This is a genomic window from Magnetococcales bacterium, from assembly GCA_015228815.1.
Lineage (GTDB): Bacteria > Pseudomonadota > Magnetococcia > Magnetococcales > UBA8363 > UBA8363.
Window position 1 is genome coordinate 1 of record JADGCV010000024.1, and the last position, 57,671, is coordinate 57,671.

Consider the following 57,671-nt stretch of genomic DNA (forward strand, 5'->3'; position numbering starts at 1 on the left):
CGATTGGGCGATCGAGAAGATAAAAACCGCGAAGCTGGAATTGATCGAAACATGGAGCGACAACTTCGTGTTCGCAAGTTCCGTGGACGAGGTATTCGCGTCGTGACACGGGGAATACCAGGGCGCGTTGATAGAGGAAGCGAAGATGATGTCCCTATTTGCACAAGAGATGGTTGCGAAAGGACGACAGGAAGGACGACAGGAAGAAGCCGCTTCCATGCTTCTGAAACTGATGCATCGCAAGTTTGGTCAAACGCCCGATTGGGCGATCGAGAAGATAAAAACCGCGAAGCTGGAATTGATCGAAACATGGAGCGACAACTTCGTGTTCGCAAATTCCGTGGACGACGTATTCGCATCGTGATACGGACCATTGGATAATTAAACCGCAACCAGCTTGGGATACATAATTTTCAAACGTCATTCCCTGCCACGGCGGGAATCCAAAATGTTGATCGGTCGCGTTGAATTGAAGGATTCCCGCAATAGCAGGAAATGACGGAAACGACGCATCTCATGCTGGTTGCGGTTTAAATTTTAAAAAAATCGGAATATTTTCCTCCCCAGAAGTCAAATCTTGTGGAAAATTTTTCGTATGACAATTCCCACGCAAAGCGACTCGGTATGAAAAACAAGACTGAAACCTCATGGAGATGATCTTTTGAGCATGAATCATTGCCCAATGATCATAATAAATACTGTCATCAACACGCCCTAGGGCATCATGTCCGAATTGTTTTCAAGCATCCTCAAACGGTTGGGCAATCCTCAGATCAGCGGTCTGATTCTGGCGATGGTCCTTGCGGTGGGCGGCATTCTTTTTTTCGGCAAGGCCCTGGCCCCCTATCTGACCGCCCTGATTCTCGCCTATCTCCTGGAAGGGATGATTCGGGCGCTGATCCGAATCCGTGTGCCCCGTCTGATCGCGGTCCTTCTTGTCTTCAGTCTGTTTTTTTTCGTCCTCATTCTTCTGCTCTTCGGATTGCTGCCGACCCTGGTCCGTGAACTGCTCCGCATCTCCCAGGAAATTCCCCACATCACGCAAACCCTCAAACAATTGACTCTGCGCGTCAGCGAATCGGTCTCGGGATGGGGCGATTCGGCGTTTGCGGAAAACATTCTTCTCGGACTCGTCGAACGCGCCCAGGAATTGGCCGGGGATTCGATCACCTTCCTGTTGCAGGGATTGCCGGGAGTCATTTCCGTCGTCGTCTATCTGGTACTTGTCCCTTTTCTGGTGTTTTTCTTCATGAAGGACAAGGATCTTTTATTATTTTCATTCTCGCGGTACATGCCAAAAAATCGCGATCTGATCAAAAGGGTCCTTGTCGATGTCGATACGGCGGTAGGCGGATATGTCCGGGGAAAATTCTGGGAATTATTGCTCCTTGGGACATCAAGCTATGCGGCATTCCTCATGATCGACTTCAAATATGCACTGCTGGTCGGGTTGCTGACCGGTTTTTCGGTATTGATTCCGATTCTGGGGCTGGCGGTGGTTGCGGTACCGGTGGCAGTGCTGGGCATCTTTCAATGGGGGTTGTCGCTGGAAGCGCTCAACCCCCTGATCATCTATGGCATCCTGCAACTGGTCGATGGCAACATACTGGCGCCGATGATCCTTGGCGAAACGGTCAAGATTCATCCCACGACCATCATGCTTGCCGTTTTATTTTTTGGTTCGCTCTGGGGATTGGCAGGAGTTTTTTTCGCGGTTCCCTTGTGGGTGTTGCTCAAAAGTGTCGTGGATGCGATTCTCTTTTCCGAGGAGGGCAGCAGCCTTGTCCGATGACCCGATCCTGATGGACGGCGTTGGCACCTGGGAGACCTCCCAGGCGGGACATATTCTGGATCAAATTTTTTCATCCGGACATCCCGCAGACCGGGTGTTGGATCGTTTCTTTCGCGAACATCGCCTGGGCCCTGGAGAACGGGGCCGAATCGGGACGATGGTCTATCAGGTGTTGCGCCATCGTGATTTTCTTTCGGCGCAATTAAACCACCATTTTCCCCGATCGACTCATGGTTGTGCAGCACTGGCGGCGATGGCCGTCGTTTCCATACGCCGCGATGGGAACAAGGATCCCGGTCCCTGGCCAGGGATTCTGGCGACGGAACCTGAATCCAACACCCCATTCCAGGATGATTTTCCTGCCGACACCCTGCCATCGTGGCAACGCCATTCCCTGCCACGATGGATCTGGGACATCTGGATGGCCCGCCATGGCCATGAGGAAACCCAGGCACTGGTTCAGGCGCTCAATAGCCCAGCCCCGGTCGATCTACGGCTGGACCTTCGCCGGATGACCCGAGAAGAACTCCTGTCGCGTCTGGCTGTTCAGGGAATCAAGGGAGAACCGTTGCCGTTTTCCCCCGACGGTTTGCGCCTTCATGGACGTCCCTCCGTGACCTCTCTGCCGGAGTTCGGCCAGGGACTCCTTGAAATCCAGGACGAGGGGAGCCAGTTGATCGGACATGTGGTCGGAGTTCGACCCGGAATGACGGTCGTCGATTTTTGTGCCGGGGCAGGGGGCAAATCGTTGCATTTGGCTGTATTGATGAACGACCGGGGTCGAATCTGGGCTACCGATTCCGATCCATCCCGACTCAACCGCATGAAACCGCGTCTGAAGCGCTGGAGATTAAAATCAATCCGGCCCCTGGCATTGCGTCATGAAGGGGACCCGGCCTTGAAAAAACTCCAGGGAAGCGCCGATCGCGTCCTGGTAGACGCCCCATGCAGCGCCTCGGGCACCCTGCGCCGCAACCCGGAAATCAAGTGGCGTCTCACTCCGGAACTTTTGGAAAATTTCCACCTGCGCCAATGTGCCATCCTTCAGGCAGCGGCCCGATTGACCGCCCCGCAGGGACGACTGGTCTATGCCACCTGTTCCCTGATGCCCCGGGAAAACGAGGATGTCGTCGAGGAATTTTTGTTCGAAAACAAGAATTTTCGGCTGCTGCCCCACAGCACAATTTCCATGCCCGAGTCATTGCGGGGGTTGCTACCGCCCTCACCTTTTCTTATTCTTTTACCGCATCGAACGCGAACCGACGGCTTTTTCGCCGCCATACTCGAACGCACATATTGATCAGGAATCACCACTCATGCCCACCATTCGAACAGCACTCATCAGCGTCACCGACAAAAACGGCCTGGACCGTTTTGCCCGGGAATTGACCTCCATGGGGGTCCGTATCCTGTCCACGGGAGGAACCGCCCGTTTCCTCAAGGAACATGGAATCGCCGTCACCGACGTTTCCGAGCATACCGGATTTCCCGAAATGCTGGATGGCCGCGTCAAGACGTTGCATCCAAAGATCCACGGTGGTTTGCTGGGGATTCGCGGCAATGGCGATCATGAGGCGCAGATGTCGGCCCACAGCATCGACGCCATCGACATGCTGGTGGTCAACCTGTATCCCTTCGAGCAGACGGTGACGGCGGCGGATTGCACCCTGGAACGGGCAATCGAAAACATCGACATCGGCGGCCCGGCCATGTTGCGCTCGGCGGCCAAGAATCATGCCGGGGTCACCGTCATTACCGACCCGGTGGATTATGACGTCATTCTGGCGGAAATGCATTCCCACGATCGTTCGGTCACCGCGGCCACCCGATTCAGACTTGCCAAAAAGGTATTTGCCCGAACCGCCGCCTACGACGCCGCCATTGCCAACTGGCTGTCGGCACTGGACGAAAAAAACGTACCGCAACCTTTTCCGGATGTCGTGACCGTTCAATTTCATAAGCGCCAGGAGATGCGCTATGGTGAAAATCCACACCAGCGAGCCGCCTTCTACGAGGAACGGCCCGTGGTGGACGATATCGGCATTTCCCAGGCCCGGTCATTGCAGGGCAAGGAACTTTCCTTCAACAACATCAACGATGCCAATGGCGCCTTCGAATTGGTTCGGGAATTCGAAGAAGCGGCGGTCGTGGTGGTCAAGCACACCAATCCCTGCGGCGTCGCCCTGGATGACGATCTGTTGTCCGCCTATCGTCGGGCCCGCGATACCGACCCTGTTTCAGCCTTCGGTGGCATCATCGCCTGCAACCGCGGCGTGACCGGCGCACTGGCGCGGGAAATCGCCAAAACCTTTGTCGAGGCGGTGATTGCCCCGGGATTCGATCCCGAAGCCCGCGCGGTATTGGCGGAAAAGACCAACCTGAGGTTGCTGGAACTCCCCCCCCTCGATGGAAACACGGCGCGAATTTCTCGATTTCATCCTGGATTGTTGGATATGAAACGGGTCCGTGGTGGCATGTTGCTTCAGGAGGGAGATCGTCATGTCCTGAGAAGAGAGGATTTGAAGACAGTCACCCGAAGAGCACCCAGTGAACGCGAATTGACAGACCTTCTTTTCGCCTGGAAGGTGGCCAAACATGTCAAATCCAACGCCATCGTCTATGCACGGGAACGAACCACCGTCGGAGTTGGCGCGGGGCAGATGAGTCGGGTCGATTCCTCGCGGATTGCCGTATGGAAGGCACGGGAGACACGGCAAACGTTGAAACGGCAGGAAGATTTTCTGATCGGATCGGTCATGGCCTCCGATGCCTTTTTTCCCTTCCGCGACGGCATCGATGCGGCAGCGGAGGCAGGGGCGACGGCGATCATTCAACCTGGGGGATCGATTCGCGACCAGGAGGTGATCGATGCCGCCAACGAGGCGGACATGGCGATGGTTTTCACGGGAGTTCGTCATTTCAAACACTGATCATCAGTCATTCCCATGCGCAGAAAACAGCGCACGGAACAATCAAAAACAAAATCAAAATCTTGGGGCTCTGCCCCAAACCTCGCCGGGAAGGGGAGACCCCTTCCCGGACCCATCCTTGATCATGTTTCTCAACTCCCGCACCAAACGCTCGCGAACCTCCCCCCAATCGCCCAACCGGGTCTGCCGAAAAAGACGCATCGATTGATACCAAAACGTCGTTCTCCCTTCCGGTCCCCACCGCCAATCGGGAACCAATGGCAACAACACCCAAACCGGACAACCCATGGCGCCCGCCAGATGCGCCACCGCCGTATCGACCGTCACCACCAGGTCCAACGTCTGAATGATCCGCGCCGTCGCCGCGAAATCGCTCAGTTCCGGGGTTTCCATATTCCAACCCATACGCTCGATTTCACGCCGCCCCTCCCCTTCCTGAAGGGAAACCCAATCGAAAAATTCAAGATTCAGCACAGGTTCAAACCAGGCAAGGTCAAGGCTGCGATTGTGATCGTTGCGATGGGTCGGACGCCCGCGCCATACCAATCCCACCCGCAAACGCCCTCCCCGCCGCCGACCCGGATCGATCCAGGAAAATTCCGGCAAATACCCACGGCCATCCGAAAAAGAATCCATTGAAAGACGCAATACCGCCGGCAAAGACATCAGGGACACATGGACATGAAATTCAGGTCTCGGTTCCTCCCCCTGCCACAACAAACCCACCCCCGGAGCGGTACGCAGCAAGGGAACCAAAGGACCCGTACAAAGGAAAACGATACCACCCACCCGCCGGGCCGCCAGGGGAAGAAAGCGGATGAAGTGGATGGTGTCGCCGTAGCCTTGTTCCGGATAGACCAGAAGGACCGACTCCTGCATGTCCTCTCCCGTCCACAAGGAAGAGGACAACGAAGGAAGCGCCGCACCATGATCCGGATCGCGCAACCGCCATTCGTAGGCGGGAAAACCGATCGTGAAATACCCGAGAAACAGCAACAACAAAGCCCGGTGATGCTGCGCCCGGGCATTGTTGGGATCCAAGGCCACTGCCCGTTCGACCGCCTCCAGTCCTGCGGGATAGCGGCCCAGACGCCACAAGGCGACGGCGCGGTTGTTGTGACATCGGGAATCATTGGGCAACCAGGTACACGCGGCTTCGAAATCACTCAGAGCCGCCCCATCATTACCCAACTCCAGAAAAAAAATTCCCCGCTCCAGGCACACCGCTCCATCATCGGGAAAACGATCCAAATGCCGGTCCGCCAAGACCATCGCCTCATCGCGCCGCCCCAGACGCCACAGAAGGACCAACCGCAACCGCAACAAACCCCTGTGATCCACATCCCATCGCAACCCGCGCTCCACTGTCATCAGCGCCTGATCCAGCCGATTGAGCGGCAAAAGCGCCGTCGCCAGATGCTCATAGGCCGCCCCATCCCCAGGAGTCCGTTGCACCACCAAGGCAAACATGCCAGCCGCCTCGGCCCATCGTTGCAGGCCATGCAACGACTGTCCACGAAGTTTAACCGCCATCAACCCGGGATCCCCCCGGGAAAACATTGGCTCCAGAAACGCGAGCGCCTCGGCATAACGACCGGCACCATTCAAGGCCAAAATACGATGCCAAATGGAATCGGCATGGCCCGAAGCGATCTCCTGCCCGACATCCCACGTCATGACATTTTCTCCCCTGCATTCACATCCTTTATTTTTCCGAGCATCTCCCGTCCCAGATCGGTCAAGGATCCAAGCCGGCATTGATGATCACAGCTCGAACGAACCTGCCAATCGACCCACCCCCTTGTTTCACTCCATGCCATCCAGGCTCGCCGGGGATCGCCATCATCCAGATCTTCGAGAACAAAGTTTTTTTTCCCCCCGGAAAAGGCCGCGACAAGGGAAGCCAACAGACGAATTTCATCATCATTGACCTGATCCATTGGAAAATTCCTCGTGATGGGTTCTCAACGAGCCTGGGATCGGATTATGATACTCCAGATACACGCACTTCCATCCACCAATCCCCGAGCATGCCCCATGAATCCCGATCCCCCAGGCAAGGATATTCATTCGCTTCAGGAAGCACTGAACGATTTTGCCCACCGCCGAGGTTGGCGACAGTTTCATACCCCCAAAAACCTGGCCATGGCCTTGAGTGTGGAGGTTGCTGAAATTCTGGAACTTTTTCAATGGATCAACGCTGAAGAACCCCAGCCTCTCACTGCGGAAAAGGAACAGTCGCTCAGGGAAGAAATCGGCGATGTGATGATCTATCTCACCATGTTGGCCTCCCGCTTCGACATCGATCCCGTTGCCGCCGCCTGGGACAAGATGGCCCTCAACGAAAAAAAGTATCCCGCCAACCAGGTTTACGGAAAATCCTTGAAATACGATGAATATTAAATCATTCAACACCTTCAGACATAACATCCGTCTGTTTACCGGTCAACCTGAATTGCACAGTGGTCCCCTGGAAATGATTCAGGCCAATGTCGGTCTGCAATGCAATCTGGAATGCCGCCATTGTCATGTTGCCGCCTCGCCACGACGAACCGAACGGATGGAATGGCCGGTGATGGCGGAAATCATTGATCTGGCCAGGCGTTCCGGCTGCACCTTCATCGACATCACCGGCGGCGCCCCCGAACTCAATCCCCATCTTCCCCGTCTGATCGATGCCCTCGTCGCCGAAGGAATCCATGTTTCGGTGCGCACCAATCTGTCGGTCCATCTTGAACCGGGAATGGAACCAATCGCCCCCTTTTTCCGGGATCGAAAAGTAACCCTGACCGGGTCGATGCCCTGCTATCTGGAACACAACGTCGATCGACAACGCGGTACGGGGACCTTCCAAAAAGCGATCCAGGTGCTGCGACGACTCAACGATCTGGGTTTTGGTCATGATGGGGAACTGGCGCTCAATCTGGTCTACAATCCCCTGGGGGCGCATCTGCCACCCGATCCCGGCACACTGGAAATGGACTACCACCGTGAGCTTCTGCAACGCCATGGCATCGTTTTCACACGCCTGCTGACGATCACCAACATGCCGATCGGTCGCTTTCGTTCCGACCTGGCCCGTCAGGGAAATGAAGCATCCTACTGGAAACTCTTGTCTGAATCCTTCAATCCTGCCACATTGAACGGGTTGATGTGTCGCAACCAAATCAGTGTCGCCTGGGATGGAACCCTTTTCGATTGCGATTTCAATCTGGCGCTGAAAAAGCCGGCCCGTCTTCCCGTAACGCCGCATATCCAGGGACTCGACCCCACACTGCTGAATCAGCGCCCGATCGTCATTGATGATCATTGTCTGGCCTGCACAGCGGGACGTGGTTCTTCCTGTGCCGGCACCCTGGTCGCATGAAAGAGACTTCCTGAAAGACACCCTCCCATGACCTCGCAACGCCTTCATCAGATGCAAATCATCTTTTCCCAGATCGCGGATCGCCTGATGCTGCGCATCAACACCCAGGATCGGCAAGAGTTTCGTTTCTGGCTGACCCGGCGTTTTGTCAAAAGGTTGTGGCCGGGACTGGCCCAGGCCCTGGCACGCCAGGTTCGTCCCGAGGCCTCTCACAGTCCCCAGGCGCGAGCCGCCCTGATGGACCTCATGCATCAAAACGCCATTTCCCAGACTGATTTCAATACGCGCTTCGACAACCAGACCCAGACGATACCGACAGGTCCCGAACCCATCCTTGTCGCCAAGGCACGCCTGACCCCCCTGAAATCAGGGGCCGTCGTTCTTCTCCTGCAACCGGAAACGGGACAAGGGGTCGAATTGGTGCTTGATGCCGGTCTGTTGCACGCCCTGACCAAGCTGTTTCAGGACACCCTGCCACAAACCGATTGGGATTTAAGTCTGCAACTCGGAAAACAAACCGGAGACATGTCGGCGGAAATTTCCTCGTCCGAAGAGAGTCCATGGAAATTTCATTGAGGGGTGAACCCGGCTACAAAACCTTCATGCGCAAGTCAGGGGAAACGGCTGACCCCCCCCCGGTACGGTCTGACGCCTGTCAGGGTCCAATGAAATGAACGATGTGTCAATTGCCTTGCGAATAAAACCGGAAATTATAAAGTTCAATATCGAAGAGTATCATTGAAAGGAAAAACAGGTCGAATGGAGGATTCGGGACTCCAGAAGGGAGAAATCTTTGACAATGGCGATTGATTTGGCTTTGACGCATCGCATTGTGAAGATGTGTCACATATCTGTCATCATCACCTGTTTGAATCCCATGTTCTGGCGAAACAATTTTCTCACTTGGGAAAACCCACCCTTTTTCATCAAGACTTCCGAGCCACTGGAACCCGGGCCTTTGCAAATCATCCCCACATAATTTGAACATGAATGAGTGAAGGACCTGCAAAGCACAATCCAGAGCCAGAAATTCATTGGCATATATGACGCGACGGGGAAACATACCCTCGCCACCATGCTCCAGGCCCTGCGACGAGGTGCGCAACATGATCCCTTCGTGAAGGAAAGCCCCGGCGACGGCTGCTGCAATCTTGTGCCGGTCCAAACGTTTTCTGTCCCCGTTCGCAGGCTGCATGCGATCTTTCATATGTTGATGCATGCTGAGAAATGTCTCGGCAACCTTCCGTCCAATGACTGTTTTGTCATCTTCAAGCTGTAACGCCTTACCGCATGCATGCAGAATCGAATCAACCGCATGAACAAAATTTAAATTCCAATATTTGATAAACCAATCTTTTGGATTCTTCGATGACTCTGTTTCCAGCATGATGAACACATCCTGGTTATTTTCAGATGGAACAGAAACACGACAAGGGCCGCAAAAACAAGCAGACGAAGGTCATTCCACCAATGTTTTCTTGGATAAGAGGGCCATGTACGAAACTGCGCGTCCGGGGCTTGAATCGGAACGACCCGCGATCTGTTCGCGGAATGCCTCAGGAGTCAAAAAGGATTTTGACACGTCGTGGAGGAACATCATGCATATCGATTTCGGAGTTGCCGAAGAAAAGTTCCTGCCTGTAGAACTGCTCCAGAGTGATTTTCTCATCCCAGTAACTTCCGGAACAGTCGGAAATCGTTTCTGTCTCTGGACCTGATCTTTTCAGTTCTTCGCTCATGGTTGCATGTTCTTTTCACATGGCTTCGAGGAAGCATGTCGAAGCAGAGATGAATGGTTAATCTTGACAGGAGACGCAGGTCACCCTTCATATGATCATATATGGCGATCCAAACCGATTTCCAAGGGGAAAAAAATTATTTGCAAAAATTAAATAAGTTTGTTGATTTCTTTAAAATAATATTTTATTATTTACGGTCAAAAAAATCAACAATTGGTATCTGAAAAGCAGAACTATACTAATATAAATCGTCCATACAAACTCAGATTATTTCTTGCTGCCGATCTTCAAAACTCTACAGCATTGAAATATCGCCACGGGCATGGCTTGCCGATTTTCCGATCAACAACATGAAAATTTCCACCCCCGTGGGACCATTGAATCTCACACCCGGTTCCAGTCTCTCCTGGGACAAAAACAATGAAATCATTGATTTTATCGGCCCATCCATGGATGTCGGATTTCGTCTGGGCCCTCTGGCTTCCAGCCGCAAGTTTGTTTTATCCGTCGAGGTCCTTTGGGCCTTGTTGGAGGAAGATCAAACTTCGGACGACTTCAGATTCTACATGGACGGGCATGTGCCACTCAAAGGAGTTCGAGGTGGCGAACCCTATCCGGTATTTTGGCTTGACCTTGCAACCGAACCTCCTGCGGAGGATTCCTGGACCGGTCTAAAACCAATACCCCATGCTGATTGCAATAAAATAAATGATTTATGCCAGAGATTCATCGGCATGGACGATAATCTTTATCTACGTCCCTTTTTCAAGGATGAAAACATCCCGGAAAAATTCCTTGATCTTATTTATCGCCAGTCGGAATTATAAACAATACGCCTCCCTCCGATAAAGCATGACTCGCAAGAAATATGCCATTTTTTGCAGATCAGGCTTCAGAAACCCCCTTCCCGAACCCACCCGCAATGGCCCTGCACTACCTCCCGGGAAACCGGCCACGACTTGAAAAACCCGTCAATCCATGCCGTGATGCAACCCGCAATCCCCGAATTTCGATAATCTCTTCAGGGAGTTCCCGCAAAAAACGGGAGGGGAGTGCCGGTTCGTTGCGGTTGTAGGTATAACGTTGCCGCGCATGGCTTAGATAAAGGCGCTCCTTGGCCCGGGTCATGCCGACATAGGCCAGACGGCGTTCCTCCTCCACTCCGGCGGGATTTTCATCGAGGGCCAGTTTGTGCGGCAACAGACCCTCTTCCATGCCGACAAGGAACACAACCGGAAATTCCAGACCCTTGGCCGCATGCAGCGTCGAAATCACGACACCATCGACCACAGTCCTTGATTCATCGGCAGGGTCGGCATCCAACACCACCCGTTCCAAAAACCCCGTCAGATCGGTCTCATGACTTAATAATTTCATCAATTCTTCAATATTTTCCAGTTTTTCCGCACCGCGTTCTCCCGTCCGCGCAAACTCCTGATAGCCACTCTCGGTCAAGAGAAATTGAAGGACTTCTCCGGGCATCCATCCCGCATCCAGATGCCTGGTCGCCTGCTCGATCAAGGCGACGAAGGCGGCCAGAGGGGCCATCGCCCCCTTGGCCATCCGGTTTTCGGCAACCACCAGACGCGCCCCGGCAAAAAAACTCCCATCGATCTCCTGGGCGCTATCGAAGATGATCGCCAACGCCTTTTCCCCCAGTTTCCTTTTGGGCGTATTGATGATCCGTTCAAACGCCAGATCGTCCAAATGGGAATAGGCCAAACGCAGATACGCCACGGCATCCTTGATTTCGGCCCGCTCCATGAACTTTAATCCACCCACGACCCGATAGGGAAGACGATGGTGGTTCAGGGCCTCCTCGATGAGTCGCGTCTGATGGGCCGCCCGCACCAATACCGCCACCCGACCAAGAGAACCCACCCCCCCGAGTATCCGCCCGATTTCCGAGGCGACAAAACGGGCCTCGTCCATACCATCCTCGGCAACATAGCGGACAATCCTGGATCCAACTGGACCATCGGTCCAAAGGGTTTTGCCCATCCGGCCATTGTTGTGATCGATCAGTTGACTCGCCGCCTTGAGAATGTTGCCGGTGGAACGATAATTCTGTTCCAGCCGAATCATCTGCGTGTTTGGAAAATCATTCTCAAAATCAAGAATGTTTCCGATGCGCGCCCCACGCCAACTGTAGATCGATTGGTCATCGTCGCCCACGACGCACAGATTGCCATGATGGCTGGCCAGGGCGCGCATCCAATCGTATTGAACCTTGTTGGTATCCTGATATTCATCCACCAGGACATGCCGAAACGAATAACGATAACGATCGAGGCACTCGGGATACTGTTGCCACAGTTTGAGACATTGAACCAGAAGATCACCAAAATCCATGCAGTTGGACTTTCGCAATTCATCCTGATAACGGATGAAGATCCCGGTGACCCGAACCAGATCCTGGGAATATCTGATATGTTCCTCGGTAATGTCCGTGGGACTCAATCCCGCATCCTTCCAGCGGGAAAAGGTGTTGCCCAGGCGTTTCGGTGTCCAGTAGGTGTGCTCAAATTCCAACTCCTCGGTCAGTCGGCGGATCAACCGCTCCTGATCGGCGGCATCAAGAATCAGAAAATTGCTGGTATACCCGATCCGTTCGGCATTCTGCCTGAGAATGCGGGCGCCCATGCCGTGAAAGGTACCAATCCACAAGCGTTTGCTCCATTCATCATCCCTCTGGATCAATTGCACCACCCGATCACGCATTTCCCGGGCGGCTTTGTTGGTAAAAGTGACCGCCAGGATTTCATGGGGTTCGATCCCCTGCTCCGACAACAGCCAGGCGAGACGCCGGGTCAAGACCCTGGTTTTTCCGGACCCGGCACCCGCCAGGATCATGACCGGGCCATCGGCGGCGGTAACTGCCTGGATCTGGGGAGGATTGAGATTGTCAAGCAGATGCGTGGCCATGAGGTATTCAATCGCGAGGGTTGGTTTGATTGAGAAGGGCCATGTTGTAGGCGCGGATCATGTCCTGATTGGAGAGCAATCCGATCACCTGGCCGGGATCATCGGAAGCAACGACAGTGAGTTGTTCGATATTGTTGGCCTCGAACCGGAGCAAGGCATCGTACAAATTTTCGTTGGGTTTGATGGTGACGGGATCGGACAGGGGAATATCCCTGAGCAGGGCCAGATCGTCGAACCATCCCTCTTCGAAGGCGACCTTGCGAATGTCCTGGAAGGAGACGATCCCCTTGAAACGGCCCGCGGCATCGACAACGACAAAGCAATCATTATGAGACCGACGCAACTTGTCCTTGAACTGGCGCATGTTTCTCGTTTCGAGGACTGTTTCGAAATCCTTGCGCATGATGGAGCCGACGGAAATGTTGCGCAACAGATTGGCCTCGCGTCCCTGACGCAGATCGATCTTTTTTCGTTTCAAGGTTTTGGTATAGACCGATTCGCGATAAATCTGATTGATCAGAAGGGTGGCGACGATGGAAGCGACCATGAGGGCCAGCATGATACGATAATCGCCGGTCAATTCGAACAGGATCAGGATGCAGGCGATCGGCGCTCCCAGCACCGAGGCGGCCATGGCCCCCATACCCACCAGGGTATAGGCCCCGGGACCCGCGGAAATCGCCGGAAAAAGCGAATGGGCGATGGTGCCGAAACTCCCCCCGACCATGGCGCCGAGAAACAGGCTGGGGGTGAAGACGCCACCAGTGAAACCACTCCCGAGGGCGACGGAGGTGGCGATGATCTTGGCAACGATGAGGGCGACCATGGTGATTCCCGCGATCTCTTCGAGAAGGGCGTGGTTCATGACATCATAACCGACCCCCATGATCTCGGGAAAAACCAGGGCGATCAATCCAATGCCGAAACCACCGACGATCGGTTTGAGATAGATCGGGATTCGCAGACGGGCAAACTGGTCCTCCATCTTGAAAAGGGTCGTCATGAACAGGATCCCCGTAAGCCCGCAGACCAGCCCCAACCCGACATAGGCGGGAATTTCCCAGGCGGAGACGAGGGTATAGTTGGGAACGATGAAGGCGGGAAAATCGCCCAGATGCATGCGGGCGATGACGGTGGCAATGACCGAAGAAAGGACGATCGGTGAAAAAGTCGCCAATCCATAATCGGCGAGAATCACTTCAAGGGCGAACATGACTCCGGCGATGGGGGCATTGAAGGATGCGGCAATCCCGGCAGCGGCGCCACAGCCGACGATGGTGCGCATGTGGTTGTTGGACATCGGCAACAGCGAGCCAAACCAGGAAGCCAGGGTGGCGCCCAGATGCACCACAGGACCTTCGCGACCGACCGAACCGCCACAGCCGATGGAAAGAGAACAGGAAAGCATTTTTCCCAGTCCTTCGCGCATGCCCAGCTTCCCGCCACGCATCGCCACCGCCGACATCACTTCCGGAACGCCGTCACCGCGCGAAGCGGGAAAGAAAAAATGGATCATCGGACCAATGATCGCCCCGCCCACCACCGGCATCGCCAAAACCTGCCACCAGGGCAAACCACGCACGATCTCGACAACATTTTCATGCCCGCTCTGCATGAAGACAAACTGAAATGTTTCGATCAACAATCGAAAAAGAATGGCGCCATACCCCACCATAAGCCCAATGGCCACCGCCACCATGGAAAGGACGATGTGTTCGTTGATTCCCAGCCTTTGGATGAATTGGGGCATGAATGCGTTCAAGTTTTTGCAAGTGGCTGTCGATAAGAACCCTGTCGGAAAACGATACTAGACCGGTCTCTCCCTCCCGACAAGCGGGAGTACACGTGACTGGCCAGAAAATTATAAAAGAAAATCCTTCAGGAGGGGTGATCATGGTTATCGATGGCGCGGGACAATTGGCGTTACTGTCCTATCTTGATGCAAAAAGAAACCAGGATTCCGCCCGGAAGTCGGATATGGGTCTCGTCCGGGCCGATTCCGTCGATTTTTCCGCCGCTGCCCTGGCTCAGGCGGTGGGAACCCAACAGACGGTCGCGATGCCGCAACTGCTGGTCAACGAAGAGGTCGTCCGCTGGAACATGGCACGCATCTTCATGGACACCCTCTTCGGCGATTCGGCGGACGGGGAAGAAAACAAACAAGACGAATCGGTCGAAACGATGGTTACGGAGGCATCTTTCGACGCTCTGCTGGAAGAGGCAAGCAGGGATGTGGAAAACGGTCGGGTTTGATCTCCCTGCCGGGGTGATCGTCTGGGAAATTATTGAAAGAAAAAAGGGGTCTGGGGGATTGCCCCCAGACCCCTTTTTTCTTTTAATAATTTTTTATTTTCCGGGACATGCATATGGCAGAGCAGCAAAAGAACATTCTGATCACGGGATGTTCTTCAGGGATCGGCCACGCGAGCGCGATCGCATTGAAACAACGCGGCTGGCGCGTTTTCGCCACCGCCCGCAAACCTCACGATGTGGAACGGTTGCGCGGCGAAGGATTCGAATCATGGCCGCTTGACCTCGATGATTCAAATTCGATCGAATACGCCCTGGCACGAATCCTCGACACCAGTCAAGGACGTCTCGATGCCCTGTTCAATAATGGCGCCTACGGTCAACCAGGCGCCATGGAAGACCTGTCACGCGACGCCCTGCGCCGCCAATTCGAAACCAACCTGTTCGGAACCCACGAACTGACCCGCCAGGTTCTGCCAGTGATGCGCCGCCAGGGAAACGGACGAATCCTGCAAAACAGTTCCATCCTTGGCTTCGTCGCCCTCCCCCACCGCGGCGCCTACGTCGCTACCAAGTTCGCCCTGGAAGGGATGACCCAGGCAATGCGTCTGGAAATGCGCGGCACAGGCATCCACTTCATCCTGATTCAACCCGGTCCCATCAATACCCCGTTTCGCGACAACGCCCGGCAGGCCTTCCTCGAACACGTCCGCACCGAATCAAGTCACCACTTGAAAAAATACGAACGCTGGCTCACGGAGCACCAAAGAAACCAATCCTCCGGTGGCATTTTCTCCCGCCCTCCTGAAGCGGTGGTCGCCAAAGTCATCCACGCCCTCGAAAGTCGCCACCCCCGTCTCCGTTACGGAGTCACCGTCCCCACCCACATCGCAGCCCTGCTGCGCCGGGCTCTGCCCTTCACCCTGCTGGAACGATTGCTGGCCCGGGGATGACCGTTCTCAAGCCCTTCCAGCCTGCTCTTTCTTGATCAACCGCTCGCCAAGCCTTTGCATGTTGCCCATGGAAAGAAGATGGGCATAGACCCAGCTCAATTCGCCGGAACGAAACAATTCCAGAGCCTTGTTTTTCTCCAGTTGCAGCAGCTTGTTTTCATCGACGCCCAGCAACCCCCCCATGTGCAGCTTCTGACCGCCCGGCAGTTGCGCCTGGGCGTTCAAGTCGGTAAAAAGATCAAGGTCCCGCAAACGGTTGACGAAAACCTCGGTGCGGCGGTATTGCCCCTGGTAATCCTGAAGAAATTTGATGGCACTGTTGAGAAAATCGGTAGGTTCTCCCGCATCGTCGAAAAGCCTGCGCCCCTCCTTTTGGTCAAAGCCGGCAAACGTTTCATCGATGCACACCGTCTTCTGGCCATCATCCGTTCCCGATCCGGCCAGAATGAACGGATAACGGCGGATGAACGCAGGGACATAATGGGCATCCCAACGATTTTCGCCATCGACATAAAGGTTTTCATCATTGCGCAACCCCAGAAGCGCCACCGGAATCACCAAGTCCCCCGCCCGCGTGAAAACGATGCAATATTCCTTGGCGGCGTGAACAAACTCCACCCCGGCCAACATCACCGAATTGGTCACGCGGCTGAAGCCATAAAGATTGTCCGCCGGACGAATGGCAAGGGTCCGGTGCCGGTCCTTGTTGAGGGGAACCGGACGTTCATAAAAAAGAAGTTGTGCCATGCCGCATCACCTTCCAGGTTTCATTTGAGTTTTGACAGATTCGCACTGTCGATGATGGCTGGTGTCTTGTCCAGCAAATCCTTGAGAAACTGGGCACGCAACGTTTCCATCCGTTGTTTTTTCAATCCCGCCACCAAAACCGGCTTGGCCTCCTCCAACGACCGGACCGAGGCCGGCTTGCTTTCGATGAGTTTGATGATGTGCAACCCCTGCGGGCTTTGAACCGGTCCCTTGATTTCTCCCGCCTTCATGGTTTCAACCACCTTTCCCACCTCCGGGACCATCTGGTTCATGGGAATCCATCCCATGTCCCCACCATCCTGGGCACTCTCGGAATGTTGCGAATGTTCCCGGGCCAAGGCGGCAAAATCGGCATTGGCCTTTTTCGCCTTGTTGAACAGATCGTTCATCTTTTCGGTAGTGGCCTTGTTGGCCTTCTCGTCTGTGGTCAGAGGAAGAAAAATCTGCGCCAGGTGCGCCTGGGACGGAACCTGGAAATGGGCCTGATTTTTCTCATAGGCATCCTTGATCATCGCCTCGTCGGGAAATTGTTCTTCCGGACGCGACCGGGAATTGAGATAGAGTTCCAGCAAGGTGTTCTCGCCGGCCCGCTCCATGGCCCATTGCACCTGAGGTTGCTTGTCGAATCCGGTGGTGTTGGCCTGTTGCAGAATGAACTTCTTGAACAATTCCTCGCGAATGGTCTGTTCCAGAAGCTGCGGATTGGTCAGGACCCGGGTTCTGGCCCGGGCATCGCTGTTGGCAAACAACCGGTTCAATTCCGAAGTGTACAGTTTGACCCCCCCCATCGAGGCAATGACGGTTTCCCCGGAAACGGCGTTCCCCTTCCGGCCCGGGTCCTCCTTGGCCAGCACCCCCTGGGACAACAACAGCATTCCCGTGAAAACAACCCATCCCCATCCCACCGCATATTTTTTCATCCCGGCAAACGGCATGGCCGCAACTCCTTTTTCATTTTCATCGACAGACATCGACAGACATGAAGCAAAACGAACCCCAGGCGTCCAAGGCATGAAACGACAACGTACAATAATTCATGGGTTGCGTGCAATTTTCTGTTGCACCAACAGATTCGATTCCCCCCCGTTCTGGTTCGAAAACTCCCGATTGAGAAGTTCCATGCCATCGGGGTTGAAAACGATGGGGTTTTCCTCCGACCAGCGGGCAAGATTTCGTTTCAGATTTTCCGCAGTCTGCCTCTGCCTCAGGGTTCGACGCAACGATTCGGCCATTTCGGCAAAACTTTTCTGTCCTTCGACTGCCTCGGCCACCTTCTGGACGATATGATACCCCCGTTCCGTCTCCAGGGGACCGATGACCGCATCATTTTCCACGTCTTTCAAACCATTTTTGAACGCCTGGGGCAACGTGGCGAAATTTTTCCATCCCATATCCCCTCCCTGGGCCGCGGTTTCGGGATCCATCGACAGTTTTCGTGCCAGGGAAGGAAAATCGGCGCGATTTTTCCGCGCCATGGCGAACAACGCCGCGCTCTTAACCCGCGCCGCCTCGGAATTGCCGCCAAATGGAACAAAAATCTGCCGCAGATGGACCCGCCGCACCGTTTTGCTACGTTCCAACCCCTCCCGATAGGTCCGCTGCAAGGTTGCCTCGTCGGGAAAGTGGACCTGGGGCGTGGTGATGGCGGACAGATACTGACCGCGCAGCGATTCCTCCTCCGCCTGTTGCATCCGACGCAACGCCCCCGACCGGATCATCGTTTCATCCTCGATGGCCAGGGTTTCAAGATATTTCCGCGTGACCTCCCAACGAATCCGCCAGCCCAGGGCCTCCTCGTCGGCCAGAAGGCGACTCCGGGTCCCTTTCGGCAATCGATCGAGCCAGGCCTTCAACTCCCCCGCTTCAAGTACGACGCCACCCATCGACGCCACCTTCTCACCCGATTCCACCCCCGTCAACCGCACGGGTGGCAATTCCTTGACATCTTCCGCCGGTTCCGCCCCCGTCATCGAAAGCTGACTCGGAGTGGTCGTCAAACATCCGGTCAACAAGACCGGAATCATCATGGCCAATACCTTGAAACCACAACGGTGACGGTAATTCATGGTCTGATCCCTCGCAAAGCGGGCTGGCTTTCATCCGTTCCCCTCGATTCCTCCCGCACCGTGATGCAGCCCTCTATTCACCACCTCATTGAAGAGACGCACCAACGGCACTTCCCAAGACCAAGCAATAAAATTGCCGAATCGATCGGAACCCTCCCATTTTCCATCGCGACGTGGAATTCTCGTCATTCCTCATTTTTTCCTTGCACACACAGGGTACGGAGGGATATAAAAGAAATTTTTTAACGCTAATAGAATCGGGTTCGGTCGCCACGGTCCAAAACCACTCGGAGAACGAAGGATTTCGCTTCCCAGAGGCTCATGAACGTATATTGTGGGAAAATAGCGATTTTTCCCCGGACGGGATGCTCAGGATTTCAGACAGGTTCCCATGATCAAGATGCCACATGTCATTCCCAGTTACTCCCGCTTCCCCGTCACCTTCGTCCGCGGCGAAGGGGTCGTCCTCTGGGATGACGAAGGAAAAACCTATCTTGATTTTCTCTCCGGCATTGGCGTCAACAACCTCGGACATTGCCATCCAAAGGTTGTGGCGGCGATCCGTGAACAGGCGGGGCGATTGATTCACACCTGCAACCTGTACCGCATCCCCCTTCAGGAAGAGTTGGCCAAGGCGCTCACCGACTCCTGTTTCGCCGAGCAGGTCTTCTTCTGCAACAGCGGCGCCGAGGCCAACGAAGCAGCCATCAAACTGGCGCGCAAAACCATGTACGAGCGCAAGCAGAGCCATCGTCATGAAATCATCACCGCCAACAACGGCTTTCACGGTCGCACCCTGGCGACTCTGACCGCCACTGCCCAGGACAAGGTACAAAAAGGGTTCGCCCCTCTCCCCGCCGGATTCAAATATGTTCCGTACAACAATCCCCAGGCGGTGGAACAAGCGGTGGGAGAAAATACCGCCGCCATCATGGTCGAGCCCATCCAGGGGGAATCGGGGATCGTCATCCCGGACGTGGATTATCTCCCGGCCCTGCGCGACATCGCCGATCGCCACGATCTTCTTTTGATCTACGACGAAGTTCAGACCGGCATGGGACGGACCGGTCGGTTCTGGTGTCATCAGCACGAGCAGGCGGCGCCCGACATCATGACCTCGGCCAAGGCCCTGGCCTCAGGCATTCCGATGGGCGCCTGTCTGACCACGGCCAAGGTGGCCAGCGCCTTCAGTCCCGGATCCCATGGCTCGACCTTCGGTGGCAATCCCCTGGCCTGTGCCTCCGCCCTGGCGACGGTTTCGGTGATCAATGGGGATGGCTTTCTCGACGCGGTTGCCGAAAAGGGGGCCTACCTTCTGGACGGTCTGAAAAAAATTGCCGCCAACCATAAAATGGTCATCGATGTTCGCGGTCGTGGTCTGATGGCTGGAATCCAACTCAACTCGCCCGCCGAGGAAACGGTCAGCATCTGCCTGTCGCGAGGGCTTCTGGTCAGTTGTCAGATGGGCACCATCATCCGCATGTTGCCGCCCCTCATCGTCGAAAAAGAAGAAATCGACAAGGCCCTGGCCATCTTCGGTGGCGTATTGAATGACCTGTTCTGATCATGAACTCCATAACCTTGAAAAAACGTGATCTTCTTTCCCTGATGGACCTGGACCTGTCGGAAATCCAGCGTCTGTTCACGCGGGCGTCCGAACTCAAGGAATCCCTCGCCAGGGGTGACACAACCCGGACGCTGGAAGGGCGAACCCTGGGAATGTTGTTCGAAAAGCCCTCGACCCGGACGCGGGTCTCCTTCGAGGTGGGGATGTATCAACTGGGGGGGCATGCCTTGTTTCTCTCCTCCAAGGAAATCCAGTTGGGCCGCGGCGAAACCATCTCCGACAGCGCCCGAGTCCTGTCACGTTATCTCGATGCCCTGATGATTCGCACGTTCGCCCATGAAAATGCGGTCACGCTGGCCCGATTCGCCACGGTTCCAGTCATCAATGGATTGTCCGATCATTTTCATCCCTGTCAGATTCTGACTGACATTTTCACCTATCAGGAAAAACGGGGCTCCCTGGAAGGACGCAAGGTGGCGTTTGTCGGCGACGGCAACAACATGGCCCATTCCTGGATCCTTGCCAGCGTCAAGATGGGGTGTCATCTGACCCTGGCCTGCCCGATCAACTACGATCCCGATCCTGTGGTCTTGAGCATGGCCCAGGGGCAAACCAAAACCACGGGGATCGGATCGATCTCCTTGACACGCGATCCCAGGGAAGCGGTGGCGGATGCCGACCTGGTGGTCACCGACACCTGGATTTCGATGGGACAGGAGCAGGAACGCCAACGTCGGTTGCGGGCGTTTGCCGGTTTTCAGGTCGATCGAACATTGATGCGTCTGGCGAAAAAAGATGTCCTGTTCATGCATTGCCTGCCGGCGCATCGTGACGAGGAGGTCTCCTCGGAGGTGCTGGACGGAGAACATTCGGTGGTGTGGGATGAGGCGGAAAACCGGTTGCATGTGCAGAAGGCCATCCTCGAATGGCTGATCCTCAGACGTTTTTAAAAATATTAAGGATGGGTCCGGGAAGGGGTTTCCCCTTCCCGGTGGGGTTTGGGGCAACGCCCCAAGGTTTTGGTTTTTCCACACCTCCGCCGCCCCCGGACCCCCGCAATCGTTTACGGAGACGGACATGACGGAACGGGTAAAAAAAGTCGTTCTCGCCTATTCGGGTGGACTGGACACCTCCATCATCCTCAAATGGCTTCAAGACACCTACCAGTGCGAAGTCGTCACCTTTTCCGCCGACCTGGGGCAGGGAGAAGAGCTTGAGGAAGCACGCGCCAAGGCCAAACAGTTTGGCGTCCGCGAAATTTTCGTCGAAGACCTCAAGGAAGAGTTTGTCCGTGATTTTGTATTCCCGATGTATCGAGCCAACGCCCTGTATGAAGGGGTGTACCATCTGGGAACCTCGATCGCCCGTCCCCTGATCGCCAAGCGCCAGATTGAAATCGCCAACCTTACCCAGGCGGATGCCGTTTCCCATGGCGCCACCGGCAAGGGAAACGACCAGGTCCGGTTCGAACTGGGCTATTACGCCCTGAAACCCAATATTCGCGTCATCGCTCCCTGGCGCGAATGGAACCTGACCTCGCGGGAAAAACTTGTCGCCTACGCCGAAACCCACGGCATTCCCGTCCCCCGTGGCAAAAAGGGAGAAGCCCCCTACTCCATGGACCGCAACCTGCTCCATCTTTCCTTCGAGGGAAAAATTCTCGAAGATCCCTGGCGGGAACCCGATGAAGACATGTTTGTCCTGTCCGTCTCTCCGGAAAAAGCCCCCGACAAGGCAACTTATGTCGAACTTGAATTCATCAAGGGCGACTTGGCGGCCATCGATGGAGAAAAGATGTCCCCCGCCCAACTTCTGACCCGCCTCAACCAGCTGGGAGGAAGCAACGGCATCGGACGCCTGGATCTGGTGGAAAACCGCTATGTCGGCATGAAATCGCGTGGTGTCTACGAGACCCCGGGAGGAACCATTCTCGGCATTGCCCACCGGGCGATGGAATCGCTGACCCTGGATCGTGAAGTCGCCCATCTCAAGGATGAACTGGCGCCACGCTACGCCGCCCTGATCTACAACGGTTACTGGTTTTCTCCCGAGCGCCAGATGATCCAGACCATGGTGGATGCCTCCCAGGTTGCGGTCAACGGTGTCGTGCGGCTGAAACTGTACAAAGGCAACGTCACCGTCGTCGGTCGCAAATCGGAAGCAAGCCTGTTCGATCCCACCATCGCCACCTTCGAGGAAGACCAGGGGGCCTATCACCAGGCGGACGCCCACGGGTTTATCAAACTCAACGCCTTAAGAATGCGCATTGCCGCCAATCTGAGGAATCGCGCATGACCCGACCCGCCGGCGGCAAACTCTGGGGTGGCCGTTTTCGTGAACCCACCAATGCCTTCGTCGAACGGTTCACGGCATCGATTCACTATGACCAAAGGCTCTTTCGTGAGGATATCCGGGCCTCCTCGGTCCATTGCCGCATGCTGGCACGGCAGGGAATCATCGCTCCCGAGGAGGCGGAACAGATTCTTTCGGGCCTGGAACGGGTCCGGGGTGAAATCGAGGCCGGAACGATGTCCTTCCGCACCGAGCTTGAAGACATTCACATGCATGTCGAAAGCCGCCTCAAGGAATTGATCGGCCCGGTCGCCGGCAAGCTGCATACGGCACGTTCCCGCAATGATCAGGTGGCCACCGACCTCAGGCTCTATCTGCGCGGCGAGGTCGATGAACTGATCGCCGCCCTTGGCGCCGTGCGTCACAGCCTGCTGGACCTTGCCAAAATTCATGTCGAAACCCTGCTTCCCGGGTTTACCCACCTGCAAAACGCCCAACCGGTAAGCCTTGCCCATCATCTGCTCGCCTACTTTGAAATGTTCACCCGCGATCGGGAACGTTTGACCCTTCTGCGACCCCGGGTCAACCAGTTGCCCCTGGGTTCGGCGGCCCTGGCGGGAACGCCATTTCCCATTGATCGCGAATGGGTCGCCAGGGAACTGGGTTTTGATGGGGTGTGCCGCAATTCCATGGATGCCGTTTCCGACCGTGATTTTGTCCTTGAAATTGCCTTCACCGGGGCATTGATCATGGGTCACCTGTCACGTTTTTCCGAGGAATTGATCCTCTGGTCATCGACACCGTTCGGTTTCATCGAACTGCCCGATGCCTTCTGTACCGGCTCCTCGATCATGCCCCAGAAGAAAAACCCCGACGTGCCGGAGTTGGTTCGGGGCAAAAGTGGCCGGGTCACGGGACATCTGGTAGGGCTTCTCATGATGATGAAGGGGCTGCCTCTGGCCTACAATCGCGACATGCAGGAAGACAAGGAACCCATATTCGATGTCGTGGACACGGTGGGCGGCTCGTTGCGACTGTTCGCCGACCTGATTCCCGGCATCCAGGTTCGCAAGGAGAAGATGGCCGCCGCCGCCGCCGGAGGCTTCACCACCGCCACCGATTGCGCCGATTATCTGGTCAGGAAAGGGGTCCCCTTTCGCGAGGCGCACGAAATCACGGGAAAAATTGTGCGCCTGTGCGTCGAGGAAAACACGACGCTTTCTTCCCTTTCCCTTGTGGCCATGCAAAACGTGGATCCGCGCATCGGCCCGGATATTCACGAGGTGCTTCGGGTGGAAGCCTCGGTGAACGCCCGTCGTTCCCAGGGAGGCACCGCCTTCGAAACGGTACGCCAAGCCCTGGAAACGGCGGAAACGTTCCTGAATGCCGAAGGAAACCATGCTTTTTCTGGAACAATGGCGCCCAAAAAAGGAAAAGATCATGGGACGACCTGAGTCAAACGCCTTGAGTCCCGAGGAAATACGACGCACTGCGTTGGCCACGTTGCACCACTTTCCCGTCATGGACCAAAAGCGCCTGGACAAAGAATTTGCCGACTTGCGCAAAGAGTGGGACCGCCTCGACCGTCCCCACCCTGCCCCCGACTTCTCATTTGCCGACGTTTCCCACCCTTAAATGACGTTGGAACAAGGTTCTGATGACGCCACGGAAGCGTCTGACGACAGGACTGGACGACCTTGGATCGAGCACTATGAAAATGGGTCGGCGAAAAAGAATGGCAACCCACAGCAACAGATTCTCAAACGCAAGCGGCAACCCAAGTTTGGAAGCAATGGAGCGCACCATGAACAAAATATTCAATTTTTCATTGTTTGCCCGGGTTTCTTCATGAGATTGATGCACCGGTCTGAGGACAGGTGACTCGGTATACCCCGAAACCTGGTCGAGATGATCGGGAAGCAGATCATACTTCCTGGCGACTTCATAAATCTCACTGCCAGGATAGGGGAAGAAGAAAAAACACCGGCCATAATCGGCACGCAATTCCTGATTGAACCGGAAGGTCTCCCGAGCCATCGCATTGGTTTCAAAGGGGAGACCGACAATGTTGAAGGCAAAGGTCTTCAGACCGTATTTTTTCACGATGGCAAAGGCCTTGCGAATCTTGTCGTTGGAATGCTGACGGTTCAACAGATTTTTTCGCAACCATTCGTTCCCCGATTCAATGCCGAATTCAATGGAGGCACAGCCGGAATTTTTCAGGCTTTCGACCACCGGCTCGTTGATGGTTTCGACACGGGCGTTGCAAATATACGGCAGACCAATGGTTTTTTTGTAGACCTCACAAAATTCGACGATCCATTTCTTGTTCAACGTGAAGGTATCATCGGCGAAAAGAATCTGGCGCGTTTCGGGAAAAAGGGCCAGATTGCCCTTGATGATCTCCATGGACCGGGCAATGGAGGGAAACCTGACATAATCCTTTTTGTTGGGATAGGCATCGCGCAGGACATGGTTGCAACAGTAGCTGCACTTGTAGGGACAGCCGCGTCCCAACAACATGGGAAAGGATTCGCCCCCCTCCCTGATGATTTTCTTGAAATCGAACAAGGTATAATCGGGCAGAGCCAGATCGTCGAGCAGCGGCAGTGGGGCTACCGGATTTCTGACGATGCCCCGATCGGTCCTGAAGATCATGCTCGCGGTTGTCGAAGGGTCGTCACCGCGGTCCAGGCGTCCCGCCAGTTCAAGCATCGGCACCTCCCCTTCTCCGATGCAAACGGCATCCACCCGAGGCAACTCCTGAAACAATCCTTCCTTGACGAGCGTTCCGTGAACCCCACCGACAATGGTAAGGGGTTTGTGCTTTCGTTCCAGGGCAAGAAAAGACTGGGCATACCGCAATTGATTGGTGGTGAAGGACAGTCCCAGAAGGTGCGGCCTGCGCGTCTCGATACGCTCGATCGCCCTGGGAATATCCTCCACGGCAATGAGATGATCCAGGGCAACCTGGTGTCCATGCTGTTTCAGATTGCCGATGATATAGGCCAAACCGTGATGAAACGAAGGATAGAAACCCGTCCGTACATCGAAATAGACAATATGAATATCAGCCATGAATCCCTATCCAGTTCAGGAAACCATCCATCCGTGCGGAAGTGGTCGGGCGCGGGTATCGCATGTCACACCGCCCCGATCTTGCCATAAAACGGCGGGCAACTTAAAGCACACACGAGAATGAAAACCCGTCCCCTGGCCTGAAACCGTCAGACCTACAAACTTTGCATGCTTTTGTCTTTCTGCTTCATGTTTTGCAGATCGCTGACGGTGGCGCCATCCATGCCGCGCATGTAGACCACCACCGGGACATTGCCGCTGTTGCGGACCACGACCTCATCCCCCCGACGGGGTTCCCGCAACGCGGCGAAGCCGATGCCGTCGATGTTGAAAAGACGGACCGTTTCACCCGACACCCCACCCGCATAATGAATCACTTCGAGAGAAGCGGGTTGGACCGATTCGAATTGAAGCAGCACGGGATCCTTGCCCCCCTGATCCAGGGAGAGACGGGTCGCGGCCCCCGGCGGGACGATAAAACGGTTGGTCCAGTTGACGCGCGCTTCGGCCTGGCTGAACTGGACATCCTGAATGGCCAGACGGGGCGGCGTCGAAACCGTGGTCGCCACCTGGCGGACCGGTTCACGTTCCGCCGAAGGAAAAACGCCAAGGGCCAGAACGACCACCGCCACCCCACCGACGAAAGAAAACGGTTGCAATACCACGGAACGGGGCGAGAAGAACCACCCCCAGGCGCGACGCATCGGTTCCAGAAGCGGGGAAGAGTGACGCGACGCATGCGCCGCCATCCGTTGGGCCACCGCCCGATCGGTCAATCCCTTGTCCGCCACCGTTTGCCGTTCCTGCCGCAAGGCCTCTTGAAACCCCCGCTCCAACCCAAGCAGTTGGGCCATTTCCTTCAAGGTCCACGGCTCGGTCACCGCCAACCGGTACAAATGACGCATTTCCGCCCGATCCAGATCGGCTTCGAGGCCACGGCTGAGCAATTCCTGGTCTTGTTCGTCCAACATGATCGTTCCTCGAAGGTCTGGATCGTCGTCAGGAGATCGTTACTGTCTGTTGGTAACCGTGGATCGGTAAAAGTTTCAGGGAATCGACCCGGAAAAAGTCAATCGGAATCAAAGGTAAACAGATCCCCCGTGCCGTCGTTCTCGAAACCGGCGCGCAGGGCTTTTCGCGCCCTGAAAACGCGGGTCTTGACGGTGGCCTCGGGCAGTTCAAGCATCCTTGCCGCCTCGCGATAGCTCAACCCTTCAAGGCAAACCAATACCAGTGCCTCGCGCAGGTCCCGGGAAAGATGATGTTCGATACCATTTTTCAGGGCGACGAGACGGGCCTGTCGTTGACAGGCATCGTGGGGATTTTCCCCCGTGTCGATGACCTCGGTCAGTTCGACATCATCGGCGACGGCAAAACGGAAGGAGGAGGAACGATTGACATGATTGAGGACCAGGTTGCGGGCGATTCCAAGGACCCAGGTCGAAAACATGGAATTGCCGCGAAAATGATCCAGATGACGGCAAACCTCGAAAAAGGTCTCCTGGGTAAGATCCTGGGCATCCTCATGGGAAAGGGAGTGACGGAGGATAAAACGGAACACCCGTTGTTCCAGGCGTTTGAGCAGTTGGGCAAACGCCTGGACATCCCCGTTCCTTGCCGCTTCCACATCCCTCAGATCGGGATCCGGCCCCTTGGCGCTGGTCACCGCGGTATTCCGGCAATGCAAAAGATTTGCGACGCCGATCCGGTGACCACAATCTGGCCGCGGGCCGTCACCCGGGTTCGGCATTCGGCCAACCAACCGGGCTGACTGTTCTGGGAAACGGGGACATACCCGGTCACGACAAGCAGCGAGGCGATGGACTGCCCGTTCTGGAGACAATCATCACAACACACGGTCGCGCCCGGAGCCAGATCGGCCTCGAAAGGGGTACTGTCCAGGGATTGGCCATGGACGGGAACATCGGTGTCGTTGACAAGGCAAAAGGCCCCCGCCTCGATCGGAAAGATCATCAGAATCCCCAACAGCCATTGTCGCCAATATTTTTTTACATTCATGATCCCACGCCTCGAATCCCGACAAGAGTCTCCCTGGAACCGCCGCGGCCATCATCACCCCATCCGACGGATCGATCATCGTCCCCATTTTCGTGGGTGACGCGCTCAAGAAAAAAGTTCCCCGGAACGATTCGGGCCACCTGCCGATGTTCGAAGCCTTGAAACCTTTCTTTCCAATCCGTTACCGCTGATATAAAATGAAGCGTTCTTTTTTCGGAATTCCTGAATCTTCGCGTCTTAAGGAAAGGGACAACCATGAAAACCGGATACTGTCTCCTGCCGGCCCTGGGGCTGGTCCTGCTGTTCGCCACGGGCAGCTCCCGGGCCGACATCATCGACGATGGTGAAGCGGTATTCAAGAAGTGCAATGTCTGCCATAATCTTATCGATGACGGAAGCAAAAAGGTCGGCCCCAATCTGGGTGGCGTCATCGGGCGCAAGGCGGGAACCTTGAAAGGTTACACCTTCTCTCCGGCCATGACCGCAAGCGGCATCGTCTGGAACCGGGAATCGCTCGATCGTTTTCTCACGAAACCCACAGCGGTCGTTCCCAACACCCAATCGACCTTTCCCGGCCTCGCGGAACCAACCGAGCGCAGTGCGGTCATCTCCTTTCTCGAAGCCCTGGCGGAATCATGAACCGTCATGGTTCCCTGCCCGAAGGAGACCCCCGGAGCACCTTTCCGGTCTCCCTCGGGTCCGACATGCCCTTTTCATGCACTTGCCCCGCCGCCACGCATTTCCCATATTGCCGGAGTTGGAAGGAAATGGCACAATCGGCAATCGTCACACGCGACCCGTGAACATTCCATTCACACTTCCCCGGAGAACCCAGTGACCCCCGCCAATCGTGGATTGTTCCCCATGCTGATGGCCCTGTCGCTGCTTGCCGGTTGCGGCCACAAGGGCAACCTGTATCTGGAAACGGAGGCGATCAAACAACAGACGCAATCGGCGAAACAACCGGATACTCCAGAGCAAAGGCCGGCAACTCCGGAGCAAAAACCGGTTGAGGGTCCCTGATCATTCGTTCTCTCTTTTTTCCGACGGGCCAATCATGGACCATTTTCATTACCTGGATGACCGGATCCATTGCGAAGAGGTCCCCCTGGACCAGATCGCCGAAACGGTCGGCACGCCGTTCTATTGTTACTCCGAAAAAACATTGCTCCACCATCTGACGGTGTTTCAGCAGGCATTCGCCAAGACGCCGCATCTGATCTGCTATTCGGTGAAGGCCAACAGCAATCTTGCCGTACTGGATCTTCTGGCCCGTCACGGCGCCGGATTTGACATCGTTTCGGGCGGCGAACTGGAACGGGTGCGCCGAATCGGCTGCCCCGGCGACAGGATCGTCTTTTCCGGGGTCGGAAAAACAGCTGCGGAAATCCGACAGGCCCTCGCCCGAAACATACTCATGTTCAATGTCGAAAGCCGCTCCGAACTCTATCGCCTCGATACCCTCGCCGGAGAAATGGGACTCAAGGCCCCCATCGCCCTCAGGATCAATCCCGATGTCGATCCCCAGACCCATCCTCACATTTCCACCGGCCTTAAACGCAATAAATTCGGCATCCCCCATGACAATGCCCTCGATCTTTACCGTCATGCCGCCAACCTGCCGCATATCGACGTCATCGGCCTGGATTGTCACATCGGCTCCCAGTTGACGACCCTCGCCCCCTTCGTCGATGCCCTCAAACGGGTCCTGACCCTGGTGGGCGCCTTGAAACGCGAAGGGATTCCCCTGCGTTTCCTTGATCTTGGCGGTGGTCTGGGAATCCCCTACGATCAATCGCGCCCCCCCCCCCTGCCCGATCATTATGCCAGCGCCCTGCTCAAGGAACTCGAAGGCTTCGACCTGACCCTGATCCTGGAACCGGGACGGGTCATCGCCGGCAACGCCGGGGTTCTCGTCACCCGGGTCGAATACATCAAGGAAAACGAGGACAAACGATTCATCATCACCGATGCCGGCATGAACGACTTGTTGCGTCCGGCGCTGTACAACGCCTATCACGGCATTCAACCGGTCATCCGCCGTTTCGGTGACGACGAGGCGGTGGTGGATGTCGTCGGTCCCATTTGTGAATCGGGAGATTTTTTCGCCCGCGACCGATTGCTGCCGCCGTTCGCCGAAGGGGATCTGCTGGCGATTCGTTCGGCGGGGGCCTATGGTTTCGTCATGAGCGGCAACTACAACACCCGCCCCCGGGCCGCCGAGGTCATGGTCCGCGGCAATCGGTTCGCGGTCGTCCGTCGCCGGGAAACCCTCGATGAACTGCTTGGCCCCGAATCCCTGTTTCCGACCGATCATTCCTAGGTCCCCCATTCCGAGTCACAGAAAGATCCGATTCCATGCGTTTCATCGATCTGCAAACCCAATACGAAAACTACAAGGAAGAAATGGATCGCGCCATCGCCGAAGTCCTCTCTTCCTGCCAATTCATCAACGGTCCACAGGTGGCAAAACTTGAATCGACGCTGGCCGGTTATGTCGGAGTTCGCGAAGGGATCGGTTTTTCCTCGGGAACCGACAGCCTTCTGGCGGTGCTCATGGCCTGGTCCATCGGTCCCGGCGACGAGGTGATCACAAGCCCCTTCACCTTTTTTTCCTCGGCGGAGGTCATCGCCCAGCTGGGTGGCCGGCCCGTCTTCGTCGATGTGCGGGAGGACACCCTCAACCTTGACCCCGATCTTGTGGAAGCGGCCATCACCTCCCGTACCCGGGCGATCATGCCGGTCAGCATCTTTGGTCAATGCGCCGACATGACACGAATTCAAGCCATAGCCCGCAACCACAATCTCAAATGCCTGGAAGACGGCTGTCAATCCTTCGGCGCGACCCACCAGGGTCACCACTCATGCAGCCAGGCCCACGCCGGAGCGACCTCCTTCTTTCCCGCCAAATCGCTCGGATGTTACGGCGATGGCGGCATGGTGTTCACCGATGATGGTGACCTGGCGGTCCTGTTGCGCAGCATTCGCGAACACGGACAGAAGGTTCGCTACCATCATCAACGTCTTGGCATGAACGGTCGTCTGGATACCATGCAGGCGGCGGTACTGCTGGTCAAGTTTGCCCATTTCGAGGATGAGATCGCCCGGCGGCAGAACATTGCCCGGCACTACATGAATCACCTGCCCGAGGGGATCCGCGGACCGGTCGTCCTGCCGGAAAACCGCAGCGTCTTTTCCCAGTTCACCATCCGTACCGCCCATCGTGACCAGATCCAGGCCGCCCTGCAACAGGAAGGCATTCCCACCGCCATTCACTATCCCGTCCCGTTGCACCATCAACCGGTGTTTTCCGGACTTCAACCGCACAGCCCCCTTCCCGTCGCCACCCGGGCAGCGCAAGAGGTTCTCTCCCTCCCCATGCATCCCTTCCTGACCGAGGCCCAGCAGGACCGGGTGCTCGATGCCCTGACCCGGGCGGTCGCGTCATGCCGTTGAACGATGAAACAGGGGGTGATGATTCCACGGCCTTGATCATGATGGGCCAGCAACTGGAATCGCTCTACCAGGCGTTGCTCAAAGTACCCCGCGCCACCGGGGATCACACCGATCTGTGCCGCATGCACAATCGGGGTCTTTCTCCCGCAAGCGATGAACAGTGCCGTTGCCATGTCGGACCGGTCCGGGCCGCCCTGGCGCGGTATCGGTTGTGGAAAGATGGTTGACAGGCAACCATCATGTTTGTGGAAATCGCCCTTCCGGGTCCGCTGAATACTTTTTTTACGTATTCTCTCCCCGAATCGCTTCACCACTGCCAACCGGGATCGCTGGCACTGGTTCCGGTAGGGCGCGGTCAACGGGTCGGGGTCGTCTGGCATATTCTGGAACAGCCGCAATGGACCGGAGGCAGCATCCGTCCCATTCTTGATCTTCTGTCCCCGAAACCGCTGTTCGATGCCGAGCTGATGGATTTGCTCGAATGGATCAGCCGTTATTATCTGTGCCCCATCGGCCTGGTCATCGCCGCCGCCATGCCCTCGCATCTGCGCTTCGAGGCCCAGAGACGGGTTCATTGGGTCGGCGACGACCAACCCGCGACCGCCGATTCAATTCCCCTGGCAACCCTGTTCAAAAAACAAAAAAGCCTGACACTCGCAACCCTGAAACGCCACATGGGAAGCCGGGGACTGGAAAAGAAACTTCAGACCCTGGAAAAACAGGGAATCGTCCGTCTGGAAACACGCTATCGCCCACGCCATGCCCACGAAACAACCCGCGAACCGGTAACCTGGCCCGCCCCCGGCGATCAACTTCATCAGGATCAGACACCGCCATCATTGAACGCCGAACAACATGCCGCCGTCGAATATTTGACAAGCGCATTGAAGGAGCGGATCTTTCGTCCGTTTCTCCTGGAAGGGGTGACCGGCAGCGGCAAGACCGAGGTCTATTTTCGGATTGTCGAAACCTGTCTCGATCTTGGCCGCCAGGTATTGATGCTGGTCCCGGAAATCGGTCTGACGCCGCAGATGGTGCAACGTTATCGGGAACGGTTTCGCAGCGAATTGGCACTGTTTCACTCCGGGATGGGAGATCGACAACGGTTCGATGCCTGGCAGAATCTTCGATCGGGACGGGCAAGAGTGGTCATCGGAACCCGCAGCGCCCTTTTTGCCCCATTCCCCGATCTTGGACTGGTCATCGTGGATGAAGAACACGACACCTCCTACAAACAGGAAGGGTCGGTCCCTTATCATGGTCGCGATATGGCGGTCGTCCGGGCACGAAGAGCGGGGGCACTTTTGATTCTGGGAAGCGCCACCCCTTCGATGGAAAGCCTGTACAACGCCCAGACAGGACGGTTCACCCATCTCAAGCTCAACCATCGCGCCACCGGCGCTACACTTCCCACCATTCGGACAATCCACCTGGGACAAAAAGAAAACCAAAGGTTAAACGGCAAACATTCCCTGATCAGCCGTCCCCTGGAAGAGGCCGTGCGTCAGACCCTCGATTCCGGGTTTCAGACGTTGTTGTTTCTCAACCGCCGCGGTTGGGCACCCTCGTTATTGTGCCATCGCTGCGGCCACGCGGTCATGTGTCCCAATTGCTCGGTCACCCTGACCTGGCACGAAAAGAAAAAACGGCTCATCTGTCATTATTGCGATCATCGGCAACCGCCGATGGATGTCTGCCCCGATTGTGGTCAATTGAGTCTGTTTTTCTTCGGACCGGGCACGGAACAACTGGAGCAGGAAACCCGCCACTGTTTTCCCAAGGCACGCATCGTCCGCATCGACCGGGACTCGGTCGGGAGTCGGGAAATCGATCTGGAACATACCTTGAAGGCTTTTCATGATGGGGCGCTCGACATCCTGGTCGGCACGCAGATGACCGCCAAAGGGCATCATTTTCCCCGGTTGGCGCTGGTCGGGATCGTCCTGGCGGAAAGCGCCCTCTGGCAACCCGATTTTCGTGCCGCCGAACGGACCTGTCAATTGCTCACCCAGGTGGCAGGGCGGGCCGGACGCGAAGAAGTCCCTGGACGGGTATTGATTCAAACCTTCGATCCGGATCATTATGCCCTGGCGGCAGTGGTACGCAACGATCGTGACGGGTTCATCACCCGGGAATTGGCCTTGCGACGCGAAATCGGTTATCCCCCGTTCCAAAGATTGGCCCTGCTCCGTTTTTCGTCGCTCGTCCAAGAGGAGGGAGAACATTTTGGTCGCCGGCTCATGGAAAACCTTACCTCCTTTACCCAGGCGACGCTTCTCGGACCGGCCCCCTCACCCCTGTTCAAACTCAGGGGCCGTTTTCGCTGGCAATTGTTGATCAAGGAGAACCCCGGCACCCGGTTGCATGAATCGTTGGCCCCTCTGCTTGGGACGGCCCGGTCCCTGGCAACGAAAACCATTCGTATCGATCTGGATGTCGATCCCCATTCTTTCCTATAGCGATCCCATCGTTTAAAATGTCACTGACAGGATCGGGTCTCGACGAATCGACGAACAATAAAGAGGAAAATCCCCCCATGGCCGTGCTGCCGATACTGACCGCCCCGGACCGGCGGCTGAAACAGAAAGCCCAACCTGTCGCCGAAGTGAACGCTTCCGTGCGGCAACTTATGGAAAACATGGCCGAAACCATGTATGCCGCCCCCGGAATCGGCCTGGCCGCCCCCCAGGTCGGCATTTCGTTGAGGGTCATCTGCATCGACCTGGAACACGCCCAGGAAAAACAAGCGAAAAATCCCATCTTCATCGCCAACCCCGTCATCGTTCATGCCGAAGGGGAAATCTGCTGGAAGGAGGGATGCCTTTCAATCCCGGACTACACCGCCGAGGTCAACCGCGCCTCCCGGGTAATCGTCGAAGGACTCGGTCACGACAACCGTCCGCTGTCCCTGGAAGGAAACGATCTTTTGGCGGTTTGCCTGCAACACGAAATCGACCACTTGAACGGCAAACTGTTCATCGATCACATCTCGCCGTTGAAACGATCGATCATCGTGAAAAAATTGAAAAAACAAAAGGAGGATCCCTGATTCATGAAGCCCATGCGCATCGTCTTCATGGGAACCCCCGATTTTGCCGTTCCCAGTCTGGCAACACTCCTGACCGGGCCCGATGCCGTTGTCGGTGTGTTCACCCAACCCGACCGGGTCGCCGGTCGCGGAATGCACCTGCAACCCACACCCGTCAAACGTCTCGCCGAGACCCATGGACTTGCGATTCATCAACCGAAAACCCTGCGCCATCCGGAATCGATCGAGTTGTTGCGGCACCTGCAACCCGACCTTGTCGTCGTGACCGCCTACGGCCTGATCCTCCCCCCCGCCATTCTGTCGATTCCGCCGCATGGATGCATCAACGTCCACGCCTCCCTCCTGCCCCGATGGCGCGGCGCGGCACCGCTGCAACGGGCAATCCTCGCCGGCGACCAGGAAACAGGGGTCACCATCATGGCCATGGAAGAAGGTTTGGATACCGGTCCAATTCTGGCAATGGAAACAACCCCCATCGACGAAACCACCACCTGCGGCGGGTTGCATGATCTTCTGGCCCATCAAGGGGCGCGATTGCTGCAAACCACCATCGACGCTCTCAAGGAAGGAACCCTTCGATCCCGCCCCCAACCCGCCACGGGAATCACCTACGCCGACAAACTGGGCCAGGAAGATGAATGGATGGACTGGCAGCGGGACGCCATCTTCCTTCACCGTCAGATTCGCGCCCTCCATCCCATGCCCGGCGCCCGCACCACCTTTCACGGACAACCCCTCAAAATTGACGCAGCCCTTCCCATGGAAGGAAACTCATCAGGTCAACCGGGAGAAATTCTTTCCCTGGAAAAAGAAGGGTTTGTGGTCGCCTGCGGACGGGGAAAGCTGCGTGTGACCCAGGTGACCCCCGGCGGCAAGAAAACCATGCCGGCCCACGCCTGGATCCATGGCCGTCATCCGACTCCGGGAACGATTCTGGGACACGAATGACCCGTCACGGAAGTACCTGTCCCCCCCCTGAACGGTGACAGCATGCACTTGCATCCCAATCCGGTCGGTCCGATGATAAGGATCGATCCGGGCAAGACCGGACAAATCATTTGCTGCCGACAAGGTTCTCCTGCATCGGTTGTTGGCGTCGGGCGGATCGTGGTACACTCAAGGCCTCTGCCTTCCCGATAAAGACTACCCGAAACACTCAGGCAATGTTTCATGACGGGTCGCCAACCGCCACCCTTCCGCCGTGAATCCGAATTTGTCGATGGGTTTGAATTGAGCATGGAAGAATTCTGGGAAAAAACCGTGGCATCGATCAAGGGACAGGTCTCTCCGGAGGTGTACAATCTCTGGATCAAACCCTTGCGACCCGGGAAAAACCTGACCGATGGCCGGTTGGAAATCCTGTGCCACAACGATTTTGCCGCCGATTACGTCCGCAGTCATTATGGAACACTGCTTGAATCGGCAATGGCCGTGGAACGGGGCACCCACCAACCGTTTTTGTTTCGCGCCGACCCCGAACCGAGGCAGAGCAAAGAGGAATCGACCCCCAGGGAGCCCCGACCGGAAACAAAGACCGGGCTGGGCGCGCGCGGGAAAACGAACGCACCGGCTCCCGTTCAGGTCATGGGTCTCCTGGAACGCTATACCTTCGATTCGTTTGTCGTCGGCGCCTGCAACCAGTTTGCCCATGCCGCCGCCTCGCGCGTGGCGGATGGTCCGCCCCTGGTCTACAACCCGCTCTACATGCACGGCGGCACCGGTCTGGGAAAAACCCATCTGCTGCATGCCATCGGTCACAAGGTGCTCAAGGAACGGCCCGAAGTGAAAATCTGCTCTATTTCCTCGGAAAAGTTCATGACTCTGTTCATCGACTACACCCGCATGGGACGGGTCAACGATTTTAAAAGCCAGTTCCGCGGCGTGGACATGCTGCTGGTGGACGACATCCATTTTTTCGCCGGCAAGAAAGGGACCCAGGAAGAATTCTTCCATACATTCAATGCCCTGTACGGCGACGCCAAACAGATCGTTCTGACCTCCGACAGCCTGCCCCAGGACATGCTCCTGGACGAGCGGTTGCGCTCGCGGTTTGCCCAGGGGCTGGTGGTGGACCTGCATCCCCCCGATCTGGAAACGCGGGTGGCGATCCTCAAGAAGAAGGCGATCATGGAAGGGATCGATTTACAGGATGATGTCGCATTCTTCCTGGCCGATGCGATCCAGACCAATGTTCGCGAACTGGAAGGGGCCTTGATCCGGGTATGCGCCCTGGCCTCGATGGAGAAGGTGCCGATCACGATGGCGCTGGTCAAGGAGAGCATGCGCAACACGATGCGCAATCCCGACCGCCGTATCATCGCCATCGAGGAAATCCAGCGGACAGTGGCAACCTTCTACAAGATTTCCCCGATGGATCTGCGATCCAACAAACGGTCGCGGGAATTCAGTCATCCGCGGCAGATCGCGATGTATCTGTGCAAGAAACTGACGAACCATTCCTATCCCGAAATCGGTGAACAATTCGGTGGCCGCGATCACACCACGGTGCTCTATGCCGTGGGCCGGGTCAACGAACGGCAATCGGAAGATTCGATTCTGGCCAGGCAACTGCAATCGCTCACGGAAATGTTGAGCAACTGACGACATCTTACGCCAAGGTCCCCCACCATGGAATTCCATATTCAAAAAGATCCATTTCTCAAAGCCCTTTCCCGGATTCAGACGGTCGTCGAGAGACGCAACACCATGACGATGCTGGGAACGGCGCTGCTGGAGGCCACCGAGGGACGCATCGTCCTGTCGGCGACCGACCTGGAAGTCAGCCTGCGTACCGTCTGCAACGCCGAGGTTGCCTGGGAAGGCTCCATGGCGCTCAATGCCAAAACCCTGTTCGAAATCGTCCGCGAACTGCCGCCGGTCGATGTCCATCTGCGGATGGAATCGGAAACACGCCTCATCCTGCGTGCGGGACGGGCGCGGTTTGAACTGGCGGGATTTCCGGTCGCCGAATTTCCCAAGATTCCCCAGGCGGAAGGGGAACGTTTTCATTTTGAACGGTCGATGCTGGCGGAAATGTTCGCCATGACCCATTTTGCCATGTCCTCGGATGACAGCCGTTTCACCCTCAACGGGGTGCTGTTGCAAATGTCTCCGGCCACCGAAGAGGAAAGCACCCCCAAAGTGCGAATGGTGGCGACCGATACCCACCGCCTGGCCATGGTGGAAAAACCACTGGTCAAGGATCTTGGAGAATTGCGAGAGGTGATCATACCCAAGAAGGCGGTCCACGAAATGCGCAAGATTCTCGACGAGGACGAAGAATCCCTGGAAATCATCATGGGCAGCGCGCACATTCAATTCATCAAACCCGAATTGACCCTGGTTTCCAAACTGGTGCAGGGACGTTTTCCCGATTACCGGCGGGTGATCCCGGCGCACAATACCCTGAAGCTGAGCATGGATCGACAGGAACTTGACAGCGTCGTCAAGCGCATCTCGGTGTTGAGCCACGAAAAATCGCGGGGTATTCGTTTGCATGTCGCGGGTTCCTTGATGAAAATCTCCTCGAACAATCCGGAACAGGAGGCGGGCGAAGAGGAAATCACCGTTCAGTTCGACAGACAGGATCCGTTTGCCATCGGTTTCAATGCCCGATATCTGCGAGATATTCTGACCGCCATGGACGGAGCGGAAGTCCGGTTCATGTTCAGCGACGACGCATCGCCCGCCCTTGTATTCGATGCAAACCGCAACGATGCCCTGTTCGTGCTGATGCCCATGAGGGTTTGAAACGCCGGATGGATCATGGTCCTCAACCGCCTCAGCCTGGTTCATTTTCGCAACCTTGCCCAGACCACATTGAACTTTCATCCCGGGATCAATCTTGTGGTCGGCGGCAACGGTCAGGGAAAAAGCAATCTGCTCGAAGCGATCGGACTTCTGGCCACGGGTCGATCCTTTCGGCGGTCACCACCGGAAGCGATGCGGCAACATGGAAGCGGGGGATTTCATCTCCAGGGAGAGGTTCATGCCCACGGTCTGACCCACCGGCTGGCGTTTCAGGGGACTGGCAATCGCCAGATGGCCGAACTCAATGGAAAATCGATGGCGATGGCCTCGACGATGGATCGGGTTCTGGCGGCGGTGCTATCGACTCCCGATTCTCCCGATCTGATCCATGACGGCCCGGGAGAACGGAGAAATTTTCTCGATTGGGTGGTTTTCTCACGCCAGAAACGGCATGCGGCGACAGTACGGGATTATCAAAACGCCCTGAAGGCGCGCAACCGGCTGTTGAAAGGGACCATCCTCGATCCCGGTGAAATGGATGCCTGGGAAGACCGTCTGGCAGTGCTTGGCGCCCACATTCTGGCAAGCCGCCTTGAGACGCTCGAACGGTTGCGAAAACCCTTTCCTCATTTTCTGGAGGAACTGGGAATGGACGGAGCGGGTTTCCAGATTGTGTATTTCAATCCGCTCGTGCTCGATGGCATCCGCCGGGACGTGGAACATCTGGCCCAACAGTACCGGATGGCACTTGGCCGGAGCAGAAAAGCCGATCACCTGACCCGTACCACCAGCGTCGGACCGCATCGTGACGACCTCCGTTTCATTCATCACGACCGACCGCTGGGACGCTTTGGATCGCGTGGACAGAAGAAGCGGTTTCTTCTGGCACTGAAGTTGGCCGAACTGCACCTGCTTGAAGAGACAGTCCAGGCCAGGCCCCTGTTGCTCCTGGACGATCCCGCCTCGGAACTGGATGCCGACGGGATGTCCCGAATGCTCAGGCTGGTGTCCTGTCCGGGACAACAGGCATTCATCACCGCTGTCAAGAAAGCGGATCTTTCCTCCCCGCACCTGCCGCACCAGACATTTCACGTTCAGGCGGGACAATTCAAACCGGAGTATCCACAATCATGACAACCCCAGACAATCCGATCGCCGAACCCGCCGCCGAACCCTACGAATATGGCGCCGCAAGCATCAAGGTGCTCAAAGGGCTCGACGCGGTCCGCAAGCGGCCCGGCATGTACATCGGCGATACCGATGACGGTTCGGGGCTGCATCACATGGTGTTCGAGGCGGTGGACAACGCCATCGACGAAGCGCTCGGGGGTTATTGCGACCGCATCGACGTCATCATGCACAGCGACGGCTCGGTCACCATCCGCGACAACGGTCGCGGGATTCCCACCGACATCCATCCCGAGGAAGGGCGTTCGGCGGCGGAAGTGATCATGACGGTGTTGCACTCGGGAGGCAAGTTTGATCAAAACTCCTACAAGGTTTCGGGAGGACTGCACGGGGTCGGGGTGTCGGTGGTCAACGCGCTGTCGGAACGGCTGGAATTGACGATCCGCCGTGGTGGCCGGGTGTGGTACATGGAATTTCGCGATGGCGATCCGGTCAAGCCGATCCAGGCCATCGGCGAAACCGACAAGACGGGAACCTCGGTAACGTTTCTGCCGAGCCGCAAGATTTTTTCCAACGTCGAATTTTCCTTCGATATCCTGTCGCAACGGTTGCGGGAACTCTCTTTTCTCAATTCGGGAGTCAACATTCATATCCGCGAGGATGCCACCGACAAATCCCATCATTTTCATTATGAGGGGGGAATCCGGTCCTTCGTGCAACACTTGAACCGCGCCAAGACCCCCCTGCTGGAGCCACCGATCTATTTTCAGGACCAGCGCGACGGGGTGGTGGTGGAGGTGTCGCTGCAATGGAACGATTCCTATCAGGAGAATGTTTTTTGTTTCACCAATAACATTCCCCAACGCGACGGGGGGACCCATTTGATCGGCTTTCGCGCCGCTTTGACCCGGACGATCAACAATTATGCGCTGACCTGCAACCTGCCGAAAAAAGAAAAAGTCGCCCTGACGGGCGAGGATTGCCGCGAAGGATTGACGGCGGTCATTTCGGTGAAGGTTCCGGATCCCAAGTTTTCTTCCCAGACCAAGGAAAAACTGGTATCCTCGGAAGTTCGTCCGGTGATGGAGGGAATCGTTGCCGACAAGCTGTCCACCTGGTTCGAGGAAAACCCCCAGGATGCCCGGCGGATCATTTCCAAGACGTTGGAGGCGGCGGTGGCGCGGGAGGCGGCACGAAAGGCCCGGGAATTGACCCGGCGCAAATCGGCCCTGGAAATCAGCTCCCTCCCGGGAAAACTTGCCGATTGCCAGGAAAAGGATCCCAGCCTGTGTGAACTTTTTCTGGTGGAAGGGGATTCGGCAGGCGGCTCGGCCAAGCAGGCGCGGGATCGAAAATTTCAGGCGGTGTTGCCGTTGAAGGGCAAGATTCTCAATGTCGAAAAGGCGCGGTTTGACAAGATGCTCTCGTCGCAGGAGGTCGGAACACTGATCACCGCCCTGGGGACGGGAATCGGCGCCGAGGAATACGACATTGCCAGGCTCCGTTATCACCGCATCATCATCATGACCGACGCCGATGTCGATGGCGCCCATATCCGGACGCTTTTGTTGACTTTTTTCTACCGTCAGTTTCCCGAGATCGTCGAACGGGGACATCTGTACATCGCCTATCCGCCGCTCTACCGCGTGGTCCGGGGGAAGACGACACGGTATCTGAAGAATGAAGAAGCGATGGGAGAATTGTTGATGACATTCGGTCTGGAAGGGGTGACCCTGCACAATGGTGATCGGATGATTGGCGATGTGCAACTGGCCAATATCGTCCGGGAGGCGCAACGGTATGTATTTCTGCTCGACCGCCTGTCGCGCCATCAGGATCGTCGGGTTCTTATCGAAGCGACCGGACGGTCGCAGGTGACCCCGGCGGACCTGGAACACCGAGCCACGGCAGAAGCGGCGGCCCAACGTCTGCAACAAAGGTTGCAGGTTTCCGAAAACAATGAGGAGCGCTTGCAGATCGATCTGACCCGCGACAGCGAAACGGGTTGGGAGGCGTTGACCATTTCCCGGCTCGTCCATGGCGTGCGGACCCGAAGCGTGATCGATTCCACCCTGACCCGGTCCCCGGAATACCGCGAAATGCTGGAGCGGGCGGGACGTATTTTCCAGGAGATCGGATCCGAGCCGTTCTGGTCGAAAGGGGGACGAACGCATCCGGTGGGCAACCTGGAGGAACTGGTCCATTGGATCCTCGCCGAAGGACGCAAAGGGCAGACCATTCAGCGCTACAAGGGGCTCGGCGAAATGAATCCCGACCAGTTGTGGGAAACGACCATGGAACCCTCCCATCGAACCATGTTGCAGGTTCGGGTGCAGGATACCGTGGAAGCGGACGAGGTGTTCACCACGTTGATGGGTGATCAGGTGGAACCACGACGGGAGTTCATTCAGGCCAATGCCCTGAACGTATCCAATCTGGACATCTGATGACCGGGCCTGAAGGAATCGACGTGACGCCCATCCCTTGGATCATACCCGTGACTACCCCCCTGGGGCCGCTCTGGGGGGGAATGAGCGAGGATGGCGTCCTGATTCTTTCCTTCACCCCCCTCGCCACCGCCGTCACCCGCCATGGCGCGCCTCCCTTTGCCGGTCCGTTGCGCTCGTGGCTGGCAGACTATTTTGCCCAACGCTTCCGCCCGCCCGATTTTCCATTGCGACCGAAGGGAACGCTTTTTCAACATCGGGTGTGGTCGGAGGTATCGGGAATCGCCGCCGGGGAGACCCGGACCTATGGAGCGCTCGCCACCCGACTCGACACCGCACCCCGGGCCATCGGTCGGGCGATGGCGGCCAATCCCCTGCCATTGTTGATCCCCTGCCATCGGGTCATCGCCGCCGATGGCTCGATCGGCGGCTACAGCGGCGGCGACGGCAGCTCAACCAAACGGTGGCTGCTGCGCCGGGAAGGGTGTTCGGGTATCGAAGAAGAACATGATGCCCTGTAGGCAAAATATTAAAACCAAAATCTTTTGGGATTGCATCCCCAAACCCCTGCCGGGGGGATATAAAGTCAAATTCAAAATCAAAACCCTGGGGGCAATCCCTTAAGCCCCCTTTTTTCTTTCAATCATTTATTTTTCCGAGGCATGAACAGAACGATCCATCCGCCCGGTTCGCCGCATCCTCCGCGATCAAATCCGATTCATCCATAGTCCACATGGCGTCCACATGGACGCGATGGACCCGTTTGGAAAACATGTTATACTTCTCCTCAATGTGCTGAAATACTATTGAGGAGTATCATCATTGTCCCAGCCCGATTCATGCCGACTCCTGATTTCCCTGGGACTTTCGCCCCAAATCATCAGTAGTTCCTTGTACGCATTGATGATTATCGAAAAGAAAACGTTCGTAGACATCCATGTTCTGACCTCCCCGGAAGGGGCCAGGGCGGTAGGCAACATTTTTTTTCTCGGCTCGGACAACCCGTTGGACCGGTTTTGTCGCGACTATGCCATCCCCCGGGGACGGGTCGTTTTTTCCAGGGAACAGGTCCATATCCTCTGGCCGGAACATGGTGCCCGATCGCTCGTGGACACGCCGTGCCTGGATCGTCTTTTTTCGCTGCTGGCCCACTGGACCGCGAACGGGGCGGAACCGTTGGTCGCCTGCATCGCCGGGGGCCGCAAGGACATGGCGGTCCTGTTTGCCCAGGTCTTCGGCCTGCTCGCCCGCGAGGAAGATTGTCTGACCCATCTTCTCACCTCGAAGGAATTTGAAAACCTGGCGGAATTTTTTTATCCGCCCCCCCACCCGACCGCCATCATGGTTCATCGCCTGGGACGGGGGGTGGAATATCTCAATACCAGGGAGGCGGAGGTCCGGCTGGTAAACCTTCCCCTGGTGCGGCTGCGGCCTCTTCAGGATGAAGCGACCCTCAAGGGGCTGGTGCCGCTGGCCGCGGCAAGAATAAGGACGCAAAACGGGATTGCCGCGATCGATCCGGCCATTCATGTCCGCATCGACGCCGGAACACTGACCTTGAATGGGGTGACAACCCATCTCCCGCCGAGGGAATTGGCGGTATGGCTGTTTTTTGCGCACAGCCGCAAGGAGGGACGCGGCAGGGAGGGATGGATCGCTGCCCGAACGTTCGACGAACCCGAAATCGTTGCCGCCCTGGAGGAGTGCTACCGGAAGGCCATCGGCACGGCAGGAGAAAAAGGCAGTTTTGTACCAAGAATCAAAGGAGGCAACGTGGAATACAACGAACTGAAAACCAAATTGACCCATGCCATTTCCAAGATCAAAAGACGGTTGGGATCCTCCCATCCGGCACGGGTGGATTCGCGCAGGGGGCGCGGGGGGCGGGAATACGGCATCGGAATGGATCCCGATCACATTCACATCGAAGGATGACGGTCATGGAACGGAAACGATTGTTGGAGGCCTCGGCCCGGTTCGCATTGTCGGCGCTACTGCACGATCTGGGAAAATTCGCCGAGCGGGCGGGGATGGAGGCGGCGAATCTGGACGGTCACAAGGCGGTCTACTGCCCCCTGTCGCCAAAGAAAACCTACAGCCATGTCCATGCCGCCTATACCGCGATGGCGGTGGATGTGATCGAACGGAGCATCCCCGACATTCGCAAGGGAGAAATGACCCCTTTCAGTAGCTGGGGTGATCTGGAACGCAAGGATGATTCCCTGATCAATGCCGCGGCGATGCACCATAAACCGGAAACAAAGTTGCAAAAAATAATCGCCCAGGCCGACCGCCTGGCCTCCGGCTTCGAGCGCAGCGAGGCCGACCTGTACCAGCACGCCCAGGAAGAACGGGAGGAATCACCGGGAAAAAGGGTCGATCATTACACGGCCCGGCTTTGGCCCCTGCTGGAAACGATCACCCCCACGGGGAATTTCCGACAACCACGGCATCGCTATCCCTTGAAGGCGATGGCACCCGAGACCCTGTTTCCCGTTCCGGTAACGGAGCACCCGAATAAAGACCATTCCCGGAAGGAATACGAATCCTTGTGGCAAGACTTCATCGCGGGGCTGGAGAAGATTCCATCATCGCACCGGCACTCGCTCCCCCTGTGGCTGGATCATTTCGACAGTCTGTGGCTCACCTTCACCTATGCCATCCCGTCGGCGACGGCAACCCGGACAGCGGACGGAACATTTTTATCGATTCCGGCAGATGTATCGCTCCATGACCATTCCAAGGCGGTGGCGGCGCTGGCGGTGGCCTTGTGGCGGCATGAGGGCGACGGCAAGGAGTTTCTTCTTATCCAGGGGGATTTCTTCGGCATTCAGGAATTTATTTTCCACCCCGACGAAGCATCGGAACACGCCGCCAAACGGTTGCGCGGTCGATCGTTCATGGTGGCGCTTCTGACCGAACTTGCGGCCATGAAGGTGTTGGAAGCGTTCGACCTGCCGGCAACCAGTCAGATCACCAATGCGGCGGGCAAATTTTTGATCGTGGCCCCCCGGATCGAAAACGGCCAGGAACGGTTGCAGGAGGTACAAAAAGAGCTGGATCGCTGGTTTCTGCAACACACCTTCGGCAACAGCGGCATCGGCTTGGCGGCGACGGAGGCGGAATGCGCCGATTTTGGCAAGGGGAATTCCTTCAAAAACCTTATGGACCGGCTCCATCGCGATCTGGACCGGTGCAAACGCCAGCGTTTCGATCTGTGTAACGCTTCCGAAGATCCGGTGTTCGCGGCGACCTATGATCATGGCGCCTGCACCATCGATGGACGGATGCCGGCGGTGCGCGAGGCGGGAAAGACCGTTTGCCCCCTGTGTCGTGACCAGGAAAAGATGGGCAGTCTGCTGGTCAAAAAGAACCGACTGCTCATCACCCGCCTGGAGCGCGGGCCATTGAGCGACGACACCCTGGCGCTCGATTATCTGGGCTACCGGGTCACCTTCACCGGGTCCGAGGAGATCAGCGGTCGCTTCGGCAACCTGGTCCGGGAGGAAACCCTGCTGCGCGCCTGGGATTTTTCCCTCCCGGAGAATGGCGCCGCCCCCCTCTGGAACGGCTATGCCCGCCGGGCCATCAACGGTTTTGTTTCCAGGGATGAAAAAGATCAAATCGTGGAGTTCAGTGATCTTGCCACCAAAGGAAAGGGGGTGGCGGCCCTGGGGATCGTCAAGGGGGATGTGGACAACCTGGGAGAATTTTTCCGCAACGGACTGCAACACCCGACCTTCGCCCGCATGGCCTCCCTGAGTCGGCAATTGAACTCTTTTTTCGCCCTCTGCCTTCCCTGGCGGTGCCGGGACAAATTTCCCAACACCTATACGATTTTCGCGGGCGGGGATGATTTTTTTCTCCTTGGACCGTGGAAGGAACAACTCGACCTGCTTGCCGACATGCGCCAGGAATTCGCCAGGTACGTGCGGAACGAAGGGATCCACTTTTCGGCAGGGTTCGTCATGACAAAACCAGGCATTCCAGTCCCGTCCCTGGCAGAACTGTCCGAACACGCCCTGGGACAGGCCAAGAAACGGCAAGAAGAGGGGAAAACGGTGAAAAACGCAGTCACCTGTTGGCAACGGACCGTCTCCTGGGACGATTTCGAAGGGTTGCGGGGGATCGAGAAAGAGTTGACGGCTTTGGTTCAATGGCTGGAGGAAACACATAAATTCACGGTCGGCACCGCCTACCTGTATGGACTGCTGCACCTGTGCGCGATGGCCAATGGCAAAAAACCCGAAGACGCCCTCTGGCGCTCATGGTTCGTCTACCGCACCTGGCGCATGCTGGTGGACCGCATCCCCGGACTCGACGAGGCTCAACGAAAGGAACTCTATCAAAGGAAATTCGCCGCCCCCATTGGCGAACGGATCGCCCATCACAAGGAAAATTTTAAAATTGCCCTGTTCGCCCACCTTTATCAACAACGGGAGAAATCACAATGAATGGAAGGGACACGTCGAAACCCGGAGCGGGCCCGTCCGGTTTCGACATCACCACAATCAAATTCGGGGATCCGTTAAGCCCCGACCTGTTTGACGGAAAGGCCAAGAAGGTCGCTGAATCATTGAATATCAAAGGTACAAACAAACCAACACAGTTGCGACGATTCTACGATGAAATCTGCCTGTGGGGAGAAAAGGTGGAGGCGGATGAAAAGCGTTTCAATGAATATCTCCCTTTCATCAGAATGATGAATGCCAAGGCGGCCTACGCCAAGGGGAGAAACAACCTTGTGAACGAAACATTCGTCAAACTCATAAGCCACTGCCTGGGACAGGTCACGGATGCCAAAAGCATGGGACGATTCAAACTGTTCATGGAAGCGGTGATGGGATTCTACAAGGAATTGCGGCCCAAGGACTCGTGAAGAAAGAGGATCGAACGATGCGACTGACTCAAATTCGTACACTATCCGGAACCATCGAACTCCTGACCGGCCTGCACATCGGCAGCGGCAACACCGAAATGCACATTGGCGGTTCGGACAGCCCGGTCATCCGTCATCCCCATACCGGTCACCCCTACATTCCCGGAAGTTCCATCAAGGGAAAGGTGCGCAGTCTGCTGGAGTGGCGGGCGGGTCTGGCAGGCGTCAATGGGGGCAAACCCATGAGTCATACCCTGCTCGAAAAGGCCCCGGACAAAAAGGAGGCAAAAGCCATCCTGAAATTGTTCGGCATTTCGGGGGGGGACTCGTTGACCGAGAAGGAATCCCTGGAAATCGGTCCCAGTCGGGCCTCCTTTCGCGATTGCTCCCTGAATCGAGAATGGATTGACGGGGTGCGGAAAAAAAACCTGCCCCTGACCGAAATCAAGATGGAAAACACCATCGACCGCATCCGGGGAACGGCGGAACATCCGCGCAACATCGAGCGGGTTCCGGCGGGGGCGACGTTTGCATTCCAGGTGTCTCTCAAGGTGCTGAACGGGGAGACCGATTTGTTGCCGACGCTTCTCATGGGTTTAAACCTTTTGCAGATGGACAGCCTGGGCGGTTCCGGCTCGCGGGGGTATGGCAAGGTTCGGCTCACCTTTGACGATGGCGAGATCCAGGAACAATTCAACAACAGCCAACCATGGTGAACGGGAAACCGCCCGATGAAGACGCTGCTTGTCACCCTTCGACCATTGACGGCCTTCGCCACCCCACCCCACGGCGACACCCTGTTTGGCCAACTGTGCTGGGCGCTGTGCAACCGTTTCGGTGCGCCCTGGCTGGTGGAACGACTGGACGGATACCTTCAGGGAAAGCCGTTCCTGGTGGTATCGGACCTGTTTCCGTCCGGACATTGGCCCCGCCCCTTTGTGCCGCCGCACCTGCTTGAAGGCGACCTCCGGGCGGGCGACCGGAAGAAGGAAAAGAAAAGAATCTGGTTTCCCTGGCGGGATGACGCAGGGTGGCGGAAAAACCTCTCTTCCTGGGGCAGGATGTGCCGCGACGAAGCGGAACTCTGGGGAGAAGAAAGAAAAAACCGACCGCAACCGCACAACCAGATCAACCGTCTGACAGGAACGACCGGAACGGACGGTTTCGCCCCCTTCGCCGTCACCCAAACCTGGTTTCCCGAGAGGGCACGCCTGGAAGTCTGGGTGCTGTACGACCCGAAACGACTGAACGTGGCGGAAATAACGGCGGGACTGATGGATGTCGGCAGCTTCGGTTTCGGTAAGGATGCCAGTACCGGTCTGGGACGGTTCGACATGGAAAAGACCGAAGAGTGCCCATTGCCACGACAGCCCGACAGCAACGCCTGGCTCACCCTGGGGTTTTGCGCGCCGCAGGGGTGCGGCTTTGATGGGAAGCGAAGTTATTATCAACCCTTCACCCGTTTTGGCCGCCATGGCGATCATGCGGCCCGGACGGGACAACCGTTCAAGAATCCCATCCTCCTGGCCCGGGCCGGCGCGATCTGGAGCCCGAGTCACAAGCCCCTGCCCAACCATGAGTTCGTCGGACGCGGCCTGGGAGGGGAAGAAAAACTGTCGAAGATTCTTCCCGCGACGGTCCACCAGGGGTATGCCCCGGTGGTGGGAATTCATCTGCCGGAGGAACGCCCATGATCCGCTTTCTTGATTCCCGCCCGTTGCTGATTTCCACTCTGGGGCCGGTCCACGTGGGATGCGGCGTGGATTACGAACCGACCGGTTATGTCATGGAGGAGCGGATCGTCCACACCTTCGATCCGGTCGAAGCACTGCGCGACAACGCCCCCGCCCGTGAAAAACTGTCCCACCTGTGCGCCGGTTCGGGAGAAGAGGTGATCCAGAAGGTCCAGGAATTTTTCTACGAGAAAAGGGATGAACTGATTCCCTTTTCGACCCATTCCCTGACCGCCAGTGAACAACTGCAAAAATTTTATGATGAACGGGTCAAACCGGAACGCCGAATGGGGAAGGCCAATAAACTTTATATTGAACGAACCGCCTACGTTGCGACGGAGAATCGTCCCATCCTTCCCGGCAGCAGTCTCAAGGGAGCGATCCGCACCGCCCTGTTGAACCGGGAACATGATGGAAAAAAACTGGTCGATCCTGGAGCCGCAGAAAGAAAAGATGACTGGAAAAAAATAGTGCCTCTGAATCAAACGTTGAAAAACTGTCTCCCTGGGGATTTTGCCCGGGATCCGATGCGCCTGATTCGTGTCGGCGACGCCGGTGCCACCGAACGATGGACAGGCAACGATCTGCGATTTGCGGTCAACCGGACACGTTCCGGCAAGGCGGCGAAAGGACCCTATCAAGTTCTGGAATGCCTGCCGCCGATGGAACTGGAACTTTTTTCCGGAACTCTGTCGTTTCTCGATCCGGGTTCGGCGAGCAATGTAGCGGAAAACAGGGACGATCTTCCGGCAAACATATGGAATTCCAAGGATGTGACACGGAGTTGCAACCAGTTTTACGAAAAAAGGTTGCGGCAGGAACTGGATGAATTGCAGGCATTCATGCCCCAACAATTCCGGAAAATCATGATCCAGTCATTGGAAGGGGGTGGATTGCGCCGCCTGCTCGACTCGGGCCGGGCTTTTCTTTTGCGGGTGGGACGACATTGCGGCGCGGAATCGGTCACCCTGGAGGGCGTTCGTCACATCAAGCAACCCCAATGGAAAAAATGGGTCGAGCGACCGGACACCGTATGGCTGGCCGCCAAGGGCCAGGAAACGATGGATGATCTGCTTCCATTTGGCTGGTTGCTGGTGGAATGGAACGATTCCCGGCGCAAACCGTTGACGGAAACGGCCCTGGAACTGGTCGGGATGTCCGAAGGAGGCTCGAAAACACGAAAAAAACTGCGGGCTGCCGCGGAAGAGAAAAAAAAGAAATTGCGCGAAAAAAACGAGGTAGAACGATTGCAACGGGAAAAGGTCCGTCAGGAACGGGAACGGCTGGCGTTGGCGGAAGAGGAGAAAAAAAAACGGCTGCAATCCTTGTCGGAGAATGAACGCCTTATTGAACAGCTGCGCCAACGGCTGGAAAAAACCAGGGTGCCACAACCAATCGGCGGCGACCTGTGGCAGGAGGTTCAGGCACTGGTGAAAAAAATAGAAGGGGCGCGGCAGGAATGGCAGGCGCATGAAATCGCGGCGTTGGCGTTGTTGTGTCGCGAGGAATTGCCGACACGGCTCAAGGGGGGACAGAAAAAACTCAAGGAACTGGAGGAGCGGTTGAACCGGTTGCAGGGAGAAAAACCATGATGGAACCTTCCCCGCTCGGGTTTCCCCTGGGACGCTACCGGTTGGAATGGCGTGTCCGGACGCCGATACGACTGCCGGAATACGCCGGTTCGGCGCTGCGCGGCGGTTTCGGAAGGGCGTTGCGACAACTGGGCTGCATGGCGCGGCAACCGGTCTGCGACGGATGTGTGATGATCCGCTCCTGTCCCTACGCCACGATTTTCGAGACACCATCCCCGGAAGGATCCCGGGATACACGCATGGGAGCGGTCGTACCGCATCCTTACGTCATCGAACCGCCGCCATGGGGACAGCAGTCGTTCGCCCCCGGAGAACATCTTGCCTTTCACATGGTTCTGACAGGCCTCGCCCTGGAACAGATGCCCCTGGTGGTCCTGGCGTGGCAAAGGGCGTTGGCCCACGGAATCGGCTGGGGCATGGGGACGGCGGATTTGCTGCGCATCGTCTGGGAACGGGAAACGGGGGAAAAACCGGTGTTCACGACAGAAGAAAACATTCTCATCCAACATTCGGCCCGGGTCACGGTGCCCCCCTGGCCCGGAGGGGAACAACTGACGCTGCACCTGCACACCCCCACCCGCATCCAGAAGGGAGGAACCCCCCTGGGACCGGGTCGCATCACGCCGCGCGATTTTCTGGTGTCCCTGATGCGACGGGTCAGCCGGATGGCACAAATCCATTGCGGCCATCCCTGGCCCATGGATCCCTCGACCCTGGCCCGCGCCGCCGAACAAATCCGCTGCCATGGCAACCTTTCCTGGCGCGACTGGACCCGCCGGTCCTCGCGTCAGGGGCAGGACATGGCCCTTGGCGGGGTGGTGGGACAGTGGACCCTGGTGGGAAATCCGCGCCCCTTCTGGGAACTGCTCTTCCTGGGCCAATGGCTCCATGTCGGCAAGAACGCCACCTTCGGCCTGGGGGGCTATCGACTGCATCCGGGAGAAAACGGATGACCGTCTATTTTGTCAGCCGTCATCCCGGCGCCCAGGAATGGGCCGCGACCCAGGGATTGGTGGTGGACCGGAGGATCGAACACCTGGAGATCGGGGACATCGTCTCCGGCGACCGGGTCATCGGTTCCCTTCCGGTCAACATTGCCGCCGAAATCTGCAATCGGGGCGGCCATTACCACCACCTTTCCCTGAAGGTTCCCCAGATCCTGCGCGGCAAGGAATTATCGGTGGAAGAGATGATCGCCTGCGGCGCCCGGCTGGAGGAATACCGCATCGTCAGAATCGAGTCCCAGGAACAATAAAAACAATCCAGGAGCGAACACCGATGAAGGACAAAAAAATATTGATCAGTTTTCTGGGCAAGGCGCGCGACGGAGGAGAATATCGTTCCCAGTGTTACCGGTTCGATGATGGGCAAAAAGAAACCAGCCGGTTTTTCGGCCTGACCCTGGCCCGACGGGAACAGCCCGATGAATTCATCCTTCTGGGGACCAGCAGCAGCATGTGGGATGTGTTGTTCACGGATTTGGGTAATGACGAGAAATCGGATCATGACTTGACGCTGTTGATCGAGGAGGTTGGACACAATACGGTGGGCCAGGAACGTTTGGACAACCTGACACCGTTGCTGGAAAAACACCTGGGAATGTCGTGCCGACCGATGATCATCCCTTTTGGCCGCACCACCACGGAACAGATGGATATTCTTGAAATTCTTTCCGAGACGGTGGCAGAAGGGGATCAGGTGTCCATGGATCTGACCCATGGGTTTCGCCACCTGCCGATGCTGGGATTCCTCAGCGCCCTGTTCCTGAAGGAGGTGAAAAAAGCGCGGATCGAAGGATTGTATTATGGCGCCGCCGACATGCAGATGGACGGCGAAGCCCCGGTGGTGCGGTTGGATGGATTGTTGAACCTGGCGGAATGGATCGGGGCGATCGGTCGTTATGACCAGGGGGGCGATTATGGGGTCTTTGCGCCGCTGTTACGCCGTGAACAGGAAACCCGTTCGGACATTGCCCTGAAACTGGAGGAGGCATCGTTTTTCGAACGGATCAACAATTCGAGCAAAGCCCGGACAATCCTTGACCAATTTTCCAAAAATTTCTTCCAGGGCAATGATGAATCGTTCTCTCCCGCAGCCCGTCTTTTCCGCAAACCCCTCGAAAAACGAATTTCCTGGTGGCGCGGCAAGGAACATGGGGAGCGGGAAGGGGTATTGGCCTGGCATTACCTGCGACGGGGAGATTTTTTGCGGGCGGTCATTTACGGATATGAATCGCGGGTCACCCGATGGGTTCTCAAGGAGAAACTGGGCGATCCAAGCCATTTTGATCGGCGCAAGGAGGCAGCGGACGATTTGAAGGGGCGATTCAAATCATTCGACCTTCTTTCGCGGTTGCGCAATGCCCTGGCCCATGGAATCCCGCCGACCCAGGACGAGGTGCTCACCTTTCTTTCATCCCGTGTGGTTCTCGAAAGAAAACTCCGGGAAATCTTCAAGGATCTGGAAATTCGGGAGGAATGATTCCCCATGCCCGTTTTGTACGTCACCGAGCCTGGGGCCACCCTCCGGGTTGCACACGGGATCTTTCGCATCACCGCCGAATCCGGAACCGATGGCGGTACGGAGACGATCCGCCGCAAGGAGGTCATGCTGGAGGTACAACCGCATCGTTTGGAGGTTATCGGGCTTGTGGGGCGGGTGCATGTGACTCGGGATGCGCTGTTGATGTGTCTGGAAAAAGGAATTTCGCTTGCCTGGTTTGCCTGGAACGGGGTTTATCAGGGGCGACTTTCCCCCGGAATCTCCCGTTCGGGTGATTTGCGGCTGGCGCAAAGTCGTCTGGCATTGTCCGCCGAATCGTCGTTGGCACTGGCGCGAACGTTCATTCGCGGCAAATGCGTCAATGGCCGGGCGGTGTTGCGGGGAATTCAATCCAACCAGGCGGGGGTGCCGGAACTATCCCTGGCCCTGAAAGAACTTGGGGAATGGGAGGAACGGATTGTCGCGGCGACGGATCCGGAAGAATTGCTGGGCTGTGAAGGGGGGGCGTCGCGGTGTTATTTTTCGGTTCTGGATCATGGTTTTCGCGGCGAGATTCGTTTTTCCGGTCGCAAGCGCCGCCCGCCACCCGACCCGGCCAATGCCCTGCTCTCCTTTGGCTATGTACTCCTGGGCAACCAGGTGGCGGGATTGTTGGAGGGGCGAGGATTGGATCCGTCCATCGGTTTTTTCCATGCCCCAAGGCCGGGACGGGCGAGTCTGGCCCTGGATCTGCTGGAAGAGTTCCGGCATCCGGTGGTGGATCGTTTTGTGTTGCGCACCTGCAATCTGCGCATGATCCGACCGGAGATGTTCGAGACCGACCCCGAAACCGGAGGCATTCGTTTGACCCGGGAAGGATTGAAGGTATTCTTTTCCGCCTGGGGTCATTATCTGGAGCGCCCCTTCGTCAACGGCGACGGGGAACGAACCTCGGTCAACGACCTGTTGCGGCAACAGGTCAACCTTCTGGCGATGGCGATCCGGGGAGAACGAGAGTATGTCTCTTTTCGACTTCGGGAAAACGACTGACCCCATTTTTTCCCATGATACCGAAACCGGAAACAGGAGGCAAGCACGATGCGATATGTTATATGTTATGATATAACGGAAAACAAGCGACGACGGAAACTCTCGGATTGTCTCGACAATTTTGGCGACCGGGTGCAAGAGAGCGTGTTCGAGGCGGTATTGGATGGCGATTTGTATCAGGAGATGGTGGCGGAGGTGACCAAGCGGATCAAGGAAAAAGAGGATCGGGTTCACATCCACCCCCTTTGTGAAAAATGCGCCGGGAAAAGCCTGCGTCTTGGGGTCAAAACGGACATTCCCGGAACCCAGACTGTCTTCGTCGTATGACCGCCATCCCGCCGTAACCGTTTTCACGCCGGATTTCCGGCCTGGTTACGAAAATGGCAACCGATTGATTTATTTCATAATTTTTTTACAGTAGCGACAAAGGACCCATCCCATGACCCTTCCACCACGCCCGATCACAACAGGTTACGAAAAAGCATTGAATTTTTCCTTCTTTTCTAATAGTATGTGGAATGCGCTCCTGAAGTCATCGCCCCGCATGAAAGGGGATTGCGACGATTCGTCCGGTGGATTCCCAGGGGGCGGCGGTATCGCCTCCTGAAGTCATCGCCCCGCATGAAAGGGGATTGCGACTCACGGTTGGTTCAGGGAAGACCCTAGACGTATCGGGGGGCCTGAAGTCATCGCCCCGCATGAAAGGGGATTGCGACCCGCATCCCCGCGTTTGTCAAGTAGGCGAATCCCCCAATTCCTGAAGTCATCGCCCCGCATGAAAGGGGATTGCGACTCGGACGAATGCGTTCGGAACGGGGATTCAATTACTGATCCTGAAGTCATCGCCCCGCATGAAAGGGGATTGCGACAACCCGCTTTATCCCAAAATATGTCGAGTCCCAATTTGGGGCCTGAAGTCATCGCCCCGCATGAAAGGGGATTGCGACATGATGGTGTTTCGACATCGCGCCGAGTTGATTCATTGGCCTGAAGTCATCGCCCCGCATGAAAGGGGATTGCGACCTGACTGCCTTCTGCGAGCACCACGACGTTCCCTATCTGGCCTGAAGTCATCGCCCCGCATGAAAGGGGATTGCGACAAATATTTCACCCCCCTGAGGAGGCGGCGCGCCTCCTCAGGCCTGAAGTCATCGCCCCGCATGAAAGGGGATTGCGACTCCTCCCATTCCTCATCATAGGCCCCGGCCCCAATTAGTTCCTGAAGTCATCGCCCCGCATGAAAGGGGATTGCGACACCCGGATTTCTCCGGGACGATCGGGGGTCTCCACCCCCACCCCTGAAGTCATCGCCCCGCATGAAAGGGGATTGCGACCAATTGGGGCGTTGGTGTTGGCGAGGGGATCGCCAAGGGGGCCCTGAAGTCATCGCCCCGCATGAAAGGGGATTGCGACCCCCTTGCTTGACGATGATTCGCATTCCTGCTCTCCCCACCTGAAGTCATCGCCCCGCATGAAAGGGGATTGCGACCAGGCACGTGAAGAACTTCTCCATCTTCTCCTCCTTTCCTGAAGTCATCGCCCCGCATGAAAGGGGATTGCGACTCCCTTCCCTTCCCTTCCCACTTCCCGCCGCCAATGCGGCGGCCTGAAGTCATCGCCCCGCATGAAAGGGGATTGCGACTCGGATAGCTGCTTGAGTTCGAGTTCTCGTCCTTCCAACCCTGAAGTCATCGCCCCGCATGAAAGGGGATTGCGACTTATGACCCGTAGCAGCTCGGCCTTCTGGGCATCCTTGCCTGAAGTCATCGCCCCGCATGAAAGGGGATTGCGACAAAATAGGGCATCGTCCCCCCATCCCTCCCATCCCATCCCCTGAAGTCATCGCCCCGCATGAAAGGGGATTGCGACTGTTTATTCATTTCCACCTATTCCCTGATCCCTCAATCCCGTCCTGAAGTCATCGCCCCGCATGAAAGGGGATTGCGACTTTTATGCCGTGACCAGCCAAGAGTTCCGCCCTCCTCCCCTGAAGTCATCGCCCCGCATGAAAGGGGATTGCGACCTGGGGAAAAAACCACACTCACCCGAGTCGGATGTACAATCCTGAAGTCATCGCCCCGCATGAAAGGGGATTGCGACTTTGCCTTTTCTGCACCTTCGTTAGCCAAAGTTTTTAATGACCTGAAGTCATCGCCCCGCATGAAAGGGGATTGCGACTGAAAAGGCAGAAAGAAATGCTTTCTCCAATTGATTTCAACCTGAAGTCATCGCCCCGCATGAAAGGGGATTGCGACATTGAAGCTTTCTCCCCTTTCGCCCATAATTTTTCATCGTCTCCTGAAGTCATCGCCCCGCATGAAAGGGGATTGCGACTCTTGCAACATTTCCAGCACGACTGCAAACTGCGTGTCGTCCTGAAGTCATCGCCCCGCATGAAAGGGGATTGCGACCTCTCACTCCCAATATTGTCTCGGAGTGTTCCCCCAGCTTACCTGAAGTCATCGCCCCGCATGAAAGGGGATTGCGACACCCCCTTCCGCCCAGGGACTGCCTGGGCGACCATCATGGACCTGAAGTCATCGCCCCGCATGAAAGGGGATTGCGACATTGGGGAGCTGGATCCCAATAGAAGCCGGTGTATTTAGGCCTGAAGTCATCGCCCCGCATGAAAGGGGATTGCGACTCTTTTTGGCGGGCAAAGAATTCATATCCCGAAATTATGCCTGAAGTCATCGCCCCGCATGAAAGGGGATTGCGACGATCAGTTTGTAGATACCCGACTTGGACATGTCCGTAAGGGCCTGAAGTCATCGCCCCGCATGAAAGGGGATTGCGACAATACAATTTCGGCAAGTTGTTTCCTCCCGAGTTTTTCCGCCCTGAAGTCATCGCCCCGCATGAAAGGGGATTGCGACCTCTCCGATAGAGTTTAATTACATCAAATTACACATAAAAGATCCTGAAGTCATCGCCCCGCATGAAAGGGGATTGCGACCTTCTCCTCCCATGTTTAGGCGGGATGATCATGCGGAACCTGAAGTCATCGCCCCGCATGAAAGGGGATTGCGACCCACTTCTAGGGTAGGGCCACTCAACGCCAGATATTCGCATCCTGAAGTCATCGCCCCGCATGAAAGGGGATTGCGACCAAAGTAATGCGGCAATTTCAATGCTGCCTTCCCACCAGGGCCTGAAGTCATCGCCCCGCATGAAAGGGGATTGCGACCCTTCGGATCGAATCCAGATCCCTTGGCCAAGTCATACACCCCTGAAGTCATCGCCCCGCATGAAAGGGGATTGCGACCAGAGCCTGACTTGCCAGTCGATCGGCCTGGCATCCTTTTGGGACCTGAAGTCATCGCCCCGCATGAAAGGGGATTGCGACCCAAAAGTGACTTGATAAGAGTCACCTTTCTTTATTATTTTTTTCGTCCTGAAGTCATCGCCCCGCATGAAAGGGGATTGCGACGAGACGGCCAGGGAAGCGCAACGCGCCAACGAATTGTCGCCCTGAAGTCATCGCCCCGCATGAAAGGGGATTGCGACGCCTCAACCGCGTTCTCCATGTGGTCTGTCCGACCACTTGGTCCTGAAGTCATCGCCCCGCATGAAAGGGGATTGCGACATCGATGTCGATAGCGTGAGGGGTCAAATTTATTAAATCCCTGAAGTCATCGCCCCGCATGAAAGGGGATTGCGACTTTATGCATGGGAGATTGTATTGTCTCCCAATTTTTTTTCCTGAAGTCATCGCCCCGCATGAAAGGGGATTGCGACCTTTCAACTCCTTTAGCCTACCAAACTCCGTAGTCTTGTCCCTGAAGTCATCGCCCCGCATGAAAGGGGATTGCGACACGATGATTTTCATCCATCTTCTCCTACATTGATTTGGACCTGAAGTCATCGCCCCGCATGAAAGGGGATTGCGACGCAGCCCTGGCGGCAGCACTGGCGGCATCCCATGCGGCAGCCTGAAGTCATCGCCCCGCATGAAAGGGGATTGCGACTCCTGAGCCTCCTTGGCTACCGTATAGGCGGCATACCATGCCCTGAAGTCATCGCCCCGCATGAAAGGGGATTGCGACATGTCCCGTGAGTTGGGACCGAAATACCTGGATCGGTCCTGAAGTCATCGCCCCGCATGAAAGGGGATTGCGACTCTCAACCCCGACCTCCATCGAGTGGTGGGAAAACCCACCTGAAGTCATCGCCCCGCATGAAAGGGGATTGCGACCCGGAGCCGGACCGGGTTGATACGTCGGTGCCGCCGCCGGACCTGAAGTCATCGCCCCGCATGAAAGGGGATTGCGGCCATTTTTTCAGTGCAGCGACATCGCTGCACGCTTTTACAAAACCTGAAGTCATCGCCCCGCATGAAAGGGGATTGCGACTTTTCCCC

General features: G+C 56.5%; 52 protein-coding genes and 1 CRISPR repeat array (1 of these 53 running past the window's edge). Of the genes, 39 read left to right on the top strand and 13 right to left on the bottom strand.

What is annotated here, in order from left to right; genetic code table 11:
* Window positions 1–145: 145 nt before the first annotated feature.
* From HQL76_10975 to purH, 4 genes are all read left to right on the top strand, one after another.
* Window positions 146–364 carry a DUF4351 domain-containing protein gene (locus HQL76_10975; GenBank protein ID MBF0109688.1) on the top strand — a complete coding sequence of 73 codons (219 nt, stop codon included), beginning with the start codon at window positions 146–148 and terminating at the stop codon, window positions 362–364.
* Between the two features lie 360 nt (window positions 365–724).
* A complete protein-coding gene (locus HQL76_10980) occupies window positions 725–1,792 on the top strand; it encodes an AI-2E family transporter (protein ID MBF0109689.1) in 1,068 nt (355 codons plus the stop codon).
* On the top strand, window positions 1,782–3,092 hold the full coding sequence (locus HQL76_10985; GenBank protein MBF0109690.1) for an RsmB/NOP family class I SAM-dependent RNA methyltransferase: 1,311 nt from the start codon (window positions 1,782–1,784) through the stop codon (window positions 3,090–3,092). The genes HQL76_10980 and HQL76_10985 overlap by 11 nt, the downstream gene beginning before the upstream one ends.
* Before the next feature lie 16 nt (window positions 3,093–3,108).
* Complete coding sequence (gene purH, locus HQL76_10990) at window positions 3,109–4,722, top strand: bifunctional phosphoribosylaminoimidazolecarboxamide formyltransferase/IMP cyclohydrolase (protein MBF0109691.1); 1,614 nt, start codon at window positions 3,109–3,111, stop codon at window positions 4,720–4,722.
* Between the two features lie 54 nt (window positions 4,723–4,776).
* On the opposite strand, the gene HQL76_10995 is transcribed toward purH, so the two are convergent.
* Both HQL76_10995 and HQL76_11000 read right to left on the bottom strand, forming a co-directional pair.
* Window positions 4,777–6,399, bottom strand: coding sequence for a glycosyltransferase family protein (locus tag HQL76_10995; GenBank protein ID MBF0109692.1), 1,623 nt, complete (start codon window positions 6,397–6,399; stop codon window positions 4,777–4,779).
* Window positions 6,396–6,662, bottom strand: a complete 267-nt coding sequence (locus HQL76_11000) for a hypothetical protein (GenBank protein ID MBF0109693.1) — start codon at window positions 6,660–6,662, stop codon at window positions 6,396–6,398. The genes HQL76_10995 and HQL76_11000 overlap by 4 nt, the downstream gene beginning before the upstream one ends.
* Window positions 6,663–6,759: 97 nt before the next feature.
* On the opposite strand from HQL76_11000, the gene HQL76_11005 reads away from it, so the two are divergent.
* The 3 genes from HQL76_11005 to HQL76_11015 are packed head-to-tail and all read left to right on the top strand — an operon-like array spanning window position 6,760 to window position 8,665.
* Window positions 6,760–7,125 (top strand): nucleotide pyrophosphohydrolase, encoded by a 366-nt coding sequence (locus HQL76_11005; GenBank protein MBF0109694.1) that lies wholly within the window; start codon window positions 6,760–6,762, stop codon window positions 7,123–7,125.
* Complete coding sequence (gene arsS / locus HQL76_11010) at window positions 7,115–8,089, top strand: arsenosugar biosynthesis radical SAM protein ArsS (protein ID MBF0109695.1); 975 nt, start codon at window positions 7,115–7,117, stop codon at window positions 8,087–8,089. Before HQL76_11005 ends, arsS begins: the two co-directional genes overlap by 11 nt.
* A 27-nt stretch (window positions 8,090–8,116) precedes the next feature.
* Complete coding sequence (locus HQL76_11015) at window positions 8,117–8,665, top strand: hypothetical protein (GenBank protein MBF0109696.1); 549 nt, start codon at window positions 8,117–8,119, stop codon at window positions 8,663–8,665.
* A gap of 106 nt (window positions 8,666–8,771) precedes the next feature.
* On the opposite strand, the gene HQL76_11020 is transcribed toward HQL76_11015, so the two are convergent.
* Together HQL76_11020 and HQL76_11025 are read right to left on the bottom strand one after the other, a co-directional pair.
* A complete protein-coding gene (locus HQL76_11020) occupies window positions 8,772–9,476 on the bottom strand; it encodes a hypothetical protein (protein ID MBF0109697.1) in 705 nt (234 codons plus the stop codon).
* A gap of 169 nt (window positions 9,477–9,645) precedes the next feature.
* Window positions 9,646–9,828 carry a hypothetical protein gene (locus HQL76_11025; GenBank protein ID MBF0109698.1) on the bottom strand — a complete coding sequence of 61 codons (183 nt, stop codon included), beginning with the start codon at window positions 9,826–9,828 and terminating at the stop codon, window positions 9,646–9,648.
* 449 nt (window positions 9,829–10,277) lie between these two features.
* Here HQL76_11025 and HQL76_11030 point away from each other — a divergent pair, with 449 nt between their 5' ends.
* Window positions 10,278–10,655: a hypothetical protein gene (locus HQL76_11030; protein ID MBF0109699.1), complete on the top strand. Its 378-nt coding sequence runs from the start codon at window positions 10,278–10,280 to the stop codon at window positions 10,653–10,655.
* Window positions 10,656–10,761: 106 nt separating this feature from the next.
* Here the strand turns inward: HQL76_11030 and HQL76_11035 are convergent, their stop codons facing one another.
* Window positions 10,762–12,753 carry a UvrD-helicase domain-containing protein gene (locus HQL76_11035; protein MBF0109700.1) on the bottom strand — a complete coding sequence of 664 codons (1,992 nt, stop codon included), beginning with the start codon at window positions 12,751–12,753 and terminating at the stop codon, window positions 10,762–10,764.
* 7 nt (window positions 12,754–12,760) lie between these two features.
* On the bottom strand, window positions 12,761–14,503 hold the full coding sequence (locus HQL76_11040; GenBank protein MBF0109701.1) for a chloride channel protein: 1,743 nt from the start codon (window positions 14,501–14,503) through the stop codon (window positions 12,761–12,763).
* A 143-nt stretch (window positions 14,504–14,646) separates the two neighbouring features.
* On the opposite strand from HQL76_11040, the gene HQL76_11045 reads away from it, so the two are divergent.
* Window positions 14,647–15,006: a hypothetical protein gene (locus HQL76_11045; GenBank protein MBF0109702.1), complete on the top strand. Its 360-nt coding sequence runs from the start codon at window positions 14,647–14,649 to the stop codon at window positions 15,004–15,006.
* A 107-nt stretch (window positions 15,007–15,113) separates the two neighbouring features.
* Entirely contained in the window at window positions 15,114–15,956 is an 843-nt protein-coding gene (locus tag HQL76_11050; protein ID MBF0109703.1) for an SDR family NAD(P)-dependent oxidoreductase, read from the top strand.
* A 6-nt stretch (window positions 15,957–15,962) separates the two neighbouring features.
* Here HQL76_11050 and HQL76_11055 read toward each other — a convergent pair whose 3' ends face one another.
* The 3 genes from HQL76_11055 to HQL76_11065 all read right to left on the bottom strand — a co-directional run bounded on the left by HQL76_11055 (window position 15,963) and on the right by HQL76_11065 (window position 18,790).
* Window positions 15,963–16,703, bottom strand: a complete 741-nt coding sequence (locus tag HQL76_11055; GenBank protein ID MBF0109704.1) for a SapC family protein — start codon at window positions 16,701–16,703, stop codon at window positions 15,963–15,965.
* 20 nt (window positions 16,704–16,723) lie between these two features.
* Window positions 16,724–17,659 carry a peptidylprolyl isomerase gene (locus tag HQL76_11060; GenBank protein MBF0109705.1) on the bottom strand — a complete coding sequence of 312 codons (936 nt, stop codon included), beginning with the start codon at window positions 17,657–17,659 and terminating at the stop codon, window positions 16,724–16,726.
* 99 nt (window positions 17,660–17,758) lie between these two features.
* A complete protein-coding gene (locus tag HQL76_11065; protein MBF0109706.1) occupies window positions 17,759–18,790 on the bottom strand; it encodes a peptidylprolyl isomerase in 1,032 nt (343 codons plus the stop codon).
* A gap of 391 nt (window positions 18,791–19,181) precedes the next feature.
* Between HQL76_11065 and HQL76_11070 the strand changes: the two genes are divergently transcribed.
* The 5 genes from HQL76_11070 to HQL76_11090 all read left to right on the top strand — a co-directional run bounded on the left by HQL76_11070 (window position 19,182) and on the right by HQL76_11090 (window position 24,284).
* A complete protein-coding gene (locus HQL76_11070) occupies window positions 19,182–20,354 on the top strand; it encodes an aspartate aminotransferase family protein (protein ID MBF0109707.1) in 1,173 nt (390 codons plus the stop codon).
* A 2-nt stretch (window positions 20,355–20,356) separates the two neighbouring features.
* Window positions 20,357–21,307 carry an ornithine carbamoyltransferase gene (gene argF, locus HQL76_11075; protein ID MBF0109708.1) on the top strand — a complete coding sequence of 317 codons (951 nt, stop codon included), beginning with the start codon at window positions 20,357–20,359 and terminating at the stop codon, window positions 21,305–21,307.
* A gap of 127 nt (window positions 21,308–21,434) precedes the next feature.
* Window positions 21,435–22,652, top strand: a complete 1,218-nt coding sequence (locus HQL76_11080) for an argininosuccinate synthase (GenBank protein MBF0109709.1) — start codon at window positions 21,435–21,437, stop codon at window positions 22,650–22,652.
* Window positions 22,649–24,103, top strand: a complete 1,455-nt coding sequence (gene argH / locus HQL76_11085; GenBank protein ID MBF0109710.1) for an argininosuccinate lyase — start codon at window positions 22,649–22,651, stop codon at window positions 24,101–24,103. The genes HQL76_11080 and argH overlap by 4 nt, the downstream gene beginning before the upstream one ends.
* Window positions 24,090–24,284: a hypothetical protein gene (locus HQL76_11090; GenBank protein ID MBF0109711.1), complete on the top strand. Its 195-nt coding sequence runs from the start codon at window positions 24,090–24,092 to the stop codon at window positions 24,282–24,284. The genes argH and HQL76_11090 overlap by 14 nt, the downstream gene beginning before the upstream one ends.
* On the opposite strand, the gene HQL76_11095 is transcribed toward HQL76_11090, so the two are convergent.
* The 4 genes from HQL76_11095 to HQL76_11110 form a co-directional block, all read right to left on the bottom strand.
* Window positions 24,258–25,727, bottom strand: a complete 1,470-nt coding sequence (locus tag HQL76_11095; protein ID MBF0109712.1) for a B12-binding domain-containing radical SAM protein — start codon at window positions 25,725–25,727, stop codon at window positions 24,258–24,260. The two genes, HQL76_11090 and HQL76_11095, sit on opposite strands and share 27 nt — an antisense overlap.
* Window positions 25,728–25,882: 155 nt before the next feature.
* Window positions 25,883–26,698 carry a hypothetical protein gene (locus tag HQL76_11100; protein MBF0109713.1) on the bottom strand — a complete coding sequence of 272 codons (816 nt, stop codon included), beginning with the start codon at window positions 26,696–26,698 and terminating at the stop codon, window positions 25,883–25,885.
* A 98-nt stretch (window positions 26,699–26,796) separates the two neighbouring features.
* Window positions 26,797–27,393 (bottom strand): RNA polymerase sigma factor, encoded by a 597-nt coding sequence (locus tag HQL76_11105; GenBank protein MBF0109714.1) that lies wholly within the window; start codon window positions 27,391–27,393, stop codon window positions 26,797–26,799.
* Window positions 27,390–27,746 carry a hypothetical protein gene (locus tag HQL76_11110; GenBank protein ID MBF0109715.1) on the bottom strand — a complete coding sequence of 119 codons (357 nt, stop codon included), beginning with the start codon at window positions 27,744–27,746 and terminating at the stop codon, window positions 27,390–27,392. Before HQL76_11110 ends, HQL76_11105 begins: the two co-directional genes overlap by 4 nt.
* Window positions 27,747–28,001: 255 nt before the next feature.
* Here HQL76_11110 and HQL76_11115 point away from each other — a divergent pair, with 255 nt between their 5' ends.
* From HQL76_11115 to cas2, 24 genes are all read left to right on the top strand, one after another.
* Entirely contained in the window at window positions 28,002–28,385 is a 384-nt protein-coding gene (locus tag HQL76_11115; GenBank protein MBF0109716.1) for a c-type cytochrome, read from the top strand.
* A gap of 195 nt (window positions 28,386–28,580) precedes the next feature.
* Entirely contained in the window at window positions 28,581–28,769 is a 189-nt protein-coding gene (locus HQL76_11120; protein ID MBF0109717.1) for a lipoprotein, read from the top strand.
* Between the two features lie 34 nt (window positions 28,770–28,803).
* The gene (gene lysA / locus HQL76_11125) at window positions 28,804–30,069 is read left to right on the top strand and encodes a diaminopimelate decarboxylase (protein ID MBF0109718.1); all 1,266 of its coding nucleotides are present in this window, start codon (window positions 28,804–28,806) and stop codon (window positions 30,067–30,069) included.
* A gap of 35 nt (window positions 30,070–30,104) precedes the next feature.
* A complete protein-coding gene (locus HQL76_11130; protein MBF0109719.1) occupies window positions 30,105–31,202 on the top strand; it encodes a DegT/DnrJ/EryC1/StrS family aminotransferase in 1,098 nt (365 codons plus the stop codon).
* A complete protein-coding gene (locus HQL76_11135) occupies window positions 31,193–31,429 on the top strand; it encodes a hypothetical protein (protein MBF0109720.1) in 237 nt (78 codons plus the stop codon). The genes HQL76_11130 and HQL76_11135 overlap by 10 nt, the downstream gene beginning before the upstream one ends.
* 12 nt (window positions 31,430–31,441) lie before the next feature.
* Window positions 31,442–33,661, top strand: coding sequence for a primosomal protein N' (gene priA, locus HQL76_11140; GenBank protein MBF0109721.1), 2,220 nt, complete (start codon window positions 31,442–31,444; stop codon window positions 33,659–33,661).
* A gap of 77 nt (window positions 33,662–33,738) precedes the next feature.
* Window positions 33,739–34,251 carry a peptide deformylase gene (gene def / locus HQL76_11145; protein ID MBF0109722.1) on the top strand — a complete coding sequence of 171 codons (513 nt, stop codon included), beginning with the start codon at window positions 33,739–33,741 and terminating at the stop codon, window positions 34,249–34,251.
* Between the two features lie 12 nt (window positions 34,252–34,263).
* Window positions 34,264–35,199: a methionyl-tRNA formyltransferase gene (locus HQL76_11150; GenBank protein ID MBF0109723.1), complete on the top strand. Its 936-nt coding sequence runs from the start codon at window positions 34,264–34,266 to the stop codon at window positions 35,197–35,199.
* A 288-nt stretch (window positions 35,200–35,487) separates the two neighbouring features.
* On the top strand, window positions 35,488–36,852 hold the full coding sequence (dnaA, locus tag HQL76_11155; protein ID MBF0109724.1) for a chromosomal replication initiator protein DnaA: 1,365 nt from the start codon (window positions 35,488–35,490) through the stop codon (window positions 36,850–36,852).
* Window positions 36,853–36,879: 27 nt separating this feature from the next.
* A complete protein-coding gene (gene dnaN, locus HQL76_11160) occupies window positions 36,880–38,001 on the top strand; it encodes a DNA polymerase III subunit beta (protein ID MBF0109725.1) in 1,122 nt (373 codons plus the stop codon).
* A 15-nt stretch (window positions 38,002–38,016) separates the two neighbouring features.
* Entirely contained in the window at window positions 38,017–39,135 is a 1,119-nt protein-coding gene (locus HQL76_11165) for a DNA replication/repair protein RecF (protein ID MBF0109726.1), read from the top strand.
* The gene (gyrB, locus tag HQL76_11170) at window positions 39,132–41,576 is read left to right on the top strand and encodes a DNA topoisomerase (ATP-hydrolyzing) subunit B (GenBank protein ID MBF0109727.1); all 2,445 of its coding nucleotides are present in this window, start codon (window positions 39,132–39,134) and stop codon (window positions 41,574–41,576) included. Before HQL76_11165 ends, gyrB begins: the two co-directional genes overlap by 4 nt.
* Entirely contained in the window at window positions 41,576–42,097 is a 522-nt protein-coding gene (locus tag HQL76_11175) for a methylated-DNA--[protein]-cysteine S-methyltransferase (protein ID MBF0109728.1), read from the top strand. The genes gyrB and HQL76_11175 overlap by 1 nt, the downstream gene beginning before the upstream one ends.
* A gap of 301 nt (window positions 42,098–42,398) precedes the next feature.
* A complete protein-coding gene (locus HQL76_11180; protein ID MBF0109729.1) occupies window positions 42,399–43,511 on the top strand; it encodes a TIGR02584 family CRISPR-associated protein in 1,113 nt (370 codons plus the stop codon).
* Window positions 43,508–46,030 (top strand): type III-A CRISPR-associated protein Cas10/Csm1, encoded by a 2,523-nt coding sequence (gene cas10, locus HQL76_11185; GenBank protein MBF0109730.1) that lies wholly within the window; start codon window positions 43,508–43,510, stop codon window positions 46,028–46,030. The genes HQL76_11180 and cas10 overlap by 4 nt, the downstream gene beginning before the upstream one ends.
* Window positions 46,027–46,455 carry a type III-A CRISPR-associated protein Csm2 gene (csm2, locus tag HQL76_11190; GenBank protein ID MBF0109731.1) on the top strand — a complete coding sequence of 143 codons (429 nt, stop codon included), beginning with the start codon at window positions 46,027–46,029 and terminating at the stop codon, window positions 46,453–46,455. The genes cas10 and csm2 overlap by 4 nt, the downstream gene beginning before the upstream one ends.
* 17 nt (window positions 46,456–46,472) lie before the next feature.
* Window positions 46,473–47,171 carry a type III-A CRISPR-associated RAMP protein Csm3 gene (gene csm3, locus HQL76_11195; GenBank protein ID MBF0109732.1) on the top strand — a complete coding sequence of 233 codons (699 nt, stop codon included), beginning with the start codon at window positions 46,473–46,475 and terminating at the stop codon, window positions 47,169–47,171.
* 15 nt (window positions 47,172–47,186) lie between these two features.
* Window positions 47,187–48,149: a CRISPR-associated protein Csm7 gene (locus HQL76_11200; protein MBF0109733.1), complete on the top strand. Its 963-nt coding sequence runs from the start codon at window positions 47,187–47,189 to the stop codon at window positions 48,147–48,149.
* Window positions 48,146–49,780, top strand: coding sequence for a type III-A CRISPR-associated RAMP protein Csm5 (gene csm5 / locus HQL76_11205; protein MBF0109734.1), 1,635 nt, complete (start codon window positions 48,146–48,148; stop codon window positions 49,778–49,780). Before HQL76_11200 ends, csm5 begins: the two co-directional genes overlap by 4 nt.
* Window positions 49,777–50,733: a CRISPR system precrRNA processing endoribonuclease RAMP protein Cas6 gene (gene cas6 / locus HQL76_11210; protein ID MBF0109735.1), complete on the top strand. Its 957-nt coding sequence runs from the start codon at window positions 49,777–49,779 to the stop codon at window positions 50,731–50,733. Before csm5 ends, cas6 begins: the two co-directional genes overlap by 4 nt.
* Window positions 50,730–51,035 carry a CRISPR-associated protein Csx16 gene (gene csx16, locus HQL76_11215; protein ID MBF0109736.1) on the top strand — a complete coding sequence of 102 codons (306 nt, stop codon included), beginning with the start codon at window positions 50,730–50,732 and terminating at the stop codon, window positions 51,033–51,035. The genes cas6 and csx16 overlap by 4 nt, the downstream gene beginning before the upstream one ends.
* A gap of 23 nt (window positions 51,036–51,058) precedes the next feature.
* The gene (locus HQL76_11220; protein ID MBF0109737.1) at window positions 51,059–52,261 is read left to right on the top strand and encodes a TIGR02221 family CRISPR-associated protein; all 1,203 of its coding nucleotides are present in this window, start codon (window positions 51,059–51,061) and stop codon (window positions 52,259–52,261) included.
* Between the two features lie 6 nt (window positions 52,262–52,267).
* Window positions 52,268–53,311, top strand: coding sequence for a CRISPR-associated endonuclease Cas1 (gene cas1 / locus HQL76_11225; GenBank protein MBF0109738.1), 1,044 nt, complete (start codon window positions 52,268–52,270; stop codon window positions 53,309–53,311).
* A gap of 48 nt (window positions 53,312–53,359) precedes the next feature.
* On the top strand, window positions 53,360–53,638 hold the full coding sequence (cas2, locus tag HQL76_11230) for a CRISPR-associated endonuclease Cas2 (GenBank protein MBF0109739.1): 279 nt from the start codon (window positions 53,360–53,362) through the stop codon (window positions 53,636–53,638).
* A gap of 198 nt (window positions 53,639–53,836) precedes the next feature.
* Window positions 53,837–57,671: a CRISPR direct-repeat array (repeat unit 37 nt; unit sequence CCTGAAGTCATCGCCCCGCATGAAAGGGGATTGCGAC) (it continues 146 nt past the right edge of the window).

Bases quoted from the DNA above. Each gene is read 5' to 3' on its own strand.
- cas2 (MBF0109739.1), top strand. From the start codon at position 53,360: ATGCGATATGTTATATGTTATGATATAACGGAAAACAAGCGACGACGG.
- HQL76_11005 (MBF0109694.1), top strand. From the start codon at position 6,760: ATGAATCCCGATCCCCCAGGCAAGGATATTCATTCGCTTCAGGAAGCA.
- HQL76_11110 (MBF0109715.1), bottom strand. From the start codon at position 27,746: ATGAATGTAAAAAAATATTGGCGACAATGGCTGTTGGGGATTCTGATG.
- HQL76_11065 (MBF0109706.1), bottom strand. From the start codon at position 18,790: ATGAATTACCGTCACCGTTGTGGTTTCAAGGTATTGGCCATGATGATT.
- HQL76_11150 (MBF0109723.1), top strand. From the start codon at position 34,264: ATGCGCATCGTCTTCATGGGAACCCCCGATTTTGCCGTTCCCAGTCTG.
- HQL76_11080 (MBF0109709.1), top strand. From the start codon at position 21,435: ATGACGGAACGGGTAAAAAAAGTCGTTCTCGCCTATTCGGGTGGACTG.
- HQL76_11045 (MBF0109702.1), top strand. From the start codon at position 14,647: ATGGTTATCGATGGCGCGGGACAATTGGCGTTACTGTCCTATCTTGAT.
- cas10 (MBF0109730.1), top strand. From the start codon at position 43,508: ATGACGGTCATGGAACGGAAACGATTGTTGGAGGCCTCGGCCCGGTTC.
- HQL76_11135 (MBF0109720.1), top strand. From the start codon at position 31,193: ATGCCGTTGAACGATGAAACAGGGGGTGATGATTCCACGGCCTTGATC.
- HQL76_11130 (MBF0109719.1), top strand. From the start codon at position 30,105: ATGCGTTTCATCGATCTGCAAACCCAATACGAAAACTACAAGGAAGAA.
- HQL76_11050 (MBF0109703.1), top strand. From the start codon at position 15,114: ATGCATATGGCAGAGCAGCAAAAGAACATTCTGATCACGGGATGTTCT.
- HQL76_11115 (MBF0109716.1), top strand. From the start codon at position 28,002: ATGAAAACCGGATACTGTCTCCTGCCGGCCCTGGGGCTGGTCCTGCTG.
- HQL76_11220 (MBF0109737.1), top strand. From the start codon at position 51,059: ATGAAGGACAAAAAAATATTGATCAGTTTTCTGGGCAAGGCGCGCGAC.
- HQL76_10995 (MBF0109692.1), bottom strand. From the start codon at position 6,399: ATGACGTGGGATGTCGGGCAGGAGATCGCTTCGGGCCATGCCGATTCC.
- HQL76_11030 (MBF0109699.1), top strand. From the start codon at position 10,278: ATGGATGTCGGATTTCGTCTGGGCCCTCTGGCTTCCAGCCGCAAGTTT.
- lysA (MBF0109718.1), top strand. From the start codon at position 28,804: ATGGACCATTTTCATTACCTGGATGACCGGATCCATTGCGAAGAGGTC.
- HQL76_11020 (MBF0109697.1), bottom strand. From the start codon at position 9,476: ATGCTGGAAACAGAGTCATCGAAGAATCCAAAAGATTGGTTTATCAAA.
- HQL76_10980 (MBF0109689.1), top strand. From the start codon at position 725: ATGTCCGAATTGTTTTCAAGCATCCTCAAACGGTTGGGCAATCCTCAG.
- arsS (MBF0109695.1), top strand. From the start codon at position 7,115: ATGAATATTAAATCATTCAACACCTTCAGACATAACATCCGTCTGTTT.
- HQL76_11060 (MBF0109705.1), bottom strand. From the start codon at position 17,659: ATGCCGTTTGCCGGGATGAAAAAATATGCGGTGGGATGGGGATGGGTT.
- dnaN (MBF0109725.1), top strand. From the start codon at position 36,880: ATGGAATTCCATATTCAAAAAGATCCATTTCTCAAAGCCCTTTCCCGG.
- HQL76_11055 (MBF0109704.1), bottom strand. From the start codon at position 16,703: ATGGCACAACTTCTTTTTTATGAACGTCCGGTTCCCCTCAACAAGGAC.
- priA (MBF0109721.1), top strand. From the start codon at position 31,442: ATGTTTGTGGAAATCGCCCTTCCGGGTCCGCTGAATACTTTTTTTACG.
- HQL76_11015 (MBF0109696.1), top strand. From the start codon at position 8,117: ATGACCTCGCAACGCCTTCATCAGATGCAAATCATCTTTTCCCAGATC.
- HQL76_11000 (MBF0109693.1), bottom strand. From the start codon at position 6,662: ATGGATCAGGTCAATGATGATGAAATTCGTCTGTTGGCTTCCCTTGTC.
- HQL76_11025 (MBF0109698.1), bottom strand. From the start codon at position 9,828: ATGAGCGAAGAACTGAAAAGATCAGGTCCAGAGACAGAAACGATTTCC.
- purH (MBF0109691.1), top strand. From the start codon at position 3,109: ATGCCCACCATTCGAACAGCACTCATCAGCGTCACCGACAAAAACGGC.
- HQL76_11165 (MBF0109726.1), top strand. From the start codon at position 38,017: ATGGTCCTCAACCGCCTCAGCCTGGTTCATTTTCGCAACCTTGCCCAG.
- HQL76_11040 (MBF0109701.1), bottom strand. From the start codon at position 14,503: ATGCCCCAATTCATCCAAAGGCTGGGAATCAACGAACACATCGTCCTT.
- HQL76_11090 (MBF0109711.1), top strand. From the start codon at position 24,090: ATGGGACGACCTGAGTCAAACGCCTTGAGTCCCGAGGAAATACGACGC.
- cas1 (MBF0109738.1), top strand. From the start codon at position 52,268: ATGCCCGTTTTGTACGTCACCGAGCCTGGGGCCACCCTCCGGGTTGCA.
- cas6 (MBF0109735.1), top strand. From the start codon at position 49,777: ATGATGGAACCTTCCCCGCTCGGGTTTCCCCTGGGACGCTACCGGTTG.
- csx16 (MBF0109736.1), top strand. From the start codon at position 50,730: ATGACCGTCTATTTTGTCAGCCGTCATCCCGGCGCCCAGGAATGGGCC.
- gyrB (MBF0109727.1), top strand. From the start codon at position 39,132: ATGACAACCCCAGACAATCCGATCGCCGAACCCGCCGCCGAACCCTAC.
- HQL76_11175 (MBF0109728.1), top strand. From the start codon at position 41,576: ATGACCGGGCCTGAAGGAATCGACGTGACGCCCATCCCTTGGATCATA.
- csm5 (MBF0109734.1), top strand. From the start codon at position 48,146: ATGATCCGCTTTCTTGATTCCCGCCCGTTGCTGATTTCCACTCTGGGG.
- HQL76_11200 (MBF0109733.1), top strand. From the start codon at position 47,187: ATGAAGACGCTGCTTGTCACCCTTCGACCATTGACGGCCTTCGCCACC.
- HQL76_11100 (MBF0109713.1), bottom strand. From the start codon at position 26,698: ATGTTGGACGAACAAGACCAGGAATTGCTCAGCCGTGGCCTCGAAGCC.
- HQL76_11095 (MBF0109712.1), bottom strand. From the start codon at position 25,727: ATGGCTGATATTCATATTGTCTATTTCGATGTACGGACGGGTTTCTAT.
- HQL76_11035 (MBF0109700.1), bottom strand. From the start codon at position 12,753: ATGGCCACGCATCTGCTTGACAATCTCAATCCTCCCCAGATCCAGGCA.
- argH (MBF0109710.1), top strand. From the start codon at position 22,649: ATGACCCGACCCGCCGGCGGCAAACTCTGGGGTGGCCGTTTTCGTGAA.
- HQL76_11070 (MBF0109707.1), top strand. From the start codon at position 19,182: ATGATCAAGATGCCACATGTCATTCCCAGTTACTCCCGCTTCCCCGTC.
- csm3 (MBF0109732.1), top strand. From the start codon at position 46,473: ATGCGACTGACTCAAATTCGTACACTATCCGGAACCATCGAACTCCTG.
- csm2 (MBF0109731.1), top strand. From the start codon at position 46,027: ATGAATGGAAGGGACACGTCGAAACCCGGAGCGGGCCCGTCCGGTTTC.
- def (MBF0109722.1), top strand. From the start codon at position 33,739: ATGGCCGTGCTGCCGATACTGACCGCCCCGGACCGGCGGCTGAAACAG.
- HQL76_10975 (MBF0109688.1), top strand. From the start codon at position 146: ATGATGTCCCTATTTGCACAAGAGATGGTTGCGAAAGGACGACAGGAA.
- dnaA (MBF0109724.1), top strand. From the start codon at position 35,488: ATGGAAGAATTCTGGGAAAAAACCGTGGCATCGATCAAGGGACAGGTC.
- argF (MBF0109708.1), top strand. From the start codon at position 20,357: ATGAACTCCATAACCTTGAAAAAACGTGATCTTCTTTCCCTGATGGAC.